Genomic DNA, 57,671 nt, shown 5'->3' with positions numbered 1-57,671 from the left:
TCCTGTGGCGGTTCCGAAGAGGAGGTTTTCGCCGACTGTCGCCTCGGTATTGTAGGCGCCCGGTTCGAATGACACTACGAGACTGCTGAGATTTTCCTCGTCCAGTTCGGTCCTCAGCGCATGGCGTATTTCTACGATCCGCTCCACGAGATCCTGATGCTCGGCGGGATTGACGATCGAACGCATGGCAAGATCAAGGATATCCTTGGCAAGCAGCACCGCATCCAGAGCTTCGGCAATGGCAACGGAAATGCTTTCCGGTCCGGTCGCACCGGCCGCGGCGTAGTCTATCCAGTCGCTGTTGACATCGTAATCGGGATTTCCGGCAAGGCGTGCCTCGGCGACTGCCCATTTTCGGTGCTTCTCACCAGCTTCGTCGTAAGCGTACTCCGTCAGCGGTGCGTGCTTCAGGCCGTAAAGCAGGTTGTCGCGCAACGACCCTTGGAACAGATACGTATCTGACGACGCGTAGGACAGATGCCTGCCGGTGACAGATTCCGGCAGGCTTCTCATGTCGCTGCCGCCGAGCACGATCTTCCCAGTGTCCGGCCAGATTATCCGCGCAAAGGCTTCAGCAAGCGCTTCGCCGCCCGAGGCTGCGGTCCCGACGATCGCCACTGTCTCACCCGGATTGACTTGCATCGACACGGCAGACAGCAAGCGGGCGCCGCTGTCATCGGTCAGCGAAAGGTTGACGGTCGCCAGCGAAGCATCGTGCAGCTTTGCCGGTTCGGTCGCCAGCGAATGGATTTCTTCTTCGAGCATTCCGTCGACGCTGAACTGCTCGACGACCTGAACGTATTTGACTTGAACGTCCTGCCGCATCTGGTCCCAGTCGATCAGCTCCTTCAATGGCCCTGGCAGGTCCTTGTAGGCAGCGATCACGGCCACAAGCTGCCCGATGTCAAGCTGTCCCTTGAGGGCAAGGTAGCCGCCGAAAGCATAGAACAGGAAGGGTGTTACAGAGGCGAGGAAGTTGTTGATGAACTTGACCAGAAATTTCCATTGGTAAAGATCATAGCGGATCTTGAAAATCTGGCCGAGCCGATTGGCTATATCGGCCCGCTCGTAGTTGGATGTGTCATAGGCCCGGATCGTGCCTATGCCATCGAAGATTTCGCTGACACGACCGGACAGCTCGCGCGCGGTCAGCTGGCGCTCGCGGCCCAATACAAGCAGTCTCCGGCGCATGCGGGGGATGATGAAGCCCTGGATCCCGACCATGGCGGCGGCAATCAACCCCAGCCACATATTCTGCGCGATGATGAATATGAGGGCTGTTAGCGCCTGTCCGCCGAGCAGGGCCGGAGAGACGAATGCATCGCCGGTAAAGCCGCCGAGCGGCTCGACCTCATCCTTGACCATGCTGGCGACTTCGGCACCTTTGGCCCGCTTGAACTGGTTTGGCGGAAAACGGAGGATCCGGTCGACGAGTTCGAAGCGTATGCGCCGCAGCAGGCGTTCGCCGAGACGGCCCTTGTAGGTATTGATGTAGAACTTGAACAGGCCGTTGATGATGACCAGCAGCAGGAACACCATGCTGAGGGCAAACAACATCGCCATGCGGCCAAGTTCAACGCCGGGAAACAGCACGACATTGCCGAGACCGGGCAGGTCGAACGCGATTCGCATGAAAATCTGGGTCGCGCCCTCCGACTCAAAGCCCTTGCCCTGGATCGGCCCGTTGACAATCTGCTTGGGCAGGTCGAACGAGAGAAAATACGGGATCATGGAAACCGCGACGACGAGCAGGATCCACAGTTGCTGCTTGCGCGTATGTCTCCAGATGTATTGCAGCAGACTGTTTTCCATCGCTGGCCCTTATGATGCTGCAACCGGATCAAGAACATAGAAACGCCTGTCCCCATAGGGCGTGCCGGCGATCTCGGGATCATGAAGGTGCAAGTCGACGGTCGTCCGGATCCTTGTCGATGGACGGCTGATAATTTGCGGGACCTGCGAGGTTGCCCGCTCGAGAGCCGGTGCGTATTCGATCACCACAACGCCGGCGTTGTCTATCAGCGAGAACAGCTGTTCGCCCAGCGGATCGCGGCGGCCGAACGGTTTCAGCGAGTAGCCAAGCAGCACGAGACCATAGCTTCCGGGCGAATAGTCATAGGTGATTTCCTGAAACTTCTGCGGAATGTGGCGGACGCGACAGGGTCGCCCGTTCAACGTATCCGCTTCATGCGCGGTCGTTTTGGGATCGACCGAAGTGACGGAAACCGGATGGTGGGTGAGGTAGTCGGTGATCGGCCTTTCGTGACCGCCGATTTCGAGAATATGGGGGCAATCAACCAGGAAGTGAGCGGCGAAAACCTGGCGGAGCGTAGCGCCTATACCGGTCAGGTGCGGCAAGTCCTGCTCCGGAGGAACAGCTGATACCGGATTGGACCGAGCGGCTTCCATTACTTGCACTCCATAAAAGACCAACATACAACACGACGATGACGAAAACCATGGACACCGATACATCGACAGCAACCGACTGGCACGAGGCCGCATTTGACGTCATGCGCGGGGTTGGCGCCTACACGTCCAGTCCTCTGATACGTGGTCTCTCCGAGGTCATTGCCCATCACCCGCAAGCAGATGTCGCGGTCGCTTTCAATCACAAGCAAGTGGCCTGCAAAATGTGGGCAAGACAAGCACTATTTGACACTGTCGGCGGAAAATTCAAACGCATCGTCATTCTGGGCGGGTGGTACGGTGTGCTGGCGGCCATGTTTTTTGACGACACGCGCTTTGAGATCGGTTCGATAGACAGTTTCGACATTGATCCTGATGTTGGAAATGTTGCCGAGACGTTGAACCAAGCCTGGAAGGACCGATTTCGCGCGCTCACCGGCGACATGTATTCGCTCGCCTATGACGAACTTGATGCCGGTCTTCTGATCAATACCAGCTGCGAGCATATCGCCGATCTGCCTGGGTGGCTGCGGCTCTTGCCGCGTGGCACGCGCGTTCTCCTGCAATCGAACGACTATTTCAGCGAACCCACTCATGTGAATTGCGTGCCGTCGCTCGAGGCGTTCGTCGCGCAAGCCGCGCTTCGCCAGATAGATTTCGCCGGATCGCTGCCGATGAAAAAGTACACGCGTTTCATGCTTATCGGCACAGTCTAGATTTCGTCTCAGTCAGACGCGCTGTGGCTTGTCGAGAGCGGTCGCCGACAGGGCGCGCAGGATATCAGCTGTTCGGTTGGCGCCGTCGAGATCGAGTGCCTGCAGGTTTGTTACGGCCGAGGAAAGCGCTTTTTCAATCGCGGCCTGCATGGTTACCGGCGAAAGCGCGGCCTCCGTCAAGACGAAGGCTCGTCCCCGCTCCTCCAGGCGCGCCGCCCTTTCTGTCTGTTCGGTCTCGCCGCCGGCAGTAAACGGGATCAGCAAGGATTGGCATCCTGCCCGCAGAATATCGCAAACGGTGTTGTATCCGGCTTGAGATATCGACAGGCGGGCGCGTGTCAGAAGGCTAGGGAAATCCGGCCGGAACCGGAAGAGGTTCGTGTTGGCAGGCGCGTCGAGCGCCAGCGCGTCGAAATCTGCCTGCGGCAGGTTTGGCCCGGTGACGATGCACCAGTTCAGCGATTTCGGCAGATGCCTGGCCGATTCCGCCGCTGCCCGGATGAGGTTTATGCCTACTGCGCCGCCGCCAGCCGAAACAACGATGTCGAATGTCTCGGTCGCGGGGGGAGGCGCAGGTGCGGCCACAAGGCCGGTGTAGAGCACCTTGTCGGCGATCATATCAAAAAGCGGAAAGCTATCCTCCAGCCGCGCAAAGCCGGGATCGCCGTGAACGAGCACATGGTCGAAATAGCGATCGACAAGTGCAACACTTTCATCGTCGCGGCCGGGCTTGTTGCGTGCCTGCACGATATCGCGCAAAGAACATGCGACCAGGGGTTTTCTCTCCATAGCGGCGATTTCATCAAGGAGCGGCAGTAGCTCGAAGCGGACCTGCCGGCGCCCGAAAGGGAACGCCTCGATGATCACGATATCCGGCTGGATCTTGCGGAATGCTGCGATCAGCTTATCGCGCCGTTCGGCCTTGAAGGCGTCATCGACGATGTTGCCGGACGCATCCACAAGCCCCGAGAAGCCCGAATCGCCGGTGGCAATCGCCGGCAGCGCGATGTTCTTCAGGTCCGGGCCGGGAAAGCCCGGGACGGGCATTCCGCCCGTCACCATCGTGACATCGAAATCCTTGCCGACCAAAGCCCTCGCTATCCGGCTGGCCCGTGCCAGATGGCCGATCCCAAGCAGATGCTGAACGTAAAAGAGTACGCGTATCTTCGGGCTTACACTCATGACTTGCCGGCTTGCCATTCGGTTTCGAACAGGGATTTCAGTTGCCGGATGCTGGCGCTGGAATCAAACTCTGTCCGCACGCGTTTTTCGGCTGCTTGCCCAAGGCGGTGGCGAAGATCCGCGTCCCTGATCGCGGTTTCCAGCACCGCTGCAAGCGCTTTGGGATCTTCGGGGGGGACAACGAGGCCGTTTTGTCCATCGATCAGAAGTTCGGGGACGCCGGAGATATTGGTCGATATGGAAACCAGCCCCTGGCTGGAGGCTTCGACTAGAACGTTGGGGAGCCCGTCTCGGTCGCCGTCGCTGGTGATCCGGCAGGCAAGCGCAAAGATGTCGGCATCGCGATAGCCGGCAAGAACATCCTTCTGGTCCAGCGCGCCTTTCCAGTCGATCCTGTCAGCAATACCGAGCTCCTCCGAAAGGCCCTTGAGGCGCTTGATACTGTCGCCGTCGCCGATATGTTCGAATTTCCAGGAAAGATTCGATGGCAGAAGGCTGAGGGCGCGCAGCAGGATGTCGTAGCCCTTCTTCTCCACGGCACGGCCTACACTGAGGATTCTGACGGGTTCGTCGCGGTCGCTGCCGTCGCGGCGCGAGCGAACGCCCTCGAAGGGGCTGAAACGCGACAGGTCCAGACCATGGTAGCTCAGATGGACACGCGACGTCGGCGCGCCAAGGCGACGCAAGTGGTCAAAGCCGGTATGCGTGCACGTTACCGTCCAGCGTGTACTGGCCAATTTTCCCTTCAATTCCCAACTCGGCGACGTCCAGATGTCCTTGGCATGCGCAGAGCAGGTCCAGGCAATCCCGGTGATCTGACTTGCATACGCGGCAACGGATGCTGGGGTGTGGATAAAATGTGCGTGAATCCATTGCCCGCCATCCGGCCATTCGGCAGCGAGGACAGCTGCCTGTCCGAAACGGCGGACCCGATTGCGGGTCGGGTCCTTAAGCAGATCTTTGGCAAATGAAGCCAGTCCGCGCCAGAGACCGAGCTTCGGCAGGCAAGAAACCAGTGCTGATAGAACGCGAACGGGCTCGTGGTGCAGATATTCAGGCAGGTAATACACTGGCGCGCGTATCTCGTCGTGTACGGGGTGCCTCTTCTTGTCAGTCGGCCGACGCAGTGCGACCAGCACCAGGTCAAGACCGGCTTTCTCAAGTCCCAGTAATTCCTGGGCGATGAAGGTCTCCGAAAGGCGGGGATAACCCTTCAGAACCACGACGATCTTGCTACGATTTGACATTTTGCAGACTCGGATATTCCCGTCGGGCCGTGGGGCCCGTACATTTTGGACGAAAGGAGCCTTATCGGCACGCCGCCCTGATTAGAAGCATCACGGTTGCATTGCTGCCTGTCCTGCTCATGCCTTGACAAGCGTCAATTGTCCGGGTTGCCGTTGATCGAACAAGTCTCCGACGAGTTCAGTGATGTGAGGCAGCCCTTCAAGACGGTATCCGGCCGGCGCACTTTTCGACGGTGGTTGGCGCGAAGGCAATGTTTTGAGCGCAGCCGCAAGCCGGATAGGGTCTTCCGCCTCCTCCGGCAGCAACATGTCGACCAACCCCAGTTCGGCGGCTCGCTGAGCCCGGATCAATTGCTCCTCGCGCGGCTGGACACGAGGGACAATCAGCGCCGGCTTGTCGAATGAGAGGATTTCACAATAAGTGTTGTAGCCGCCCATCGCCACGACGGCTGTCGCCCCGGCAACAAGTTCTTCCATCCGGTTGTCAAACTCGATGACCTCCAGATAGGGAATCGACGCTCCCTTGCGGATCAGCTTGCGACGCTTCTTAGCGGGCATATACGGCCCGAGGACCACCAAGGCCCTGTGGGTCAGCCCCGGATCCTGCTGGTAGGCATGCATGACGTTGTGGACGAGATCGGCTCCGTCGCCGCCGCCTCCGGTAGTGACGAGAATGTACTCGCCTGTGGGGACGTGACCCGGTAGTTCGGATCTGGGTACGCTGCGCTGGAGGAAACCAACGAAACTCATCTTGTCGCGGACGGGTTTCGGGACTTCCAGGCCGACCAGCGGGTCATAGAAATCGGGGGGGCCGTAGACCCATATCTCGTCGTAGAAACGGGAAATCTTGTCCATGACGTTCTTCCGTTTCCACTCCGCATCGAGCAGCCGCGGCGCGTCCATGACTTCGCGCAGGCCGAGCACCAATGTGGTTCCGCGAGCCTTCAGGAATGAAAGGGTCTCCTCGACCTCGCCTTCCAGTCCCAAAGGCTCCTTGTCGACGACAAAGATGTCGGGCTGAAAAGTTTCAGCGGTATGGCGGATGATCGATTGGCGCATCTGCATCGTATCGTGCAGGTCCATGTGCTGTTCCATCGATTCGTACTGGCCGTTGCGCAGCTTGATGACGCTTGGGATCTTCACGAAGTCGACGCGCGCTCGATAGTCGAAGGCTCCGGCGATTGTCGCGCCGGAGATAATTAGCACATGCAAACCTCGATAATCCTCGACGAGCGAGTGCGCGATTGTTCTGCAGCGGCGCAAATGGCCCAGGCCGAACGTGTCGTGGCTGTACATCAGAATACGTGCATCATCCAATCGGCGCGTCATGCTGGGAAACCTGCTTTGTTGATAGTTTTTGCGGTTCTATAGGTGAACTTTAGCCGCATGTCATACATCCATTTCATTTGTATGGGTCTGCGGCATCACGCAAGCCATCGCCGAGGAAGTTGAAAGCGAGGATGACGAGAATGACCGGGATGATCGGAAATAGCAACCAAGGATAGAAGACGATCACGCTGACGCTGCGGGCCTCGGTGAGCAGGATGCCCCAACTGGTGATCGGCGGACGCAGTCCAAGTCCGAGAAAACTGAGTGCGGTTTCCCCCAGGATCATACCCGGAATGGACAAGGTTGCCGTCGCGATCAGGTGCGACATGAAGCCTGGAACTAGGTGCCGGCCAATGATCCTGCTGCTTTTGGCGCCCATCAATTGCGCCGCCTGAACGTAATCTTCCTCGCGCAACGAAAGAAGCTTGGATCGCACCGCCCTGGCCAGTCCGGTCCAGTCAAGCAATCCGAGGATTGCGGTAATGCCCAGGTAGATCAGCATCGGACTCCAGGTGATCGGCATGATCGCCGCCAATGCCATCCAGAGTGGAATACTGGGGATAGATTGCAAAACTTCGATGACGCGTTGCACAGCGAGATCGAACCAGCCGCCATGGTAGCCAGCCCATCCTCCGATCATGATTCCGAGAGTGAAGCTGATGACAATGCCGATCAATCCGATCGTCAAGGAGATCCGTGCACCGTACAATATGCGCGACAGCACATCTCGCCCCAGCCTGTCGCTGCCCAGCAGAAAGAACTGACCGCCCTCGGCAGGGCAGACAAGGTGCGTGTTGGCCTCGACCATGCCCCAGAACTTGTAGGGATCGCCCGAGCAGAAGAATCGAAGGGGCTCAACCTTGTCGGGATTGTCGGTGTAGACGCGCCGCAGCGTGTCCATGTCCAGCTTCATTTCGCGCCCATAGACGAAGGGGCCCACAAAGCTGCCTTTGTCGAACAGGTGGACCTGTTGTGGCGGCGCGTGAATGAAGTCGACGTTGCGGGTGTGGAGGTTGTAAGGGGCGAGGAATTCGACGATGAGGATCATCAAGTAGAGAATGCCCAGGAAGACCGCGGAAATGACCGCCAAATTGTGCATTCGGAATTTCCACCACATCAACCGCAGCTGCGAGGCCTGATAGACGCGGCTTTGCTCGCCGGTCATCTCCTCGACGGAATAAGGGTCGAATGGCGTGGTCGAAACATAGTGAGACAGCGGGGCGCCTGATTCCGGCAGGTAGGACATTATTTTGTACTCCCACCCTGCAGCCTGATCCGCGGATCCAGAAAGGCGAGTGCAATGTCGGAGATCAGCACGCCGATCACGGTGAGGAAAGCCAGGAACATCAGGAAGGATCCAGCGAGATACATATCCTGGCTTTGAAGCGCCTTGATCAGCATCGGGCCGGTCGTTTCAAGTGACAGCACGATCGCGGTGATCTCGGCGCCGGAAATGATGGCCGGAAGGATGGAGCCGATGTCGGATATGAAGAAGTTGAGCGACATGCGCAGCGGGTATTTGATCAGCGTCTTGAAGGGATGCAGACCTTTGGCGCGCGCGGTGACCACATATTGCTTTTGCAGTTCGTCCAGCAGGTTGGCGCGCAGTCGGCGGATCATGCCGGCCGTGCCGGCGGTCCCGACGATCAGCACCGGTATCCAGACATGCTCCAGAATGGATTTCGCCTTCGCCCAGCTCATCGGCTCGGCCAGATATTTCTGGTCCATCAGGTGGCCGATCGATGTTCCAAACCAGATATTGGCAAAATACATCAGGATGAGCGCGAACATGAAATTCGGTATGGCGATGCCAATCAGGCCCACGAATGTCAGTCCGTAATCGGCCCAACTGTATTGATGGGTCGCCGAATAGATGCCGATCGGAAACGCGATGAGCCATGTGAATATGATCGTAAAGAACGAGACCATGACGGTCAGCCACAAGCGATCGCCGACAACCTCTTTCACAGGCAACTGGTATTCGAAGGAATAGCCGAAGTCGCCGTGCAGCATGCCTGCCACCCAGTAGAAATAGCGCAGCACCGGTGGCTTATCGAACCCGTACTGCTCGCGCAGTTCTTCGATTTCCTGCATGTCGACCGCTTCGCCCTGCGCCTGCAGGTCGGAAACATAACTTTCGAAATAGTCGCCGGGGGGCAATTCGATGATCGTGAACACCAAGGCTGAAATCAGCAGCAAGGTCGGGATCATCGCAGCGATGCGCCAGAGGATATATTTGATCATGACGGCAGGGCTTCCTCGCCAAACCAGAATGTGTCAGGCATGTAGACGCCGAGATAGCTGGTCGGGTCGAAGCCGTAGAGTGCCACGTCCGGTATGTTGCGCAGCCGGGAGGACCGCAATACCGGCTGATGCGTGGCGTTGACGATGCCGATGGAAAAAACCTGCTCCGAATGGATTTTGAGCATCTTCGTCCAGATATCGGCCCTCTCCTCCATGTCGACCGTTTTGCCCCATTGATGCAGCAGGTCAATCAGTTCCGCTGCCTCGGGCAGTTCAGGCGGCTTTCCCTTCTGGCCATTTGACAGGTAGTGGATCCCCCAGACGGGCCATTGCAACTGCTCATCGCCGGTCGGGGCGAGCTCGGCCGGACTCATGTCGGCCGTCGGAATGCCGTTATCGAGCCCGGACCACATCGACATCATGATGCTGCCGCCCATGGCCCTGCTGCGGAAAACGTCACGCTGCGAGGTCTTGATGAAAAGCGACACGCCGATCGCCCGCCAGTGATCCGTCACGAGCTGCAGAATATCGGTCTCGAGCGTGCTCTCTCCGGCCGTCTCGACGACAATTTGGGCGCTCCTGCCATCAGGCAGGAGCCGGAGGCCGTCGTCATCCCGCGCAACCAGGCCGGCGGCATCCAAAAGCGCATTGGCCTGCTCCGGATCATGCGTGCTCCAGGCAGTCTTGTATTCGGGCCGAAACAGCGGACTTTCAGGCAAGACGGCGTCGGCGCTCTCGGCTGCAAGTCCGTAGAAGACAGCCTTGTTTATCTCCGCCCTGTCGATGGCGAGCGACAGGGCCCGTCTGACGCGAACATCCTGGAAAATCGCTCGCCAGACGGGATCGGTGCAGTTCAAATTTGGCAGCAAGGTCACCCTGGAGCCCTGGGTGCGTTTCCAGAGACTGACCTTGACAGGATATCGTTTCTCCGCGTCCTTCAGAAAGGCATAGTCTGCGAAGTCGATGCCATTCGACTGCAGGTCGCTTTCTCCGGATCCGGTCTTGGCCGCGATGATTTCCGACGAACTCACATTCAGGATGACCTGGTCTATGTATGGCAGTTGCAGGCCGTTTTCATCGACACGGTGGAAGTACGGATTGCGTTCGAAGACGAATTGTTCGGCTGGGGGAGCGGTGGTGTTGCGCCAGGGATCCAGCGTTGGCAGGTCAGGATTCTCGGGCCGATAGCTGCGAGACATCTTCAGATGCAGATCGGTCCATTTTTTCGCGCGATACTGCTTGACCAGCGAGGAGAGCCGAAAGCTGTCCTGATACTGCTTGTGGAACATCTTGAGGTAGGCGGAAGGCAGGACGATCACCAGTGGCTGTGGCGCGGCCAGCTTGGGCAAGAAATCGGGATTTGGTGCATGCCAGGTATAGCGCACGGTGAACTTGTCCAGGACTTCAAAGCGCGGTGCCTTGCCATCGACCATGAGTTCTCTGGGCAGGCCGCCGCGTTTGAGGTCCTTGTTCAGATAGACATCTTCCCAGCAATAACGGAAATCCTCGGCGGTCAGGTCATTGCCATTCGACCATCTGTGGCCTTCGCGAATCCGGAAGGTGAAGATCCGATCCTCGATCGTCTCGTAGCTCTCAAGAATATCGGCATGCATTGCGAGCTTTTCGTCGTAGCCGACCAGCCTTGCATAGCCGTTGATTGTCATCAGCCGGATGTCCTTCTGGCCGCCGATCAAGGTGCGTATCACGCCGCCATAGTTTCCGGGTTGTCGCCCCATCGCCGCCAGGTTGATGACGCGCGGTGTTTTTGGCAATCGATCAGAGATATCCGGCAGGGCGGCTGCGCGCAGTTTCTCCCAGAGGAAGTCCGGCTCTCGCGACCGTGCGCTGACAAGCCCGGGAATACTACTGCAGGCAAGCATGCCAAGGATGGTTCGCCGCTTGATCAAGGTCGTAACTCCCTGGCATCGACGTTCCTGCGCGCAAGCACCAGATGTCCTCCACCAAGGTCAGCCGCCGCAAGGCTGCTGACATCGCCGTCGTCACGGAACTGCGTACCCCAGTTGCGTTTGTCGGATGCGCCGCTTGAAATCAGGCTGGCAAAGTCAAGCGGGCGGTCGAGGTCTGGAAATGGCACGGCCGCAAGCAGGGATTTCGTATAGGGGTGCACCGGCGATTGCATGAGCTGATTGCGCGGGGCGAGTTCGACTATCCGTCCGCCGCACATAACAGCGATCCGGTCGGCCATATAATCGACAACCGCCAGATTGTGCGAAATGAAAATGTAGGTAAGGCCGAGCTCCTTCTGCAAATCCTTCAGCAGATTGAGGATCTGGGCCTGCACAGACACGTCGAGCGCTGAAACCGGCTCGTCGCAGATCACGATTTCCGGCCCGAGGGCGAGGGCGCGGGCAATACCGATGCGCTGGCGCTGGCCGCCAGAAAGCCCGTGCGGATAGCGGTTGAGGTAACGCCTGTCCAATCCGACTGCCGCCATGAGCGCAGCAACTTTTTCCGAACGGGATTTTGCATTGCCGCGATCATGGATTTCCAATGGCTCGCTGAGAATGTTTTGAATGGTCATTCTGGGAGACAATGAAGAGACCGGATCCTGAAAGACCATCTGTATCTTCGTCCGCAGTTCCTCCAGTTCATGGCCGCTTGCCGCAAGGACATCAATCTGCTGTCCGTCACTGCTATTGAACATGACGCCACCGGAATTCGGGGTGATGGCGCGCATCAGAATCTTGCTGAGCGTGGTTTTGCCGCAGCCGCTTTCGCCCACCAGTCCGAGGCATTCACCGCGCCGCACGTCAAAACTTACGTCGTCGACCGCGCGTGTCAGGTTCGCATCGCTCTTTCCGAACCAGCTGGAGCTGCGTGCGGAGAAGGATTTTACGACATTGCGAACAGACAGGATTGTTCCCGACTGGCTTTCGGCATCGACGGTCCGCTTTTCCAGAAGGTTGCTGACGTTGACGGGCACTTCACGCAGCGACTTGAGCCGTTCGCCCCGCTGCATGTCGAAATGCGGCACGGCTGACATGAGCCCTTTCAGATAGGGGTGGGCAGGCCGGCGGAAAATTGTCTCGACGGGGCCGGCTTCCATGATCTCGCCGTGATAAATGACCACGACCTCGTCGGCCACATTCGCCACGACGCCCAGATCATGGGTGATCAGAAGCATGGCCATATTGAGCTTGGTCTGCAGTTCGCGCAACAACTGCAGAATCTGTGCCTGGATCGTCACGTCGAGCGCCGTCGTCGGTTCGTCGGCGATCAGCAGGGAAGGGCGGCAGATCAGCGCCATGGCGATCATGGCGCGCTGGCGCATGCCGCCCGACAACTCGAACGGATACATGTCGAACGCACGGGAAGGTTTGGCAAATCCCACCAGGCCGAGCATTTCCTCGGTACGCTCTCGTCTCTCGTCCTTCTTGTATTCCGAGTGAATTGTCAGGACTTCGGAGATCTGGTTGCCGATTGTATGGAGCGGCGACAACGAGGTCATCGGCTCCTGGAAGATCTTTCCCATGCGATTGCCGCGCAGGGCGCGAATCTGTGCCCCATCCCGCGGCAGGCTCAGGATATCGACCGGTCCGTTGCCGTTGACCGTGTCGTTGAACAGTATTTTGCCACTGACCGATGCGATCTGCGGGAGAATTCCCATGACGGCCTGGCTGATCACCGATTTGCCCGAGCCGGACTCACCGACCAGCGCCGTCACCTTGCCTGGCAGAACACGCAACTCGGCTTTCTTGACCGCTTCGATTTTCCCACCGAGCAGGGAGAAGGAGATGTTGAGATTTTCTATCCGTAAGAGATCGCTTCCACCGATCATGCCAGCAGGTTCTCCGGGTTACTCGATTACAATCGCCTGCGCGAAACCAAAAGCTATCCCACTGCCGCGCGCGCGTCTATGAGCACAACACACTTTATTCAAACATTGCTGTGGTACGCGAATCTTTTCTACGCGCCCGATGTCGGGACTTTGCCGTCGGATCATTTAATCATGGCGCATGCTGCGCCGTCGCCGAGCACGGCCTCACAGTTCGGCGAGCGGCGGAAGTCGTCATAGTACATGGACCATGCACCTGCGCCGGCTGCGCGATAAGGCCCAAACTTGAAGTACTGGTTCTTGCCGAGGCCAGGATCGCTGTGGCCAATATGGCCCTTGATGGTCTTGATCCATTTGCCGTTTGCGAAGATTTCAATGTGGCCGTCGCCGCCGGGGCCGGGTTTGGTCATGACTGCAAAATCAATCCAGCCGGAATCTGGGGTGGGAAGCGGGTTGCCCCGATCGATCACGGTAATCTTGTCGCTGCACGAGTTGAATCGGGAGCCATCCTCTGGCGTCCAGTTGCTGTCGGTCGCAACGAGGGCGCGCATCTGGTTGGTATCTGGGCGGAGCCAAACGGCGGCCTGGTTGTCGGAGCAGGTTGCAGCTGTGTCTTCCGGTCCGGTGCGGGCGCCTGCAACATAGTTGGTTTCGACCGTGAAGAAGAGCTTGCCCTTTTTCAACCGGATCGCCAGAAAGGGGCTGAAATCGCCCTTTGCGTCCGGGCCGACCTCCCGCTTCCATTGAGCGATGAGGTAGCGATGGTCATCCTGCGGTATGGGATCGGCGAACTTGACCGCAAATCCGTACCAGACAGCCTGGTCGTAGGGCACGCGCAGAGCCGTCTTTTCCCAGATTTCCGCCCGTTCGCTGCAGCCATCGCGTATCGCCGCGCAGTTTGGCTGCACAGTCAGCTTCAAGGCGCCTCGACCGGAGCGTGTTACTGCGCTCTGGAACTCGACTGTTCCGGCGCGCTGCTCCTCGTTGTCGCGATAGTACAATCCACCGGCAGCAGAAAAGCTGTCTTCGTCGAAGCCGTCGGTGAGAGTGGTATTCAGTGGATCTGCTGTTGCGGGAGTGGTGCCTAGTAATGACGATAGAAGCGAGACCGTTGCCAAAGTCTTTGTCATCGAAAGAAATTTTCCCCAAGTCTTTGTTGTTGCCGTCCCCGAGAATTTCGATAGAGGAGCATAACCTGCTCGGCTTCCGAGCCAACATCCGTCCGGGCTATTTCCGTCGACTCGATATTGGTCATCTTCATATTTTCTTCGCCGGGCGTCAGTACCGTCACCTTGGTTTCCACCCCGCGCAGCTTCTTTGCGCCCAATGTTACCCAGTCGCCGCCGCAATATGTGGCGAATGCCTGGCTGGCGATGATCGGATGGGCGTGCGTTTTCGTCAATCCCTCCAAGCGCGAGACTTCGTTGACCGCGCCGCCAAATGCCGAAAATGTGAGGCGATCCTTTAGGCCGACATTGCCGAACATCACATTGCCCATGTGCAGGCCGATTCCGTAGCGAATTTCGCCCAGGCCATTTTTCTTTCTTCGCCCGTTCATTTCGGCCATGCGAGCCGTGGCCTGTCTCACCGCCGCCATCGCCGCCCGCGCAGCAGTCTGGGACGGCTCGCGATGTCGACCGCAGGGGTAGACGGCGAGGAATCCATCGCCCACGAAGCTGAGGATTTCTCCGCCATTCTTGTTGAATGGCGCCGCGATCGCATCGAAGAACTCGTTCAACGTATCGATATAGACTTGGCGGCCGGCCTTTTCCGCCAGGATCGTTGATTGCCGCATGTCGCCCATCACCAGCGCGGCGCGAATGGTTTCCCCGTCTCCACGCCGCACCTGGCCGGAGAGAACGCGCTTTCCGGCATTGCCGCCGAGATAGGTGGTCACCATGTTGTCGGCGAGTTTACCCAGAACGGCCATTTTCGCGGCGACAGCCAGGCTATTCTGGATTTGCAGCAACGCTTCGATGATATTGTCGCCGAAGCCTCCCGGCAGGTCCGTGGACCAGGATCCCAGCATGCCCTGGTTGGTGCCTTCGCCAAAGGCATGCACGAATGCGAGGTAGTCGGTGACGCCCATGTTTTTCAGGTCTTCGAAAACCGTGAATTCCGCCGGCGCAGTCGGGTCGATCTGCCGGCGCATGTGCTGGAGATTGTTGGTCAGCAGGTAGTAGTAGGGGCTGTTGAGAAATCGATTGGTGTCCTGTTCGTTGGCAGATGCGCGAAAGCCCTCGACGCTCATGCCTTTTCCACGTATCCAGGTAAAGCCAAGCGCATCGTAAAGCGGATGCAACATGGAGAAGCTGAGATGCACGCGCACCAGCGGCACACCAGCCGCAGCGAGCCTTTCGCAAAAGCCCTTGATCAGATCTTCGAGATTTGCACCATTCAGCGCAGATTGCTGCAGCCAGTTTGAGACACGGTTAAGCAACGTCTCGGAGACATTTATACGGGGCAAACTCATGGTCTTTTCGATCTTTCCATCACATGTCGCTTCGGGCCGGCGACGCAGGGGCGTACGGATCGCATCCCGCGAATTGGTAGGAATATAGTCTGAATCATCAGCAAAACCAGATTAGCTTGCGTAATTGCCTTGCAACATCGCCGGGCTGATTGCCCGAAACGGTGCGGCGCTTGACATCGGGTCCGCAAAATTCTCAATAGGGCTCAACGTCATCAATTCCAGAGTCCATAGTTTGACTGTCACTGCGTCGCTACACGAATCCCTCCTTTCAAGAATTCAGACGCGCAGCGCCCGCGCCGGCGTGATTGGTCTCGGCTATGTCGGGTTGCCTCTGGCGATGGCGATTGCCAGCAATGGATTTTCCGTCACAGGATTTGATGTCGACCCGGAAAAGATCGTCAAGATTGCGGATGGGCATTCCTACATCGAAGCCGTTCCGGCGTCGCTCTTGTCCGAGCACGTCCGGGAAGGCAGATTTCGCGCCACAGTCGATTTTTCCGAGCTGTCGGACTGCGATATCATCATAATCTGCGTGCCGACCCCGATTACCAAGCACCGGGCGCCGGACCTTTCTTACATCGTCAAGACCTGTGAATCGATCGCGAAATCACTGCGAAAGGGTCAGCTGGTCGTTCTGGAATCGACCACCTATCCCGGAACCACCGATGACGTGGTTCGATCGATCCTGGAGAAGACCGGGCTCAAGTCCGGTCAGGACTTCTTTCTTGGATTTTCACCAGAGCGCGAAGATCCGGGCAACCGCGATTTCAAGACCTCGAACATTCCCAAAATCGTCGCGGGTTCGGGCGAGCAAGCCTCCCGGTTGCTTGTCGCCTTCTATGGTGCCGTGGTGACCACAGTGGTGCCGGTATCGTCCACGGCGACCGCGGAGGCCGTCAAGCTCACCGAGAACGTTTTCCGGGCGGTCAACATCGCCTTGGTCAATGAACTCAAGGTGGTCTACGAGGCGATGGGCATAGACATCTGGGAAGTGATCGACGCGGCAAAGACAAAACCCTTCGGTTACATGCCCTTCTATCCCGGACCCGGGTTGGGTGGCCATTGCATACCGATCGACCCGTTCTATCTGACCTGGAAATCCCACGAATACGAGCTGCCCACCCGCTTCATCGAGCTCGCCGGCGAAATCAATTCGGCAATGCCGCGCCATGTCGTGGACCGGCTTGCCGAAGCACTCGACATGCGGCTCGGTCAAGCGCTCAGCCGATCGCGCGTGCTTGTCGTCGGGCTCGCCTACAAGAAGAACGTGCCCGACATTCGCGAAAGCCCATCCTTGAAGCTGATAGAGTTGATCGAGGCCCGCGGCGGAACGACCAGTTATCACGATCCGCATGTGGCGTCGGTCCCGGCGACGCGGGAGTACTTGAATCTGAAAGGCCGGCTCTCGCTGGAGCTGACAGAGCAGACGGTCACCGGTTTCGATGCCGTCCTGATCTCTACGGACCACGACCAGATCGACTATGCGGCACTGGCCGGCTGGTCGAAACTGATAGTCGATACCAGAAACGCATTTGGCCGCCGCGGGATAGCCGGCGACCATATCGTCAAGGCGTAGCGGCGGCGGTGGCAACCAAAGAGGCGGACTTGCTTTTCAGCCGCATGGCTGCCAGGGCGTAGCCACCGGCCGCGCCATCGACGAAGTGCATGTGGTCGTGGCTGAGCGGCGTCAACACGAGACACGTCATCAGCGCGGCATCCTGTCGATGCAGTCCGTAACGGCAGATGCCGGCATTGGCGGCCGCCTCCAGCCGTGCCTCTATCTTTCGAAGGCTTTCGGCATCGACATCGATGGTCATCTTCAGCCCGTCATCGAACTTTCGGAAGTCCGTGTTCTGAGCGGTCTCACGCTTGTAGAGTTTCGCATCGAAGGTTCCGAACTTGAGGTTGAACCGGAACAGGAAATAGCCCAGGCTGGTCACAGCGTAGATGAAAAGCTTCCGCCAGAGCCGTTTTTGTGCCGGTGCCGACGCCCTTGCTTCCCACTCCATGCCGACGCTGGAAAAGCCCGCAGCTGGTCCGTCGGCGGGAATCGGGTGGCCGCCGCGTTCCTGTCGGCTTGCCAGGGCAACGACGTCGGCAATCAGACTTGGGAATGCAGTGCCGTCGCCGGGTTGATCGGGCACCGCGATGATCGAGACGATTTCTCCATGGCGCGACGGAATAGGATTCCATCGGCAGGACAGTCCAGTCAGGTCCGGCCGCGTCGCGGCCGGCGCCGGTTCGACGCTATAAAGGTTCTCCTTCATCCGGGATTCCGCCCAGCTTGCTCCTCCGCCGGCGAACATGGCATAGGACACTTCGTCACTCACCCTGAACCGAGCGACGCGTACATCCAGCCCGGCGGCGCGCACATCCGTGACCGGCACGATCGCGGCGCGCATATCGAGACCGAGCTCTTCCTTGACCCAGGTCCGTACCGCCGCCATTGCCGTGCGGGCTTTTTCAAGACCGGAGGCCGGAACGGCAACCAGCGCTCCATCGCCACCAAAAACAAAGGGCAGATCCTGTTGGCCCAATGTATTGAGCACGGCGGATATGATGCTCGCGCCGGCCATGTTGACCGCCTTATAGCTTCCAGCTTCGATGGCGCCGGTGGAATTGACGATATCGCCCGTCACCAAACCCCAGTCTTCGGGCAACGGACGATAGTTTTCGATGTCGGTTACGCCTTCGAATTCTACGAAGACCGGGACGCTACTGAAGAAAGTATCGTTGTTGCCGCTAGCCATGCAGGCAAACTAGCATGATCGAGGCAGTGGTGCGATGAGACTTTGAGGGCTGTTTGGCAAAAAAGGGCAGTAAGCTGCTGCCTGCATGGACAGGATCCCGGGAGCGTCATGGCAGGAGCAGCACGTCGAACTGCCGTTCCTTTATGGGGATGTCGCGCACTTTCATCTGCATATGCGTGTCTTCGAGGAAAACCCGGCAATCCTCATAGAATTCCGCGATGCTCTCGACGAACCGAGCGGCCTCCTCCGGTCCATAGAGTTCCGGCGTGAATTCAGTGTAAACGGGAATTCGGCGTTCCAGCAGGCTGCGCATCGAGCGCATCACGACGGGTTCGTATCCCTCGATATCCATCCAGACGAGTCCGATATCATCGATCGATACGCCGGCTTCTTCGAGGATGCGCGTCACGGGCTTTACCGGCACAGTAATGCTGACATCGGCCGGGCTGCGGCGCGACATACCGCTTCTTCCGTGGTTGCTCTGGTTCTGGAAGAACTCGATTTCGCCCTCGACTTCGCCCGCCGCACAGTTGACCGCGGTGATGCCGGTTTCGATGCCGTTCTGGAGGATGTTGGTCTGCAGAAGTTTGATATTGCGGGGATCGGGTTCAACGCTGACGATGTGGCTGAATGTCCGGCTAAGGGCGAAATAGACTGTATGGGTGCCGATATTGCCACCAAGTTCCAGCAGTACTTTGCCATCCATGGACAGCCCGCGTTCCCTGAGGATGACTAGAAGCCGCGTCACGTGATCCCTGTCGTAGTGGCCCTTGCGGAAGATTTTTCTTCCGATGTAGTCGCCCGGCGAGAATGTCATGATGTGGTCGCCGCAATCGACGGTCATGGACAGCGTACGGGCTCCGATCCCGTGGACCAATATTTTGCGGCCGAACCTTGTGTCGAAAAAACGTGTCGCCAGCTTGTCGCGAGCTTTGCGGAGATAACGTCTCAAACTGTTCATTCGCAACCACGGTGCTCTCGTTATACCAGAGCCGCTATTACAACGATTTAGCGGAGCGTGTCACGCCGGCTGTCGACTTTGATACGGTGCTCGTATAAGCATTGGCGAGCATCATTCAGGCAGAGCACAACCGATCCATGAGCCGACTCGACAGTTTCATACGGCGCCTGTCCGCCCAGCGCGATATCCTCAACGAAATCCGTGATCAGGTGGCAGCACTGCCGGGAGACATACTCGAGCTCGGGCTCGGAAACGGTCGAACCTTCGACCATTTGCGGGAGCTTTTCCCGGATCGCAGGGTCATTGCATTTGATCGCATGGCACGGTCGTTTCAGGCCTCCACACCCGATCCGAGCAATATGGTGGTGGGTGAGATCAGGGATACGATCCTGGATTTCATGGGCGGCAACGCGGCACTCGTTCACGCCGACATCGGTACCGGGCACGACGATCTGGATGCGATAACGCTGACATGGCTGCCGGACAGTGTTGCCGGTGCGCTTGCTCCGGGTGGTTTTGCCGTCAGCGGGTTGCCGCTGGAACATCCCAAGCTGGTTGCCCTGCCGGGACTCGATAGCGTGCCATCGGGCCGCTACTTCCACTATCGACGGATAGCTGTCAGCTAATTCCGCAGCGGGTATGAACGGAATTACGTCTTCGGTTTTTTCGCCAGCGCATCTTTCGATGCGATGGCGTTGTTTGCTCAAGTGTCGGGCATGGTGCCAATCCGGGCCGCGAAGCGGCCCGGAATAGCTAGCATGCTTAGTCCTTCTTGACCGTGCGGTAGAAGACGAAGTCAGGCAGGGCGCCGTTGACATAGCCATGCACCTTCGGCGACATCGCGATCTGCAGTTCGGCCTGGAACATGACGATGATCGGCGACTTGGCCTGAACCTTCTTCTGAAGGTCGACATACATCTCGTTGCGCTTGTTCTGGTCGGGCTCTGCGAGAGCCGCCTTGGTTTCGTCGTTCAGCTCCTTCGGCACGGCCCAGGCATTCCGCCAGGTCGTGGTCGACTGATACTTCTCGTCCGAATTGTCTTCGTTGAAGGCAAAGGCGTGCGCGTTGGAATCCGGGTCCATGAAGTCAGGGCCCCAATAGAGCAGCATGCCCTGATGGGTACGGGCGCGATACTTGGTGATCACCTGACCGCCGGTACCCGGCAGGATTTCGAACTCGATGCCGCCCTTGGCGAAGGATGCCTGCAGCGACTGCGCGATGTCGGTGAACGGCGCCGAGTTGATGACGTCGAGCGTTACCTTGATTGGTGTCTTGATGCCGGCGTCGGCAAGGATCTGCTTGGCCTTTTCCGGGTTGTAGCTATAGGGGTTCTCGTCGTAGGAGCCCGGAAAGCCCTTCGGCCAGAAGGCCTGGTGGACATTCATCTGACCCTTCAGGAACGAGTCGGTCATTCCCTTGTAGTCGACGAGGTAGCGGGCAGCTTCCCAGACGGCTTCCGGCTGCAGTGCTTCGGCCTTCTGGTTGAGGCTGAGGAAGTGCACGGCCGCCTGCGGATAGGTCTCGACCGTGATATCCTTGAGGCCGGCGATCTGGTCGGGCGTCAGGTTCTTGGCCATGTCGACGTCGCCGGACTGCAGCAGCAGCTGCTGGGTTGCGGACTCAGCCACGTGACGGATGATGACAGACTTTACAGCCGGCGCACCCTTGAAATAATCCGGGTTGGCGTCGAGCGTCAGCATTTCGCCGGCGCGATAGGTGCGCAGCTTGAACGGGCCGGTGCCGGCGGAGTTGGCGTTCAGCCATGCATTGCCGAAATCGCCGTCCTTTTCGTTTGACTTGACGGTTTCCGCATCGATGATCGAGCCCGGGCGGGCAGCGAGCACGTTGAGCACGAAGGCGGAAGAGAAATCGCCTGTGAACTTGATCGTTACGGTGTTGCCGTCAGCCTTGACCATGTCGGCGATGTTGTCGGCGGTCCAGCCCAACTGGGTCAGGATAAACGCCGGCGCCTTGTTGAGCTTGACGACGCGGGTCAGCGAATAGACCACGTCCTCGCCGCGCAGCGGGTTGCCGGAATGGAACTTCACACCCTCACGCAGGGTAAAGGTGATGGTCTTGGCCGCTTCGTCGGCGGTCCACTTTTCAGCAAGGCCCGGGCTCAGCTTGGAAAGATCCTCGGCCTCATACTGCACCAGCCGGTCATAGACCTGGGTGACGTATTCGCCCGACGAGAATTCATAGGCTTCGGCCGGATCGATCGCGACGATATCGTCGATGTTCTGGGCCACGACGAGGATGTTCGGGGGCGTCTCAGCCTTTGCGGCGAGAGGCGCGAACGGCATCGCGAGTGCTGCGGCAAGCAGTGCCGCTTTGAAGAGCTTCATTTTTAGTCCCCCTTTTTCAACAAGGTCGGTTTCATGTCCGTCCGCCATGTGGCGCAACGGCTATCCTATACGGATGGTTTGTCGTTGCCGGTGCGAAACATCGCCAACGTGCCAGCCCAGAAGAGCTTGGCGGGTTTTTCGGAATTGTTCTTCCAGGCGTGCGGACGGTTGCCACGAAAATGCAGGCTGTCGCCGGCACGCATGACGAATTCTGCGTCATCGACGCGCTGGCTGATCTCGCCTTCGAGAATGTAGAGGATTTCCTCACCTTCGTGGCTGACCATTTCGGAACGGTAGCCGGGAGGCACGGTAAGTATATACGACGAGAGCGTGCTGCCGGGAAATTCGGCGCCGAGTCGCTCATAGACGATCGAAGATCCGTTGATCGAGAATTTCGGTCGCTGCTCGGCACGGCTGAGCGCCTCTTGAGCACTCGGGGCGGCAATAAAGTATTCCACGCCGACGTCGAGCGCGCGCGAAACCTGGGTCAGCGTGCCAAGCGAAGGCGTTGCCTGATCGCGTTCGACCTGGCTGAGATAGCCGACGGATACGCTTGATGCCGCGCCGAGATCGGAAAGCGTCATTTTCAATTGTTGCCGCCGCGCCCTGATCAGGGCGCCGACCTTTGGCGTTCCCGTGGTCTCTTTTTCGGCTGCTGAATCTGGCAAAAAACTTTTTCTCCCACAAAAATTTTTTTGATATAAGCAAATAAACTTGCATCCTCCAAGCATATTTTTATGCTTTAGGGAATGTCGGCCGGCTAATCACGCCGATACATGGGGAAAAATTTGTGAGCACAGTTGATGCAATACCGCCGGGTAACGCCATGGGCGACCCGCGCAACAGCCGGACTTCGGCTGAATACTGGCCATTCCTCCGTGGTTTTCTCGGTTTCGTCCTGACAGTGGCCTTGACGTTTCTGGGCCTGCTGGCAATCACCTTCTTCATCGGCCGGGTCGTGCCAATCGATCCGGTTCTTGCCGTGGTCGGCGACCGCGCCCCGCCAGCGGTTTACGAGAAAGCGCGTCTGGCGCTCGGTCTCGACAAACCCTGGATCGTGCAATTCGCCAATTATGTCTGGAACATCCTGCACGGCGATTTCGGAACTTCGGTTTCCACCAAGAACCCGGTGATCGAGGATCTTGCCCGGGTCTTCCCCGCGACGCTTGAAATGGCAACCCTCGGGATCATCATCGGTGTGGTGATCGGTGTGCCGATGGGCGTGATCGCGGCCAGCCGGCAGGGGTCGTGGACCGACCAGGTCATCCGCGTGCTCGGTCTTCTCGGCTATTCCGTGCCGGCCTTCTGGCTGGGTCTGGTCGGGCTTGCGCTGTTCTATGCAAAGCTGAAACTGGTCGGTGGGCCGGGCCGCATTGATATCTTCTATGACGGACTCGTGCCGCCCGTCACGGGGTTGCTGCTCATCGACAGCCTGATTGCCGGCGACACTGACGTGTTTTTCAATGCCATCAGCCACATCATGCTGCCGGCTTTCGTGCTCGGCTTCTACAGCCTCGCCTACATTGCCCGCATGACCCGCTCCTTCATGCTGGACCAGCTTGGGCAGGAATATATCACCACCGCGCGCGTCAAGGGCGTGCCTGAATGGCTTGTGCTGTGGCGCCACGCGTTCCGGCCGATCCGGGTGCCGCTGATTACCGTGATCGCGCTTTCCTATGCGGGGTTGCTGGAAGGCTCCGTCATGATCGAAACCGTGTTTTCATGGCCAGGAATCGGCAACTATCTGACATCCGCCCTGCTCAACGCCGATATGAACGCGGTGCTGGGATCGACGCTCGTCATCGGTGCCGTTTTCATCTTCATCAACAAACTGTCGGACGTCCTTTACCGCGTCCTCGACCCGAGGGCACGCTGATGTCTGCGACACGCGAATGGTTGCTTGACGAATTTCCAAACTCCCGGCTGCAGGCCGATGTCGGTCGGCTGTACAGGACCCTGCTGGCACTGGCCCGCAATCCGCTTGCGGTGGTCGGCGCGGTGATCATCGTAGTGCTGATCGTGACCGGCCTGTTTGCACCGTGGATCGCGCCCTATGCGTCTGACGGCCAGGACCTGGCAAACCGGCTCGCGGCACCGGGTTCGACGCACTGGATGGGCACAGATGAGCTCGGCCGCGATATCTTCTCGCGCATTGTTTATGGTTCGCGCATCACGCTGACGATCGTGCTCCTCGTCGCTGTCATCGCCGCGCCACTCGGTCTGGTGATCGGCGCCGTCTCCGGATATGCCGGCGGCTGGGTAGATCGGATCCTTATGGGAATCACCGATATCTTCCTGTCCATGCCCAAGCTGATCCTGGCGCTTGCTTTCGTAGCGGCGCTTGGCCCGGGCATCGAAAACGCCATCATCGCCATCGCGATTACTACCTGGCCGGCCTATGCCCGCATCGCGCGCGCCGAGACGCTGACCTTTCGCAATTCGGAATTCATCGCCGCGATCCAGTTGCAGGGGGCTTCGGCCATCCGTGTCGTGCTTCGCCATATCCTGCCGCTCTGCACGTCTTCGATGATCATCCGTGTCACGCTCGACATGGCCGGCATCATCCTGACGGCGGCCGGTCTCGGCTTTCTCGGCCTTGGTGCACAGCCGCCGCTGCCGGAATGGGGCGCGATGATTTCGCGCGGCCGCACCTTTATCTTCGATCAATGGTGGGTGGCGACCATGCCCGGCATTGCGATCATCGTTGTCAGCCTCGGCTTCTGCTTCCTCGGCGACGGCCTGCGCGATGTGCTCGATCCCAGGCAGGGAGAAAAGAAATGAGCCGCCCCATTCTCGAAGTCGAAAACCTGCGCGTCACGTTCCCCAGCATCCGGGGCGATGTGGACGTCGTCGGCGGGATCTCGTTCACGCTCGGCCGCGAGCGGCTCGGCGTCGTCGGCGAGAGCGGTTCGGGCAAATCGATGACCGGCCGCTCCATCCTGAAGATGGTGCGTGCACCGGGCAAGGTGACGGCGAGCCGTATGTCCTTCGACGGCATCGACCTCATGGCCCAGAGCGAGCGGCAGATGCGGGCGATCCGTGGCGCGCGCATTTCCATGGTGATGCAGGACCCGAAATTCTCGCTCAACCCGGTGATGACGATCGGCGAACAGATCGCCGAGGCGCTGAGAATCCATACGAAACTGTCGGGCCGCGACATCCGCAACCGCGTCTTCGAAATGCTTGAAGCGGTGCAGATCAACAACCCCGCCCATGTCTATTCGCTCTATCCGCACGAGATTTCCGGCGGCATGGGCCAGCGGGTGATGATCGCCATGATGTTGATTCCGGAGCCCGATCTGCTGATCGCCGACGAGCCGACATCGGCACTCGACGTCTCGGTGCAGGCCGAGGTGCTCAACATCATCGACGATCTCGTCAAACGCCGGGGCATGGGCCTGATCCTGATCAGCCACGACCTGGCACTGGTGTCGCGCTATTGCGACCGCATTCTCGTCATGAATGGTGGCAAGGTCGTCGAGGAATGCGAGGCGTCGAAACTCTCCGAAGCGCAGCATCCCTATACGCGCGGCCTGCTGGCCGCCATGCCGCGCATGAACGAAACCCGCGATGAGCTTCCGGTTCTCGCCCGCACGCAAGGGGCACGGACATGAGCGCGCTCAGCCTGAAAAACCTCGACATTTCCTATGGGCCGTCGAGGATCACCCATGACATCACGTTCGATGTCGCTGCTGGCGAGAGTTTTGCGCTGGTCGGCGAAAGCGGTTCGGGCAAATCCACCGTGCTGAAGGCAGTTGCTGGGCTCGCGACGGAATGGACCGGTTCCATCAACATGCTGGGCAAGCCGGTCCATCACCGGATTTCGCGCGACATCGCCCGCCAGTGCCAGATGGTCTTTCAGGACCCCTATGGCTCGCTGCATCCCAAGAAAACAATCGACGCCACGCTGACCGAACCGTTGATCATTCATGGTATCGGCGATCGCGGCGCCCGCGTCGAGGCGGTTATGGAGGCGGTCGGTCTCGACCGGCGCTTCCGCTTCCGGTTTCCGCACCAGCTGTCGGGTGGCCAGCGGCAACGCGTGGCGATTGCCCGCGCGCTGATGCTCGAGCCGAAGGTGATGCTGCTCGACGAGCCCACCTCAGCACTCGACGTGTCGGTGCAGGCCGAAGTGCTCAACCTGCTGAAGCGGCTGAGAAAAGAGCGCGGGCTCACCTATGTGCTTGTGACGCACAATCTGCCCGTCGTTTCCTTCCTCTGCGACCGGCTGGCAGTGATGCGCAAGGGGCGGATCGAGGAGATCGCCGATGTCGCCCAGCTTAAGGCGGGCAATCTCGCGTCCGAGTATGGACGCGCACTCTATGCTGCCAGCTTTGGCGGTATCAATCTGTAATGCGAGATAACGAAATGCCTGATCTTGAGCGCGCCCGTGCCGAATTCGACGCAGCCCTTGGGCGTGCTGAACACGCCGATCAGGCTTTCGCCGCCTTGCAGGCGCTGACCGAAGAGGTGGTCGGTGCAAAGCTGTTTACCGTGATGACGGTCGACATGGCCGCGGGTGTCGCCCGTCGCGCCTATTCCAGCGATGCACGGAGCTATCCGGCGTCGGGCACCAAGCCGATCCATTACGATGCGTGGTTCAAAGGCGTTAGCGAACAGCGTGTTGCTTTCGTTGCCAACACGCTGGCCGACATTGCTAAAGTATTTCCGGATTATGAGCTCATCGGCTCGCTGGGGTGCGGTTCTGTCATCAACCTGCCGATCTTTATCGATGACGTGTTTGTCTGCACTGTGAACATGCTGCATGAAGAGCATTACTACACTGAGGATCGGGTCGCGTTGGCCAAGACCTGCCTGGTCCGGGCCGCAGAACAACTGATGAGACGGGCAACGAAGAAACCCGGCTTGTAAGCGCGGGAACCTCGGCCCGGCTGAAATACCTGCCACTCGTTTCCCAGATGCTTCGGCCGCTCTGGCGATCTGCTGCGGCAAGCAATCGCCCACGTGGGTATCAGCCTTGATTTTCTTTTCTTATCGCGACGGGAACTGGTGCAAACAGGAAGCTGGAACGGGCAGGGCGATTCTATCTTATGCTTGCGCGACAGCCATGTCGGCAAGCCTTTGCAGGAGCAGGCGTGATGCTCTGGAAATGAATTGTACGGGACGTTTTTCATGACTGACTATCGGACGTTGATCGATGACGAAACCTGGGCGTTTATCGATCGCACCAATTCTTTTTACCCGCCGGATACGATCGATTACACGATAGACCAGCAACGTGAGGTCTATAACAGAATGTGCCGGGAGTTTTTCACCGGCTATCCCGATGGCGTGACGGCTGAAACCAAGTTCATCAAGGCCGCGGAAGGCCACGAAATTCCGATCCGTCACTATCGCGCCGAGCAAAATGCCCCACAGGCCGTGGTGCTCTATTCTCATGGTGGCGGTTTCGTTGTTGGCGGGCTGGAAAGCCACGACGATGTCTGCGCCGAGATTTGTCATCGGACGGGCTATGACGTCGTTTCGGTCGACTATCGGCTTGCCCCGGAGCACAAGCATCCTGCCTCGTTCAACGATTGCATGACGGCATTCAACTGGGTGGCCGGCACCTTCGATCTGCCGATCGTGCTTGCAGGCGACAGCGCTGGCGGCAATCTTTCGGCTGCGGTCGCCCATCACACCCGCAGCCACCCACGCAAGCCGGTCGGCCAGATGCTGATCTATCCCGGTCTCGGGGGCGATATCACCCGCGGTTCGTACGTCACGCATGCGGAAGCGCCGATGCTGACCATGCGCGATCTGGTCTTCTACAAGGACATCCGCACCGGCGGGAAGGACCATTCCCGCGATATATCCTATGTGCCGCTGTCGGATCCTGATTTCAGCGACCTGCCACCCACGATTGTCATTACCGCGGAATGCGACCCCCTGTCATCAGACGGCGAAGCCTATCGCGACGTGCTGCTCGCTGCCGGTGTAAAGGCGTGGTGGCACGAAGACGCGGGCCTGGTGCACGGCCACCTCCGCGCCCGGCATTCCGTTGCACGGGCGCGCGAAAGTTTTTCGCGTATCGTCGAGTCCATCAGGACTCTGGGCAGCAAGGAGTGGGGCCACCCGCTTCCAGCTGAGGTCAATCCAGGAAGGCAGTAGCCTTCATCGTCGCCGGTATCTCCACGCCCAGCCGCTTGAGGATGGTCGGCGCCAATTGCAACTGGTCGAGGAGCACGTCCTCGGCCGGTCCCTTGCCTTCACCGAAGTAATAAAGCGCGAAATCCTGTTGCTCGTCGGCGTGGCCGCCATGGTGGCCACGCGGCGATTGGCCGTGGTCGGCGCAGACCATCACCTCGTAGCCGGCCTTGCGCCAGCGTGGCAGGAAAGCCGCCAGCTGCGCATCCATGACGAACAGCGCCTGGTCCATCTCATGCGTATCGTGGCCGAAGCGATGGCCCATGGAATCGAGCGTGCAGGTGTGCAGGATGCCGTAGTCGATGCCGAAGCGCTCGGTCAGCATTGTCAGCGTGGCAAAGAGATCGGTGTCGCTCGGCGTCATCTGGTTGATCAGGTTATAGCCGTGCATTGTGTGGAACCGGCCATGGGTGATCGGGCTGCCGGGCTCGTCATATTCGAGGTCACGCACCAGATCGAAAGGATAGCGGTTGAAGAATTCGGACCAATAGGAATGGGTCACTGCACCGGTCTTGCCGTCGGCCTTGCTGACTTCGGAAAAGATATCCGGCTGGGAAACCCGGAACCGGCCCTCATTCGAAAGCACGCCGTGCACCTGTGGCGGCACGCCGGTATGGATCGAAGCATAGCAGCAAGCCGAGGTCGAAGGCAGCACCGAGCGCATTTTCCACACCTGAGCATCGCCATGTGTGACCCACCCCTCCAGATTGCCCATCAAGGTGCGAAAGTTGCGATAGGGAACGCCATCGAGGATGATCAGCAGCAGCTTGGTCTTGAGTGTCATAAAGTACTTCCTCCGCAATCGGATTATTTATAAGAAGGAGCCGCAATGCCCCTGGAGTGAGGAGCATTGCGCGCAGCAACAATCAGCAGGCAAACGGCTAATTCCCGGCGCTTGCCATCTTCCGTCCGGCGATGGCTTTTTCCAGCCAGCCGATCTCCATTTCCGGCACGGATGACAGCAGCAGGTCGGTGTAGTCGTCGTATGGGGGCGTCAGGACCTTGCTCTTCGATCCGTATCGGACGACATTGCCCCGGTGCATCACCGCGATGGAATCGGCGATGGACTTCACCGTTGCCAGATCGTGGGTGATGAAGAGATAGGCGACCTGCTCGACTTTCTGCAGGTTGAGCAAGAGCTTGAGAATGCCGTTCGCCACCAGCGGATCAAGCGCGCTCGTCACTTCGTCGCAGATGATCAGCTTGGGTTTGGCGGCAAGGGCACGCGCAATGCACACCCGCTGCTTCTGGCCGCCCGACAACTCGGCCGGATAGCGGTCGATGAAGCCCTTTCCCATCTCGATTTCCTCGAGCAGTTCGAGGACCCGCTTCTGGCGTTCTGCGCCCCGGAGGCCGAAATAGAACGTCAGCGGACGCCCGATGATCGTGCCGACCGTGTGGCGCGGGTTCATCGCCACATCGGCCATCTGGTAGATCATCTGCAACTCGCGCAGGTCATTCTTGCTGCGGTCGGAAAGCTTGCGCGGCAGCTTGCGGCCGTCGAAGCTGACTTCGCCGTCGCTTGGCGGCAGAAGGCCGGTGATGGCGCGCGCCAGCGTCGATTTGCCTGAACCGGATTCGCCGACGACGGCCAGCGTCTGGCCGGGATGGATATCGACCGACACATTGTTGAGGACGCGCAGGATGCCCCGGCCATAGGACGCCGTGACGTTCTTAACCGACAGGATCGGCTTGGATCCCGGCTGCTTCTCCTCATGCTCGATATGGTGGACGGAAACCAGCGCCTGGGTATAGGCCTGCTTCGGCTCCTTGATGATCTGGTAGGTGCTTCCCTTCTCCACCATCTTGCCGTGGCGTAGCACCATGATGTCGTCGGCGACCTGTGCCACGACAGCCAAGTCGTGCGTGATATAGAGGGCGGCGACGCCAGTGTCGCGGATCGCATCCTTGATGGCCGCCAGCACGTCGATCTGCGTCGTCACGTCGAGCGCCGTGGTCGGCTCGTCGAAGACGATGAGGTCCGGCTCCGGACACAACGCCATCGCTGTCATCACACGCTGCAACTGGCCGCCGGAGACCTGATGCGGATAGCGCCGGCCGATATTTTCCGGATCCGGCAGGCTGAGTTTTCTGAACAGGGCAATTGCCCGCTTTTCGGCTTCGGCACGGTTGGCCACGCCATGCTTGAGCGCGGCTTCCACCACCTGGTCCATCAGCCGCTGGGCGGGGTTGAAAGCCGCTGCTGCCGATTGCGCGACGTAGCAGACTTCCTTGCCGCGCAGCTTGCGGATGCCATTGCGGCCCTGTTTGAGGATATCGCGACCGTTGAGGATTACCTCCCCGCCGGTTATGCGGACGCCACCGCGGCCGAACCCCATGGACGAGAGGCCGATGGTCGATTTGCCGGCGCCGGACTCGCCGATCAGTCCGAGCACCTTGCCCTTTTCGAGGGTCAGCGACACGTCATCGACGATCAGGACATCCTTCGGCTGCTCGCCGGGAGGATAGACGGTCGCCTCGATCCGGAGGTTGCGAATATCGAGCAAGGTATCAGCCATTTCCGCGCCCTCCCTTGAGATCGGTGGTCCGGTTGAGAATCCAGTCGGCGACCAGGTTGACCGAGATGGCAAGTGCTGCGATCGCGCCGGCCGGGATCAGGGCTGCGGGGATGCCGAAGACGATGCCGTCCTTGTTTTCCTTGACCATGCCGCCCCAATCGGCAGCGGGGGGCTGCACGCCGAGACCGAGGAAGGAAAGAGCGGAGAGAAACAGCACCGCATAAATGAAGCGCAGGCCGAATTCAGACACCAGTGGCGAAAGCGCGTTCGGCAGGATTTCGGCGAAGATCACCCACCACTTGCCTTCGCCGCGCAGTTTCGACGCTTCGACGAAATCCATGACGTTGAGATCGACGGCGACGGCGCGTGACAAACGGTAGACGCGAGTGGAATCGAGCACGCCCATGACCAGGATCAGCGTGGCCAGGGTCGAAGGCAGAACCGATAGGACGACCAGTCCGAAGATCAGCGTCGGGATCGCCATCAGGAGATCGACGAAACGCGACATGACCATATCGAACCAGCCGCCGACGACCGCGGCTGCAAAGCCGAGAATCGCTCCCATCGAGAAGGAAAGCAGCGTCGCCAGCACGGCGATGAAAATCGTCGTCTGGGCGCCGTAGATCATCCGCGACAGCAGATCGCGGCCGAGATTGTCTGTGCCGAGGGGAAATTTCGCCGACATCGGCTCCCACACGCCGCCGGCAATCTCGCCGAGGCCATAGGGGGCAATGAGTTGCGCGAAAATCGCCACCAGCAGGAAGAGAAGGGTGACGACAAGCCCGATGGCCGCGCCGGGCGGAATGCGTTTGATATCAAGCATGATGCGCCCTCACTTCGGATGCCTGAGGCGAGGATTGGCAAGGATCGCTGCCACGTCTGCCACCATGTTTAGGAGAATGTAGACCGCCGCGAAGATCAGCCCGACAGCCTGGACCACCGGTACATCGCGCTTGGCGACGTGGTCGACGAGATACTGGCCCATGCCGGGATAGACGAAGATCACCTCGACCACCACGACGCCGACCACGAGGAAGGCAAGGTTGAGCATGACGACATTGATGATCGGCGCGATGGCATTCGGCAGGGCATGTTTGCGGATGACCTCGAACGCTGTCAGGCCCTTGAGTTCGGCGGTTTCGATATAGGCCGATTGCATGACGTTGAGGATCGCGGCACGCGTCATGCGCATCATGTGAGCCAGCACCACCAGCGTCAACGCTGTGGCCGGCAGCGCAATCGCCTTCATCTTCTCGAGGAAGGGCATGCCGTCATAGACTGTCGAAATGCCCGGGAAAATCTGGAATTTTACCGCGAGGAAATAAACCAGCAGATAGCCGATGAAGAATTCCGGCACCGAGGTCGAGGCAAGCGCGAGGCCCGAGATCAGTTTGTCGACCGGGCCGTTGCGGTAGCGCACGGCGGTCAGTCCGAGAATCACGGCAAGCGGAATGGAAACGGCCGCGGCCCAGAAGGCCAGGAACAACGTATTCCACAATCGCTCCTTGATCGAGCTGGCGATGTCCAACTGGCTGGTCAGCGATGTGCCGAGGTCACCGTGCAGGATGCCCCAGAGCCACCTGAAATACCTGACATAGGCCGGGTCGTTGAGGCCGAGCGATTCACGCAGGTTGGCAAGCGCCACCGGCGTTGCCGATTGCCCCAGGATCGATTGTGCTACGTCACCTGGCAGGATCTGTGTGCCGGCAAAGATCAGCACGGACACTGCGAACAGCAGGAGGATGCCCAGCGCGATGCGCTGGGCGAGAAGTTTCAGGATGGGTATGGGCATGAGCTCAGAACCGGGCTCAAGCCGTCAGCCAGCATTTTGATAGCGCGTAGCCGCTCATCTGTTCCCCGTTGTAGTCCGACACCCAACCACCGACCTGCGGGCCGGTAGCGTCGATGAAGTCGTTGAACATCGGAGCGATGACGCCGCCCTCATCGCGGACGATCGTGCCCATGTCGGCATAGAGCTTCTTGCGCTTGTCCGTATCGAGTTCGGCGCGGGCCGTAATCAGCATCTTGTCGAACTTTTCGTTGAAGAAGCGCGTGTCGTTCCAGTCGGCCTTGGAGTAGTAGGCCGTCGAGTACATCTGGTCTTGGGTCGGGCGGCCGCCCCAATAGGATGCGGAGAACGGCTGCTTGTTCCAGACTTCCGACCAGTAACCATCGCCAGGTTCGCGCTTGATCTCGACGGTGATGCCGGCCTTGGCAGCGCTCTGCTGGAAGAGTTGGGCAGCGTCGATAGCGCCCGGGAAGGCGACGTCGGAGGTGCGGAACAGAACCGACCCCGAATGGCCCGACTTCTTGTAGTGGAAGGCAGCCTTTTCCGGATCGAATGTACGCTGCTCCATTTCGCTGAACAGCGGGTAGGACTTGTTGATCGGCGTGTCGTTGCCGACCGAGCCATAGCCCATCAGGATTTTCTGGACCATCTCTTCACGGTCGATGGCATATTTCAGAGCGAGCCTGAGGTCGTTGTTGTCGAAGGGGGCAGTGTTGCAATGGGAGATGAAAACGTAGTGTCCCTTGCCGGCGATGTTCTGGATCGTGATGCCCGGTACGCGCTTGATCAGATCGACGATCTTCGGTTCGACGCGGTTGACCATGTGCACCTGGCCACCCTGCAGTGCCGACATGCGGGCTGTGGCGTCGTTGATGACGATCATTTCGATCTGGTCGGCATGGCCGCGATCATCGCGCCAGTAGTTGGCGAATTTCTCGCCGACGAGACGGACACCGACATTGTTTTCGGCGACCTTATAGGGGCCAGTGCCGATACCTGCCGTCGGGTTATCCTTGCCGCCATTCGGCTGGATCATCAGGTGGTAATCGTCAAGCAGGAAGGGCAGATCGGCATTGGCTTCCTTCAGGCTGATGACGATGTTCTGACCATCGATCGAGAGCTTGTCGATGCCCTGCATCAGGCCGAGGGCGCCGGATTTTGACTTCTCGTCCGAATGGCGCTCCATGGTGGCGAGCACGTCGGCCGGGGTCAGATCCTTGCCGTTGTGGAATTGCACGCCCTTGCGGATCTTGAACGTCCAGACCTTGGCGTCCTTCGATGCACCCCATTCCTCGGCAAGTGCCGGCTGGGCTACGCCGTTGCCGTCGACCTGCACGAGCTGTTCGGCCCATTGGCGGCCGAAGCCATAGGGAACCTGGCTCTGCCAAGTCGCGGGATCAAGGCTGTCGGTTGCCGAGCCGCCCTGCATGCCGGCCTTCAGGATGCCGCCCTTGACGGGGCCTTCCGCCCGCACGGCAGTGGCAAGAAGGCCGTTGGCGAAGACTGTGCTCGCGCCCAGCGCCGCTGCGCGGCCCAGAAAATCGCGGCGGCTGAGCTTACCCGATGCGACGCGGCGGCTGAGATAGGAAAGTTCGTCGGTCATTTGGTTCCCCTTGTTTTTAGGCTAGACCATGTAATGGAGTTTCAGCTCCATTGCCCTGATCGCGGATAGTGTTATCCCCAGCCTCAAGGGGCGATCCTATCTACGCCATTCGCTGTTGCAATACCGAAAAGGTGTTGTGTCAGATCATAAGATGATCTGGGCTTCGGCTGAGATTTGAAGGCCGTGGCTCAAGAAAGCCGTTGACTATCGAAGCCAATTCGGTCGGCGCAGAGCATATGGCGGTATTGAACCGCTATCATAGCTTATTCGTCAATGGCTTCACGCCCGGACATGCTCTCGATGTTAACCGCATAGAAGATGTGGCTTCTATCGCTGGTGACGACCTGAGGGCCCGGCTTGAGCGAACCGGGTTCCCACCAATCGTTGTCTGTCTGCAATGCTGTCCAGGCGCTCTCACGCTGGTCATCTCCAGTCAGCTCTTCGAACAGGCCGTTGACCAGCAGGCATTTCCACCTGCGTTTGTCGATGAAGTGCTCGATTTCAAGGCAGACATGCGAGTTTGCACGCATCCATTCAATTTTCTGGCCGGGCATGGAGAAGCTGACGATGCGATTGCTCACATAGTGGAAATAGATGGGCACCACATAGGGAATATTGTCTCGGCAGCAGGCAAGCCGCGCCAATCGGCTCTCTGAGAGCAGCGCTGTGCAATCGGAATGTCGCATCTCGCGGATGATCATATGCGGTTCCTCCATCTTGGCGGCGCGAAACGCATCTTCGCTGTCAGGTCGTTGCCGCGTCGGGTGTTACTTGGCGCAGCTTAATGTACCCGTCTTTCTTGCCATTGATCAGGGTCAAACCAGACCAGTGTGGGTACTAGAGTAAGGAACTATTGAAACGTGATTTGGTTTCGTGGCTCAGTGCCAGCCGGGTTTGTTCGGAGATGCCGGCGACGAAATGCAGTCCAGACGGGCGCCTTTGGCACCCGCCTGTTCCAGCAATTCGATGGAGCGAGCGACATTGTCGTTCGTCTGCCCGATGATCTCGGCTGCATCTGGATGCTTTCAGCCTTGATCCCGGCTTCCTTCACCCGCTTTTCCATCTGTCACCCCAACTTCCGTTGCCTGCTGGCCCGATCAATCCTTGCCGATAGCCCAAAGAATCTGCTGTTCGAACAGAGCCTTGTAGCCGTTCCAGGCGATGAACTCGTTGGGCAGCCAATGTGGACCGACATCCGATGTCCAGACGACGGTGCGACCCTTGCCATAGGTGCCGGCAACCAGCAACGGCAACGAACCGTAATCCGTCGACACGGTGGCGAGCACATCGGCGCCGTCCTTGACCACGACTTCGTTGAAGCCGAGCAGTGCGGGCCATTCCGTGCCGATGCCGGCGAGAATCGGATGGTCGGCGCGGCCGGAAACAACAGGCCTGAAGCTCTCCGGCACTTCGACGCGGTCGTCGACCGGCAGGCAGGAAACCGGAAGAATTTCCTCGATCGGCGTCTTGTGATAGCGCGCGCCGCCATTGATGCCCTGGAAGCTGTAGTAGCCGCCATACATCAGCAGAGCGCCGCCTTCGCGCACATAGTCGCGCAGCAGGCGCAAGCGGTTTGGCGTCGGCTTCGACTTGAGCCAGGTGTCGGGATGCAGCAGCAGCGTGTTGGCGCCGATATCCGACAGAACGATCGCGTCATATTCCTGCATGGCTTCGAGCGACTGCGGGAACTGGGCCTGTGCCTCATGCGACGGCATGAACCGGACATCCAGGGGACCGCCCTTCAGCGCGGCGAGCAGTTCGTCGGCGCCAGTGTGGTAGGTCGCGGTGGCAAACTGGTCGAAGCCCTTGATGTGGGTGGACGTAGACACCCAGGATTCGCCCGCCAAGAGCACCTTGTATTTGGACATGAAGACTCCCCGATTTGAATTCCGCCACTGCTGTGGCGTTGAACGATGGTTGATGACCGACAAGGTGTCGATCTGGAATTGGATGGCTCTCGACCGGTCAACGGACGAATGCGGCAATCTTCCGAACCATGCAAGCGGTATGAATTATAGTAAAGTGACTTAAGCCGGTGATTGCATCCTAAAAAGACGGCGGCGGCGCTATCGCAATTCATCGACATCAAGGCCGTCGGCGCGGCAAGCGCGCAGTCTATGCCGTGGGCGGCAATGCGGAGGCCGCGCGTCTTTCCGGCCTTGCCGCCTTCGTGCTTGCCGCCCGGCTCAATTCGGCGGAGGCGGTGGCGGGGCTCGGCTACGAGTTGACGGTCATCTCGGCCGTGGTGATCGGTGGCACTTCGCTGTTCGGCGGCACCGTCGTCGGAGCGGCACTGATTGGGGTCCTGCAGGACGGATTGCAGTTCAACAATGTGTCCTCCTACACCCAGTCCGTGGTTATCGGCCTGATCCTGATCCTTGCCGTGGCTTTCGACCGCTGGCTCAAGTCGAGGCGAGAATCTAGAGCGTCCGATGCACTATGTTCCGCTTCTCGCCGGCTTGAGCGATTCAAGGATGCGGTCTGCCAGCGACAGGAGCAGGGGGTCTTCGGCGCGCTCGGCCGCGCAGACGATATAGTAGGCTGCGGCGGCATTGATGGAGGTGGAGAATGGCTGGATGAGCCTGCCTTCGCTGAGATAATTGCGGGTCAGCACGTCTGAGACGAGCGCTATTCCCCGGCCCTGCACGGCAGAGGCGACAGCCTGCGCGACCGAATCCACCCGCACATGGGGGCTGCCCTGAAGGCTGACCCGGCAGGCGCGTGCCCATTTCTTCCATTCGTCACCCTCATCCTCATGAAGCACGGCAATGCCATTCAGCTTCCTGTCGCGGTGCTGCAGGTCGAGCCGGGGAAACAGGATAGGCGAGCAGACCGCCTGCAGCCGCACCTCGCTCAGCAACTGCCAGTGCTTTCCGGGGAAAGGCGGATTGTCATAGACGACCGCCATGTCGTTGGCCTCCCAATCGACTGCGGAATGGGCGATCGCCTCGTTGATCGTCAGGTTGGTGATATTGCGGCTTTCGGCAAACTCCACCACGACGCTGCTCAGCCAGGCGATGCCGAGCGCCGTCGGCACTGAAATCGTCAGCGATTTCGCTTGCCGGTCGGGATCCTGTTCGCGTGCCCCGCGCGCGGCAAGATCCAGTTGGCTGAGCGTCAAGGCAACGGCTTGCGAGAAATCCCGGCCCGCCTGTGTGAGCGCCAGGTTCCTTCCTGACCTCTCGAACAGCGCGATGCCGGTCGTGTCGCTCAGTTTCTTCAATTGCAGTGAGATGGCACTTGGGCTGAGATTCAGTTCCTCCGCCGCTGCCCTGACGCTGCCGAGGCGTGAGGCCGCCTCGAAGGCTGGCAGGTATTGGAGATACATCGCAAACCGTGGCATGAGATCTTTTCCATGGCAATCGTTGAGTTTTATAGAACGATTCTGTTCGAAATAAATCGATTTTTACTAACGGTTGACGATGGTATGCAGGATTCCGACAGGAGGCAAAAATGATCAAGGCAATACCGTTCAATTATCCATATGATGGCAACCTCGATCCCAAGGCGACAGCCCTGATTGTGATCGACCTGCAGCAGGATTTCCTTTCCGAGACGGGTTACTTCGCACGGCAAGGCTACGACCCATCGCCGTTGCGCGCCATCCTTCCCGCAGTCAATAAGCTTATCGACGCGTCGCGCGCTGCCGGTATCCGCATCATTCATACTCGTCAGGGCTACAGGGCGGATCTGGCTGATATGACGCCCTACGAGAAATGGCGCCGCAAGCGGAACGGGCTTGAAGGAACCGACGCTCTTCTTCGTTCCAGCCCCGGCTTTGAAATCGTGCCGGAAATCGAGGTTCTGCCCGACGATATTATCGTCGACAAGACCTGCAACAGTGCGTTTACCTATACGGATTTCGAGCACGTGCTGCGCGCGCAGGGCATTACCCACCTGCTGTTTACCGGCTGCACGACGGACGTCTGCGTGCACACGACATTGCGTGAGGCCTGCGACCGGAATTTCCAGTGCCTGACGATCACCGACGCATGCGCAAGCGGCGATCAATATGCCCATGAAGCGGCCCTGCATATGGTGACGGTCGAGGGCGGCGTTTTCGGCACTCTTGCGGATACTGCTGCTGTCCTTGAAGGCCTGGCCAAGCTTTCCGGAAGAGCTGCCTGATGGAGAGTGAAAAAGGCCCCCAGCGCTATATTTCCCTGATGCGTCTGACCGCAAAGGGGCTCGCAGAGCTTTCGGACAGCGCCAGCCGGCGCAAGACAAGCGAAGATCGGGTCGCCGCACTCGGTGGCCGCTCGATATCCTTCTATGCCGTCATGGGCATCTACGACTTTGTTCAGGTGTTCGAGATGCCGAGCAACGAAGCGATGATGCAATACGTGCTGACGGCGCGGCGGGACGGCCATGTCGAGCCTCTGATCCTGCCGGCTTTCGACACCCAGACCTATGGCGATATCGTCGGACGCATAAAGTAAGACAATCAAAACAAAGGGGAACATCGTGTCTTTCAAGCTTACAATGTCAGCGGCTGTCCTCGCTCTTGCGGCGACAACCGCCTCAGCTGCCGAACCGGGGTTCATTTCGGAAGGTACGCTCAACATCTGCACGACAGCGGCGTTTCCACCGCTGACATTCAAGAAGAGCCCTGGCGATACGGTGCCGATCGGTATCGATATCGAGATTGCCGAAGCGCTGGCCAAGAGCTGGGGGGCAAAGACCACCTACACGGTAACTGACTTTGCCGGATTGCTGCCAACCCTCGGATCGGGTCGCTGCAGCCTGATCGTCAGCGGCATTTACATCAATGAAGAGCGCCGCAAGAGCTATGACGGTGCGCGCTACATGAAGTCTGCGACCGTGATGGTCACGAAAGCTGACAACACCGAGTTGACGGGGCCGGAAATGCTCAGCGGCAAGACGCTCGCACTCGAAGCCGGTGCCTACTACAAGGAAGATCGCGTCAATCCGCTCAACAAGGATTTCGAAGCCGCTGGAAAGGCCCCGATCATCGTCCAGGATTATCCGGCACAGCAGGCCGCTTATCAGCAGGTCATGGTCGGCCGCGCTGATGCAACGCTGACGGAAGAAGCCGAAGGCGCCTATCGCGTGGCCGACGCCAAGGATCAGCTGAGGGTCGCCTACACCTGGAAGTCGGACTTTACCTACGGCATCTACATCCGCCGCAATCCGGAAGATCTGGCTGCCATTCGCGGCGCGTTGAAGCAGCTCAAGGCGGAGGGCTTCTTCGGCACTCTGGCCGACAAGTATGGTTTGTCGGCCGATGTCTTCGACGTCGACCACGACTCCTGAGGCAGGTCGGATAGATGTCCTTCGATCTGGGGCTATTTCTGACAGCGCTTCTCGCACCTGCCATGCTGAAGGGTGCGGGGGTCGCACTGATCCTGTCCCTGATCGTCTTTGTCCTGTCCTTCTTCGGGTGCCTGCCGCTTGCGCTTTGCCTGAATTCGCGCAAGCGGGGCCGGAACATCGCTGCTCAGGTCTATGTCTGGGTTTTCAGGGCGGCACCACTCATTCTGGTGCTGCTGCTGGTGTGGAACGGTTCGCCGCAGGTGTTGCCGATCCTCCTGAAGGTGAGCTGGTTTACACCCTTCGTGGCGGCCTGCATTTCATTTACGCTGGTCACCGTTGCCTATATGGCGGAGATCATGAAGGGTGCCCTGCGGGCAATCGGCCAGGGGCAGGGCGAAGCCGCCTATGCGCTCGGTCTGACACGTTTTCAGGCGTTCCGTCTGGTCATTCTGCCCCAGGCGTTGCGCATTGCGCTTCCGCCGCTGGTCAATGAGTTCATAAACCTGCTGAAGGTGACTTCGCTGGCCTATGTAATCTCGCTGCGGGAAATCATGGCCGTCGTCAACGACGCTATTGCCGCCTCGTTCCGGTTTGTCGAATGGTATTGCGCGGCGCTGGTCTATTACCTTGCCATCGTCTCGATTTTCATGCTGGTCCAGTCCTTCGTGCAGAAGCGGCTGAGATGAGTGTTTCGCCCGCCTCTGCGGCGGGCGAGACGTTCAGATGGCCTGCATCCAGCCAAGTCCGGCGACGGTATCGCCTGTTGGCCGGTATTCGCAGCCCACATAGCCACCATAGCCCAGCTCATCGAGCACTTGGAAAATCCTGGCATCGTTGAGTTCGCCGGTGCCCGGCTCGTTGCGTTTGGGCACCGATGCCGTCTGGATATGGCCGATGATCGGCATCATCTTCTCCAGCCCCTTCAGCACGTCGCCATGCATGATCTGCCGGTGATAGATATCGAACTGCAGTTTCAGGTTCGGATGATCGAGTTCGGCGATGATGTCGGCTGCGCGGTCAAAATCGTCGAGGAAATAACCGGGCATGTCGCGCTTGTTTAACGGCTCGATCACCAGCCCGACGCCGATCTCAGCGGTGGCGTCGGCGGCGAATTTCAGCGAGTCGCGGTAGGTCCTCTTGGCGGCCGCATCGGTGCCATCGGCAATACCTGCCATCATGTGCAGAAACGGCGTTCCGATGATACGGGCGTAGTCGATCGCTTTGTTGACGGTATGCCGGAAGTCTTCCTGCCTGCCGGGCAGCGCCGCGTATCCACGATCGCCGGCCGCCCAATCGCCGGGCGGCATGTTGAACAACGCCGGCCGCACCCCGGCTACCTGCAGCCATTCGGCGACGGATTCGGCGGGATGGTCATAGGGAAACAGAAATTCCACGGCTCCAAACCCAGCATCGGCGGCAGCCTTGAAACGCTGCGAAAACGGCACCTCGTTGAACATCATGGTGAGGTTTGCAGCAAATCTGGGCAAGTCCTGGGTCCTTTCGATGCAAATCAAGACAGCGCTCGCATGATTTCCTAGAGCGACATCCGGCCGGCTGCAATGCCCGGGATATTTTCGGGCGAGATTGCTCCCTCGTCGAGGCGACACCAAAACACGGAACTTGAAATCTAGCGGTATTTGCTATATATTCTGCCATATAAATACGATGCTGAATATGGCAAGGTGATTATATGGTCCAGGCGCGCAAAGTATCTGCACATGATGAACCGCTGGTCCTGTCGTTCATGGACCGAGGCGGCCAGATTGCCGTTGAGCAGGTGGCAAACGACTTCGGCATGTCCAAGGGGCAGCTTGCCGATACCGCCGGGCTGGCGCGCGAGACACTGTATCGAACGGCGCGGAGCGGAACCATAAAAACCCAGAGCCGGTTGCGCGAAATGCTCGAGATCATCGGCAGGGTCGCCGAATGGGCTGGTGGCAAGGAACAGGCGATGGCCTGGTATCGCGCCCAGCCGATGCCGGCATTTGCCGGGCGGACCGCCGAAGCGCTCGTCAAGGAAGGCAAGGCAGGGGCCGTGCGTGATTATCTCGATCATATGGCGCTTGGGGGCTTTGCTTGAGGTTCGTCGGTACCTGTTACCGGGCGCATGATCCGCGATGGTCGTTCAAGCCGATTTCCGGCGATGGTGCTGCCATTCGCGGTGCACGCTTCAATCCGAAGGGCGTGCCTGCTCTTTATCTCGGCCTCAGCATCATGACGGCGGTCAAGGAGGCCAATCAGGGCTTTGCCCACCGCATCGATCCCTGTGTGCTGTGCTCCTATGAGGTCGATTGCGATGATATCGCCGATCTGACGACGGAGCAGGGGCGAGACGAATATGCCGTCACGCTCGATGAACTTGCCTGCGGATGGGCATTGGCGCTGGCCGAGGGCAAGCGACCCCAGTCCTGGGGGATTCATGACCGGCTGCGTGCGCGGGATGTCGCCGGTATTGTCGTGCCCAGTTTCGCGCCCGGCGCGGAGCCGGATGACCGCAACCTGGTTCTATGGAAATGGGGCGAATCGTTGCCGCATCGGGTGAACGTGATCGATCCCAGCGGCCGGCTGCCAAAGGACCAGTTGTCCTGGCGTGAACCAGAATGATGCAGATTTGTCAGCCTGGTGATCTGATCCATCTCGACATCAAGCGCCGTGGTCGCTTCGGGGGTAGACGTTTGTTACCCGACCGAGGCCATCGATGGCGCTACGCACCCAGTCGAGCCGTTTGGCCGGTATCAGGCCGTAATTGTAGAAGTTGACGCCATCTGCACCAGCCGTGGCGGCTGCGACTACGCGCTCGCCAAGGACCTCCGGTCCGGAAACCTCGGTAGAAGACCCTGAGACCCACACCGAGGATTTTGTCCGGGCCGAGCGCGCCGCCGACCGGTATTGCGCAAAGCGCACCGATCCGCGATGGTGTTGGAAGCGAGTGCGTCCGCCTCACGCTTGAAAACTATCTCCGCGAGGAAGGAACGGCCGTTTGAGCGAAATCCATGATCCATTCAAGACCCGTCAACACGTCGCCGATTTCGACGCCATTGTCGAACGCTACGGGATAATGAGCGATGCGACCCGTGCGTCGAAGCGCCATGTCCTCGATATTGCCTATGGTGCCGACGGGGACGAACGCCTGGATATCTTCTTCCCTGCGAGCGACGGTAAACCCATGCCGGTGCACATCTTCATCCATGGGGGCTATTGGCGCGCCAACCGCAAGGAGGATTATGCCTTCGTGGCCGAAAGCATTTGTGCCGGTGGCGCGATTGCGGTGGTGATCGAGTATTCGCTGATGCCGAAAGTGCGCATGGCGCATATCGTCAAGCAGGTGCGGCGCGCAGCAGACTGGGTCTCGGGCAATATCGCCGGCCATGGTGGCGACCCATCACGGCTATCGGCGTCGGGCCATTCGGCTGGCGCCCATCTCGCCTCCTATCTCGGCGCGCGTGGCCCGCACGAAACCGCGCCGCTGAAAACGCCTGTCCGGTCGCTGCTGCTCGTCAGCGGCCTCTACCAGTTGGAGCCGCTGACCAAGAGCTTTCTGCAAGCCGAGATCGGTTTGACGCAGCAGGAGGTCGATCGCTGGTCGCCTTATGATGCGCAACCGGTGGAGGATATCAAGGCGACGCTTGTGGTTGGCGAAGACGAGACGGAACCGTTTCACAAGCAGGCGGAGGACTATGCCACCCTGCGTGCCGCACGCGGCACGCGAGCGCGCCGTTTTGTCCTGCCCGGTCTTAACCACATGAGCATCATCAGCGAGATGGGCAACCCGCAAACCGTCCTCGCCAGTCTCGTGGCGGAGACCATCGCCAGAAGCTGACCGCTCGCGCCGTTTGCTGCCCATCGATAACTATTGAATCGGAAAGGGGCGCCCGAAACCCCAGCCCTTTGCCGAAATGTGGGATCGGAACCACTTTGGAGCGCTGAACCCACTCGCGGGAGGACGTTGCAAGCGGCACTATTTGCCGAAGATATTTTCGTGGAGCTTTTCTCAGCTAAAGATGGCAGGCAGACGAGGGGTCAAGTTGGTTTGAAGCCGCCCGCTTGGCTACGGCCCCTCAACTCAATCTCTCTCGATTATTGCGCAACCTCTCCACAATTGTGCTATTCTTCTTTGCGTTTGAGGCCACGCCCATGCCGGAAACGCGAAAGATTGCGGCCATCCTGGTCGCGGATATCGTCGGCTATAGCCGGCTCGCGGGCGCGGACGAGGATCGCATTCTGGCGCGACTTAGGGCGCTGCGCAGCGATCTGATCGATCCGACTATTGCCGTGCATCATGGGCGCATCGTCAAGCGTACCGGGGACGGAAGTCTCATCGAGTTCCACAGCGTGGTCGATGCCGTGCGCTGCGCAATAGAAGTGCAGAACGCGATGGTCGAGCGCAATGCGGGCGTGCCGGAGGACCGGCGCATCGTCTTCCGCATCGGCATCCATCTCGGCGACGTCGTCGAAGAGAGCGACGGTGATCTGATGGGCGACGGCGTCAACATCGCCGCACGATTGGAAGGAATCGCGCAGCCGGGCGCGATCTGTCTGTCCGAAGATGCATTTCGCCAGGTCAGAGCGAGGCTCGACCTGGCGGTCAACGATCTCGGCGAGGTTCAGCTCAAGAACATAGAGCAACCGATCCGGGTCTATTCGCTTGAGGTTGGCGTCCCTGCCGAAGTGAAGTCCGCGACGCCAACTAAGCCCGCTGCGCCGGAAAAGGCTCCAGCGGGACTCTCGCCGCCCGACAGGCCTTCGATCGCCGTGTTGGCATTCCAGAACATAGGCGGCGATCCTGAGCAGGAGTACTTTGCTGACGGGATAACCGAGGACGTGATCACCGACCTCTCCAAGATCGGCGGCCTGCTGGTGATCGCGCGCAATTCGAGCTTCGCCTATAAGGGCAGGGCGGTCGACATCCGTGTGGTGGCCCGTGAGCTCGGCGTTCGCTCGGTGCTCGAAGGGAGCATCCGCCGCGCGGGTGGCCGAGTACGGATCACTGCCCAGTTAATTGACGCGGAAACCGGCGGACACCTTTGGGCCGAACGCTTTGATCGCGAACTGAGCGACATCTTCGCGGTCCAGGACGAGGTCACCCAGCGGATCGTTGACGCCCTGAAGATCAAACTGAGCCCCAGCGAAGCCGCGAGGCTCGATGCCGTCGAAACGACCAACAGCAGGGCGCACGACTTCTTCCTGCTTGGGCGCGAGCTGCTGTGGGGGACGATCAGGAACCGCGAGGCGTTCGGGCGCTCGATTGACCTCTTTGAGAAAGCGATTGCCGAAGATCCGAGCTATGGCGAGCCTTTTGCCGGCCTCGCGATGGCCCAGATTCTGAACTGGCAGTTCCACTGGACCGATGACTGGAGCCAGTCGCTCGAAAAGGCCGAGCGCCATGTCAACTTGGCCTTGCAGAAGAGTCCTCAGGTTGCCTTCGTTCATTACGTCGCCTCGGTGTTCTATTTGTGGAAAAAGGACCTCGACCGATCTGCGGTTGAATCGGACACGGCGCTGGACCTCAATCCAAACTTCGCTCAGGCGCACAACGCGCGCGGAATCGTCAACATCTATGCCGGCCAGCCTCTCGCCGCCGTCCCCCATATCGAGCAAGCCATCCGGCTCGATCCCCTGTACAAGCACCAATTTATCCACTTTCTTGGCACGGCCTATCTAGTCGCCGGCAAATTCGAAGCCGCCGCGGCACTGTTCAAGGAGCGTATCCAGCTCAACCCGGAGACCGATCTCTCTCGCGCCTTTCTTGCCGTCGCGCTCGGCCAATTGGGCGAGGCCGAGGAAGCGGCCCGCGTCTGGCGCGAGCTGATGGGGATCAATCCAAAATATTCATTTGCCGAGCACGTCGGGCGGCTCCCGTTTCGCAACAAGGCCGATGTTGACCGACTGACCGATGGGCTTAGCAAGGCGGGCATCTCGGGGTAAATGTATCATGGCGTGAAGCCTTCGTGCCGTGTCGAGCGTGTCCTGGGTGGTGGCTGGCTGCGGCAAACGCCCTCCTGTCCCTGTGCGCTCCGGATAAAAGCCGCTTTTGGTGGCGAAAGGCAGATTGACGACGCCTGCTGCATCGGTCAAAGCGTCCTGATCAAACTACGGAGGACTATTCGCATGCCCGCCTTCAATCCGCTCATCGCCCGGCTGTCTCCTCCGCCCATTCCGTCCGTGCTTGCCTGGGCAAAAGCCTATGACGGTTCGAGAGGGCAATTGATCGACCTGAGCCAGGCTGTGCCGGGCTATCCGCCGCACCCGCATATGCTCAACTGGCTTTCTGAAATGGCCGGCTCAAGGGATTACACCAGCTATGGCGCCATCGAAGGCGAGGATGTGTTGCGCGTTGCCTATGCCCAGCATATGACGGAGGTTTATGCCGCACCGGTGGCGGCTGACAACATCCACATCACCTCCGGCGCAAACCAGGCCTTCATGTGCGTGGCGATGGCGGTTACCGGTTATGGTGATACGGTGGCGATGACCAATCCCTATTACTTCAATCAGGAAACCACGCTCGCGATGCTCGGCATCAAGTCGACGCTGATTGCCTGTGACCCGCAGAACTCGTTCCTTCCGAACTTGGAAACGGTCCGGGCGGCGCTGGTGTCCGGCGTCAAGGCGCTAGTGCTGGTCACCCCGAACAATCCGACCGGCGCGGTCTATCCATCGGGATTGCTCCGGGAGATCTTCATGCTCTGTCGGCAGAACGGCACGTGGCTGATCCTCGACGAGACCTATCGCGATTTTCTGGCCGCCGATGCCGGGGCGCCGCATGATCTTCTTTCTATCCCCGGCTGGGAAGACAATCTCGCCCTGACCTACAGTTTTTCGAAATCCTATTGCATTCCCGGTCACCGACTCGGGGCGATTACCGCAGGCGCTGAAATGGTCGATCAGGTCGCCAAGATCATGGATAACCTGCAGATCTGCGCACCGCGCGCGCCTCAGGCAGCGGTCGCCAAGGCAATCCCGGCACTCCGCGACTGGCGCATCGCCAACCGTGCCGAAATTGCCGGCCGCGCCGATGCGCTCCGGGATGTGATGAGCCGGCTGCCGCATTGGGGCCTGCAGGCGCTCGGCGCTTACTTTGCCTATATCAAACACCCGTTCGAAGGCGTTCGTTCGGAAGTGGTGGCAGAGAAGCTGGCGCGCGAGGCCGGCATCGTCTGCCTGCCGGGTGTGTATTTCGGCGAGGGTCAGGAGAGCTACCTGCGCTTTGCATTCGCCAATGCGGATGCGCCAACGATCCGCTTGCTCGAGGCCCGGCTGGCCAATTTCACGCTTTAGTGTCGTGGCGTAAATGCGTGCCGCCCTCCGATGGTGAAGGACTATTGTTGCGCAATCCCCTATAATGATGCCCGCAGATGGCCGGTATCGCGGTGACGCGAATTCACGCAATCTGGAGTCTGACGTAGGATATCACTGCATCGGAGGAATGCATGGATTTCGACCTCACCGAAGAGCAACGCGCAATTGTCGGGATGGCCGCAGGCTTTGCAGCCCAGGAGATGGCGCCATTTGCCATCGAGTGGGACCAGAACAAGCACTTTCCGGTGGAAACCCTGCGGAAAGCTGGCGCGCTTGGTATGGGCGGCATCTATGCCGGAGAAGAGTTCGGCGGCTCCGCACTTGGCAGACTGGAAGCGGCGCTGATCATTGAGGCGCTGGCGACGGCATGTCCGTGCATCGCCTCCTATGTGTCGATCCACAACATGGTCGTGGGCATGATCGACCGTTACGGCAACGACGACCAGCGGGCACACTGGCTTCCGCGCCTCATCGGCATGCAGACACTTGCCAGCTATTGCCTCACCGAGCCGGGAAGCGGCTCGGATGCGGCGGCGCTGAGAACCCGCGCCGTTCGCGAAGGCGACCACTACGTGCTCGACGGCCAGAAGCAGTTCATTTCGGGTGCGGGTGCCACGGATGTCTATCTGGTGATGGCGCGCACTGGTGGGGAGGGGCCGAAAGGCATTTCCGCTTTCATCGTAGAGAGGGATGCTCCCGGTCTCTCATTCGGGGCCAATGAGAAGAAGATGGGCTGGAACGCCCAGCCGACGCGATCGGTCGTCATGGGGGCAGTCCGTGTTCCGGCCGCAAATCGTCTCGGCGCGGAGGGAGAGGGGTTCAGGTTTGCCATGGCCGGGCTCGATGGCGGGCGCCTGAACATTGCCGCCGCCGCTCTGGGCGGGGCGCAATCGGCGTTCGACAAGGCGGTCGTCTACATGCGGGACCGCAAGGCCTTCGGCCATGCGATCATCGATTTTCAGGCGCTGCAGTTCCGGCTGGCCGATATGGCCACCGACCTCGAAGTGGCGCGCACCTTCCTGATGCGCGCAGCCAAGGCACTGGACGACCAGTCGCCGGAAGCGACGCGGCTCTGCGCCATGGCCAAGAAACACGTCACGGATGTGAGTTTCGCCGTCGCCAACGACGCGCTCCAATTGTTCGGCGGCTACGGTTATCTCGGTGAATACGGCATCGAAAAGATCGTGCGCGACCTCCGTGTCCACCAGATTCTCGAAGGCACCAACGAGATCATGCGCCTGATCATTGCGCGATCGATCGTCGGCGGACAGTGAAAGGCATTCCATGGCCCATGGCGAACCCGAAATTCTCATCTCCCGCTCGGGATCCTCTGGCCATATCCGCCTCAACCGGCCGAAAGCACTCAACAGCCTGACATTGGCCATGGTGCGTGACATCGATGCGGCGCTCGATGCTTTCGCTGCAGATCCTGAGATCGCCGTCGTTGTGTTGACGGGGGAGGGTGAGCGCGGACTGTGCGCCGGCGGCGATATCCGCGCCATTCACCAGAGCGGCAAAGAGGGCTCGATGCTCGCCGAGCAGTTCTGGCGCGAAGAATACCGGCTGAATGCCCGCATCGCGTGGTTTCCGAAACCCTATGTCGCCATCATGGACGGGATCGTCATGGGCGGCGGTGTCGGCCTTTCCTCCCATGCCAGCCATCGTGTCGTCACCGACAGGACGCGGCTGGCGATGCCGGAGACAGGCATCGGCTTTTTCCCCGATGTCGGCGCAAGCTGGTTGCTGTCGCGCCCCGGCAGCGAATGGGGAACCTATCTCGGCTTGACCGGCACGCAGATCGGGGCGGCGGACGCGATCGCTGCCGGGTTGGCGGATTGGAATGTGAACCACGACAGGCTGGAAGAATTGTTGCAACAGCTCTCGCAACTACCTGCGGGCAGTGCCGTCGAAGCGGTGGACGCGGCTATCGATCGTTTTAGCGAACAGCAGCCCCTGGGCGCTACGGGCGAAATGACGGATACGATCGAGCGGGCCTTTTCCCACGCAACGATTGAGGAGATTCTCGCGGCGCTGGAGGCCTATGGATCGACTTTCGCCGCTGCAACGCGCGCGTTGTTGCTGACGAAGTCGCCGGTTTCCCTGAAGGTGACGCTTAAAATGCTGCTGCTCGGCAGGGCGAGCGCGACGCTCGAAGAGTGTCTCGCACGTGAATTTGCCGCGACACCGGCCGTGTTGACGAGCCACGATTTCTACGAGGGCGTACGGGCTGCCGTCATCGACAAGGACCGCAATCCACATTGGCGGCCAGCCACGCTTGCCGAAGCCGATGCCTATATCGATGCCTATTTCACCAGCCATCCGCGGCCGCTCTATTGACCGGCTCTCATCGGGAGGAAATGTCATGGCCACCATTGCATTCATCGGGCTCGGCAATATGGGTGGGCCGATGGCGGCCAATCTTGTCAAGGCGGGTCACACGGTCAAAGGCTTCGATCTGTCGGAGGCGTCGCGCAAGGCGGCTGCCGCCACCGGGGTCGTCGAGGCGGCGCGGCTGGATGAGGCGATAGGCGGCGCCGATGTCGTCATCACCATGCTGCCCGCCGGCACCCATGTGGTTTCGGTCTGGACGGAGCTTGGAAAGCTCGTTCCCTCAGGCACTTTGATGATCGACAGCTCGACCATCGATGTGGCGAGCGCCAACAGAGCGCATGCGATCGCGGCCGAACATGGCTGGATCTCTGTCGATGCGCCGGTCTCCGGTGGCACCGGCGGAGCGGCGGCCGGTACGCTGACCTTCATGGTCGGCGGCACCTCGCAAGCTTTCGCAAAGGCCGAGCCGATTCTGGCGCAGATGGGCAAGCGCATCATCCATTGCGGCGACGCCGGCACAGGCCAGATGGCTAAGGTCTGCAACAACATGATCCTCGGCATCAGCATGGCCGGGGTCTGCGAAGCCTTCGTGCTGGCGGAAAAACTCGGGCTTTCACATCAGGCGCTGTTCGATGTCGCCTCGACATCCTCGGGCCAGTGCTGGTCGCTCAACACCTATTGCCCGGTGCCCGGTCCCGTGCCGACGTCGCCCGCCAACAACGGCTACAAGCCCGGTTTTGCCGCAGCGTTGATGCTCAAGGACCTGCGGCTGTCGCAGGAAGCGTCGATGGCAGCCGGTGCGGCAACGCCGCTAGGGGCGCTTGCCACCCAGCTTTATGGCCTTTTTGCAAACGAAGGACACGGCGGTGAGGATTTCTCCGCCATCATCAATTTTATCCGCGGTCAGGCTGCGAAACCCTAGCGCACGGCGCATCACATCGTCGCGCCGATGCTCCAGGGCACGAACTCGTTATCCCCATAGCCCAGTGCTTCCGACCGTGTCTGCTCGCCGGAGGCGACGCGCAGGATCGATTCGAGGATCTCGCGCCCCTTGGCCTCCAGCGACACGCCATCGAGAACATCGCCGCAGTTGATGTCCATGTCTTCGCGCATCTGCTCGAAAATGTGGGTGTTGGATGCGAGCTTGATCGAAGGGGCGGGCTTGCAGCCGAAGGCCGAGCCCCGGCCCGTGGTGAAACAGAGAATATTGGCGCCGCCGGCAACCTGGCCAGTGGCCGAAACCGGATCGTAGCCCGGCGTGTCCATGAAGACGAGGCCGCGCTCGGTCACCGGATCGGCATATTCATAGACCGCCCGAAGATTGGTCGAGCCGCCCTTGGCCGATGCGCCGAGCGATTTTTCCAGAATCGTCGTCAGGCCGCCCAGTTTGTTGCCGGGGGAGGGGTTGTTGTTCATCTCCATATTGTGGCGGGCGGTGTAATCCTCCCACCAGCGGATGCGCTCCACCAGCTTTTCGCCGACGGCGCGGGTTTCGGCGCGGCGGGTGAGTAGGTGTTCGGCACCGTAGATCTCCGGCGTTTCCGACAGGATGGCGGTGCCGCCCTGCGCAACCAGCAGATCGACAGCCGCCCCGAGCGCCGGATTGGCGGTGATGCCGGAATAGCCGTCCGAGCCGCCGCATTGCAAAGCGAGCATCAGTTCGGATGCCGGTGCCTGCGTCCGGGTGGCGGCATTGACGTCGGGCAACATCGCCTTGATCGCCTCGACGCCGGCCTCGACAGTCTTGCGGGTGCCGCCGGCTTCCTGGATGGTCAGGGTGCGGAAGATGGTGCTTTCCTCGACGCCATAGGATTTCATCCAGCGGGGGATCTGGAAGACTTCGCAGCCCAGGCCGACCATTAGCACGCCGCCGACATTCGGATTGGTGGCAAATCCCCATTGGGTCTTCTTGAGAAGATCGTAGGCCGCGCCATCGACATCGAGCCCGCAACCTGTGCCGTGCACGAGCGAGATCACGCCGTCGATATTGGGGAATTGCTTGAGAATGCCCGACTGGTTGACCTGCTCGGCAATGAAGCGGGCGGCACTGGCCGAACAGTTTACCGAGGTCAGCACAGCGATATAGTTGCGGGTGCCGTACCTGCCGTCGGCGCGCCGGAAGCCTTGAAATGTCAGCCGGTCGCTGTCGGTGATGGCGGGCGTTTGCTTCAGCTGGTCGCCGAACACGTAATCGCGTTCGAATTCGTGCACATAGACGTTGTGCTCGTGCACCCAGTCGCCGGGCTCGATCGGCTGGCGGGCAAAGCCGATCACCTGGCCGTATTTCACGATAGGCTCGTTCTCGCCGATGCTGCGGATTGCCATCTTGTGGCCGCGCGGAATGCGAACCTTTGCAGTCACGGATTCGGCCTGATCGCCGGGATTGAAGGGATCGACGGCAAGCACGATGTTGTCGGATGCCGTAAGCTTGATGAAGCGAGCCATGATGCCTATTCGTAAACTGGATGGATATGAACCGCCGACATAAGGCAGCGGCAACCGTATTTCCGGCATTGCGCCGCCTTGGCGGGCCGCTGGTCATGCGACCGGCGACCCTGCCCGCTTTAGTAGGTTGTGCGCCCGCCGGAGAGGTCGAAGGTGGCAGCGGTGGTGAAGCTGTTTTCCTTGGACACCAGCCAGGCGACCATGGATGCGGCTTCCTCGACTTCGAGGAACCGGCCACGCGGGATCTTGTTGCGCATGTAATCGATAAACTCGGGGGTCAGCTGCTCGAGAATCCGGGTCTGGGCGGTTGCCGGGGTGATACAGTTGACGGCGATGTCGTAGCCCGCCAGTTCCTTGCCGAGCGATTTCGTCAAGCCCATCACGGCTGCCTTGGAGGCCGAATAGGCGGCGGCGTTGGGATTGCCTTCCTTGCCGGCGACCGAGGCGATGTTGACGATCCGGCCGTAATTGCGTTCCTTCATGCCCGGCACCAGTGCGCGATTGACGTAGAAGGTGCCGTTGACGTTGATGTCGATGATTTTCTTCCACATGTCGATATCATAGGTGTCGAGCGGCGCGGCAGCACCGGCGATACCGGCCGAATTGACGAGAATCGAGGCAGGGCTCGCGAGTTCCTCTGTCTTCTTTTGAGCGGCGTCGACCTGACCCCAATCGGAAATGTCGACGACCACCGTTGTCGCGGCCGTCCCCAGCACTTCCTTGGCGGTTGCGAGCAATGCTTCGTCCATGTCCCAGAGTGTCACTGTCGCGCCCGAGGCGACGAACCGCTTGGCCATGGCAAAGCCGAGGCCCTGCGCCCCGCCTGTGACCACGGCATGCTGGCCGTCGAGATCAATCCTGTTCATGCTGAAACTCTCCTCATTCGTTCCTGTAATAGCCTCTAGCCACGAAATTCATTTGCGGCGGCGCAATCCAGGCTCGGGCCGGTTGCCGAAGCTGGGTGTTGCGCCACTGTTATATTAGTGTAACTGACCGATCAAGATACCACCGCTGATTTTGCAGCCCCTCAAAAATGAAGCATGAATTGCGATTTCCAATGCCATATGCGGCGATTGGCCAGCAGCGGCTAGTCCATGGTGACTGCTGCAACTTCCAGCGCATTACGCAGCGACGTATTTAGGTGATCGCGCATGGCGCTGGCGGCAGCTGCCCCATCGTGGCGTTGCAATGCCTTCAGGATTTGCCGGTGCTGCTGGATGGTGACGTCGCCATAGCCGGGCTTCGGGATGGACAGGTAGCGACCACGGTCCATCTGCGCCTTGGAGATGTCGACGGCGCGCCACAGCATCTGGAAGTCATTGATTTCAGCGATTGTTTTATGAAAAACATCATCCAGGCGAATGGCTTCCGCAAACTTCTGGCGGGAAATGGCCAACTCGTGCGCGGCGATATTGTCTTCCAGGGCCTCGATATGAGCGGTCGTTATCTTGGTTGCGGCGCGCTTGGCGCTTTCCATCTCCAGCGCGCTGCGGATGACATAAGCTTCTTCGAGTTCCTTCAGGCTGATCGGGGCGACGAAGGTGCCGTTCTGTGCGAAGACATTGACGAGGCCTTCGTCGCTGATCCGCTTGACCGCTTCCCGCACGGGCGTCCTGGAGACGCCGAGCTGTTCGGCGATCGCTACCTCGTTGATCGCCTCGCCCGGTCGCATCTGGCCGCTGACGATAAGTCCCCGGATATATTGATAAATCTGGTCCCGGAGTGGAAATGTGCGGTTGAGGTTGGGTGTTTCCAGAGTCATCTCTTCCCAGGCTGCTGTGGCTGATGATATGCACTCAGCAGCATCATAATTATACTAGGATGTCAACGGTCAGGCGCCACATTCGCTGACATTTGCGGAAGTTTGGTGTTCATCCGTGTGGGTGAAAAAGGTATCTTGCGGGTGCTATTATACTAGTGTAATCAATTTTCGTCGCCGATCCGGGAGGGATCAGCTTGTTCGGCGGACGCCCCGATCTCAGGGGTGTATTGCATGGTTTTTCAATCCAAGGGCAAAAATGAAACGATATGAAGCGGTAGTCGGCATTTGCAGTCCCTGCGCCGACGATTTCGATGAAGTGCTCGTTGTCCCCCAGGTGACGGGGTGCCGCATGGCTGTCTCGTTCCTTGTTCGTTGTCCCTTGCCGGCGGGCGTCGCGTTACGGTTTGGGGCGCAAAGATGACGTCTAGCCGTCCCGCTCTCCGAATGCGCGATATCAGCAAGCAGTTTCCAGGCGTGCGGGCGCTGTCGGGCGTCAGCCTGACGGTTCGTTTCGGCACGGTCCATGCGATCGTGGGCGAAAACGGCGCCGGAAAATCGACGCTGATGAAAATCCTCAGTGGCACCTATCAGCCCACGGCCGGGTCGATCGAGATCGACGGCGCTGAAGTTCGCATGCACAATCCCGCCGATGGCCAGAAGCTGGGCATTCGCATGGTGCACCAGGAACTCAACCTGGTGCCGGATCTGACGGTTGCCGAAAATGTCTTCCTTGGCCGCATGCCGACCAGACGCGGTATGCTTGATCGGGGCGAAATGGTGCGAAACGCCGCCCGCGTCCTCAAAGAACTCGGCACCGTCATCGACCCGAACTGTCGGCTGGGTGACCTGACGATCAGCCAGCAGCAGTTGGTTGAAATCGCCAAGGCCTATGCGGCGGCGCCGCGCATTATCGTGCTCGATGAACCGACCTCCAGTCTCAGCGAGCATGAAGCCGGCATCCTGTTCGGAGTGCTGCGCAAGATGCGCGATGCCGGAATCGCCATTATCTATATCAGCCACCGGCTGCGCGAAGTGCTCGATATTGCCGATGAGGTGACAGTACTGCGCGATGGGGCGATGATCGAAACCCGGCCTGTCGCGGGCATCACTGCCGCTGACATGATCCGGCTGATGGTCGGGCGCGACGTGAGCGACCTGTTCCCCAAGGCTGAGGCCGTCATCGGCTCTCCGGTACTTGAGGTGGAAAATCTCAGCGACGGCGAGCACTTTGCCGGGGTCAGCTTCGATGTCCGGGCCGGTGAAATTGTCGGGCTGACGGGCCTTGTCGGGGCCGGCCGCACGGAGGTCGCGCGCGCCATCTTCGGCCTTTCCAAGCGCACGGCGGGCACGATCAGGATGCGCGGCCAGACAGTTGCGCCAAAATCGCCCGCTGATGCCATGCGGGCGGGCATCGCCTATGTCCCGGAGGATCGCAAGGGCGACGGAATTGTGCCGGGCATGTCGGTGCGGGAAAATATCGGCCTGCCGATCATCCGCTCCCTGACGCGTATGGGCTGGATCAAGGATTCCGACGAGAAGCAACTCGCAAAGCATTATGCCAAGCGCTTCTCGATTGTCCCGCCGGACCCGGAGCGGCGTATTTCAACGCTTTCGGGGGGCAACCAGCAAAAGGCCGTGCTGGCAAAATGGCTTGCGGCCAAGCCCGCGCTGCTGATCCTCGACGAACCCACGCGCGGCGTCGATGTCGGGGCGAAATCGGACATCCACGCCATCGTCGGTGAACTGGTCGCAGAAGGAATTGCCGTTCTGATGATTTCTTCGGAGCTGCCCGAGGTGCTGGCCGTCTGCGACCGCGTGGTGGTTATGCATGAGGGCAATGCCGCCAAGCCGCTGATGCGCGACGAGCTTTCGGAAGAAAAGATAATGGCACTCGCAACCGGGGAGGGCGTCCAATGACAATCGTTTCGGAGGTTGCCCGGCAGCCCGAGCCTGCGGACCGCTTTTCGCGTGCAAACCGCACCCTCGAAATATTTGCGCGCGGCGGCCTGCCGTTCATCATTGTCGCGGTCATGGTCTTCGGCGCGCTCAGTAGCCCGGTCTTTCTGACGACTGGCAATTTTCTGAACGTGCTGACTTCGATGTCGATCGTCGGGATCGTCGTGGTGGCGATGACCTATGTACTTGTTGTCGGCGGCCTGGCAGATCTGTCTGTTCCGGCGACGATTGCCTGCGGCGCCATTCTGTCGCTTGCCCTGCAACCGACATTCGGAACGGGCGGAGCCTTTGCGGTGGCCGTGCTGGTTGCCGGTGCGACCGGTCTCATCAACGGTCTGCTGATCGGTTATGCCCGCGTCAACGCCATCATCGTCACGCTCGGCATGGGCACGATCATCCTCGGCATCGTGCAGGCTCTGGTTGGCGGCGTGATCGTCTATGGCGCCGACGCAAGCTCCGGTGATTTCGTCAAGTCACGGCTGTTCGGCATCCCCATGGTGGTGATCATCTTCATAGTCGTTGCCATCATCGGTCACCTCATCCTGTCGCGCACCTTCTGGGGCCGCTGGACGACTGCGACCGGCGGAAACTATTCGGCTGCTGAAGCCAGCGCGGTTCCCGTGCGGGCGGTAAAAGCTGGTGCTTTCGTGTTTACCGGCATTGCGTCCGGCATCAGTGGCGGGCTTCTCGGGCTGACGCTGCAGGCGGCGCGGCCGATGGTCGGCACCGGATATGAATTCAGTGCCATCACTGCCGTCGTGGTCGGCGGCGTCTCGATTATCGGTGGCTTCGGCAGCGTGCCGCGGGCAATCGCCGGACTGATCTTCGTGCAGTTGCTGACGAATGTGATGGTGCTGCAGGGGGTGCGTACGCCCGTGCAGGGTCTGGCTTTGGGAATTCTGATCGCAGGCGCGGTCGCAAGCGACCTGGCATTGCGCCGGCGGGGAGTAGTCTCGTGAACGCTCTTTCATTTGCCCTGCGCTATCGCGTCGGCTTCATCCTGCTTGCCACGCTGTTGCTTGCTTCGATCCTTGTTCCGGGTTTCTTCAGCCTCGTCACGCTTGGGCTGGGACTGGATCGCGCCGCGACCATGGGGCTCATTGCCATCGGTCTGACGGTGTTGCTGATCTCTGGTCAGATCGACCTTTCCGGCGGTGCGGTGTTTGCGGTTTCAGGCATCGTCTCGATCATCCTGCAGCCGACGCTGGGCATCGGTCTGGCCGCCTTGGTCGGAGTTCTGACAGGTGCGGCGGCCGGGATGATCAATGGCTGGCTGGTGGTGCGGCTCGGCATCAACTCGCTGGTGGCGACGCTTGCCTCGATGCTCGCCTTTCGCTCGATCGCCCACTGGATCACCGAAAGCCAGCCGGTCAGTGGTATCGACATGATGTTCTCGCTGGCGATCAGCGAGATCTATCTGGAAATCTTCACACTGCGCAGCGCGCTGTTTCTGGTCGCGATAATTCTGCTGCATTTCTGGTTGGTTTACACGGTGCCGGGCCGCAACCTGTTTGCGGTCGGCTCGAGCGCCATGGCCGCAGAGGCAAGCGGCATCAATTCGAACCGAATCTTCTTCTCGGGCTTCGTCTTCGCAAGCACCCTTGCGGGTGTCGCGGGCGTGCTGCAGGCGTTGACCATGAACACCGGTTCGCCTGTCTTCGGCAGCGACCTCACCGTCATGGTCATCGCCGCTGTCGTGGTCGGTGGAACCCGCATCGAAGGCGGGCGCGGCTCGGCGCTTGGCACGCTGGGCGGAATCCTGACCATCGCCTCGCTGACGACCGCGATGGAGTTCCAGTCTGTACCCGCCTACATCCAGCAGATTGTTGCAGGCTGCATTCTAATGCTTTTGGTCGTGCTTGATCGAACGATCAGAACCCGGCCGCTCACAGGTCCGGAAGTGCCGGCATCCCGATAACCGATATCAATCATAAACGGAGGACGACAATGATTGCACATACCAAGAAGCTTCTGGCGGCCGTAGCGCTGACCTGTGTGGTGACCGCGGGAATGGCGTCGGCAAAGACTGTTTGCTACGTCACGGCTGCGGACTCACATGCTTATGCGACACCGGCCAACAAGGCGCTTGAAGCGCGCGCTGCTGAACTCGGCATCACCATTCTGAGCCTCAGCCAGAATTTCGACGCCCAGACTGGCACCGACCAGCTTAACACCTGCATTGCTCGCCGCGTCGATGGCATCATCTTATGGCCGCTCGATCCGCAGGCCTATATTCCGGGCCTTGCCCGCGCCAAGCAGGCCAATATCCCGTCGATCCTGATCAATTCGCCGATGGCCGAGCAGGCAAATGCGTTTATCAAGTCGTTCACCGGCCCGGATGTCTACGAAGAGGGCAAGATGGCCGCTGACTCGCTCAGCAAGGCGCTGAACAACGAGGGCGCTGTCGTCATCATCGCTGGCCAGGCCGGAAATGGCACCACGATCGGTCGCGTCGGCGGTTTCACCGATCGGCTCAAGGAAGCCGGCAGCAAGATCGAGGTCCTCGATACGGTCAACGCCGATTTCGACCAGCAGAAGGCACTTGTCGCCAGCCGCGATCTGATCACCCGCTTCGGCGACAAGATCACCGGCGTCTACTCCAATGACGACACGATGGCACGAGGCTTCATCGACGCATGGAAGGAAGCCAATCCGGGCAAGCCGACGCCGCCGATCGTCGGGATCAACGGCCAGAAGGATGCTTTCGAATCCATCCGTTCGGGTGAAATGTACTCGACGATCGTGCAGTCGCCGGTCGAGGACGGCAAGCTCGCGATCAACACCATGAATGACATTCTCAGCGGTAAAGACGTGGGCGCCCGCCTGCCGATCCCGCTGACCGTCGTGACCAAAGAAAATGTCGAGTCGGTCGAACCGGCGTTCTGATAGTCCTGACCTGAATATGCGGTGGCCGCAAATGCGGCCATCGGATAAAATGAAGAAGGCCCCGGTTCATTCAGAACCGGGGCCTTTTTTATGAAGTAAGTAAACCTCCACCTACGGTGGAGGACTGGACGTGTTCTACATCGTAGTTGAGAGACCTCCGTGCTTGGACCGCTATTTTATGCGCGACACAGAACGGAGGTTCTATGG

At 59.6% G+C, this 57,671-nt stretch carries 52 protein-coding genes and 2 pseudogenes (1 of these 54 running past the window's edge); 26 read left to right on the top strand and 28 right to left on the bottom strand.

The window, feature by feature from the left end:
- A protein-coding gene (locus JJB09_RS16610) for an ABC transporter transmembrane domain-containing protein (protein ID WP_201660496.1) crosses the window boundary here: on the bottom strand, positions 1–1,812 show its 5' portion. The gene continues 903 nt to the left of window position 1, outside the view; the window shows 1,812 of its 2,715 coding nt (coding positions 1–1,812); it begins with the start codon at positions 1,810–1,812; its stop codon lies off the left edge, out of view.
- Between the two features lie 9 nt (positions 1,813–1,821).
- A complete protein-coding gene (locus JJB09_RS16605) occupies positions 1,822–2,409 on the bottom strand; it encodes a hypothetical protein (protein WP_201660493.1) in 588 nt (195 codons plus the stop codon).
- 50 nt (positions 2,410–2,459) lie between these two features.
- Between JJB09_RS16605 and JJB09_RS16600 the strand changes: the two genes are divergently transcribed.
- A complete protein-coding gene (locus JJB09_RS16600) occupies positions 2,460–3,125 on the top strand; it encodes a class I SAM-dependent methyltransferase (protein ID WP_246748760.1) in 666 nt (221 codons plus the stop codon).
- A gap of 12 nt (positions 3,126–3,137) precedes the next feature.
- On the opposite strand, the gene JJB09_RS16595 is transcribed toward JJB09_RS16600, so the two are convergent.
- The 9 genes from JJB09_RS16595 to JJB09_RS16555 all read right to left on the bottom strand — a co-directional run bounded on the left by JJB09_RS16595 (position 3,138) and on the right by JJB09_RS16555 (position 15,396).
- On the bottom strand, positions 3,138–4,307 hold the full coding sequence (locus tag JJB09_RS16595; protein ID WP_201660487.1) for a glycosyltransferase family protein: 1,170 nt from the start codon (positions 4,305–4,307) through the stop codon (positions 3,138–3,140).
- Positions 4,304–5,554, bottom strand: coding sequence for a glycosyltransferase family 4 protein (locus JJB09_RS16590; protein WP_201660485.1), 1,251 nt, complete (start codon positions 5,552–5,554; stop codon positions 4,304–4,306). Before JJB09_RS16590 ends, JJB09_RS16595 begins: the two co-directional genes overlap by 4 nt.
- A 117-nt stretch (positions 5,555–5,671) precedes the next feature.
- Positions 5,672–6,883, bottom strand: coding sequence for a glycosyltransferase family protein (locus tag JJB09_RS16585; protein ID WP_201660483.1), 1,212 nt, complete (start codon positions 6,881–6,883; stop codon positions 5,672–5,674).
- Positions 6,884–6,956: 73 nt separating this feature from the next.
- Positions 6,957–8,129, bottom strand: coding sequence for an ABC transporter permease (locus JJB09_RS16580; protein ID WP_201660480.1), 1,173 nt, complete (start codon positions 8,127–8,129; stop codon positions 6,957–6,959).
- A complete protein-coding gene (locus JJB09_RS16575; RefSeq protein ID WP_201660477.1) occupies positions 8,129–9,127 on the bottom strand; it encodes an ABC transporter permease in 999 nt (332 codons plus the stop codon). The genes JJB09_RS16580 and JJB09_RS16575 overlap by 1 nt, the downstream gene beginning before the upstream one ends.
- Positions 9,124–11,034, bottom strand: coding sequence for an ABC transporter substrate-binding protein (locus tag JJB09_RS16570; RefSeq protein ID WP_201660474.1), 1,911 nt, complete (start codon positions 11,032–11,034; stop codon positions 9,124–9,126). Before JJB09_RS16570 ends, JJB09_RS16575 begins: the two co-directional genes overlap by 4 nt.
- A complete protein-coding gene (locus JJB09_RS16565; RefSeq protein WP_201660471.1) occupies positions 11,031–12,926 on the bottom strand; it encodes an ABC transporter ATP-binding protein in 1,896 nt (631 codons plus the stop codon). Before JJB09_RS16565 ends, JJB09_RS16570 begins: the two co-directional genes overlap by 4 nt.
- 161 nt (positions 12,927–13,087) lie before the next feature.
- Positions 13,088–14,053 carry a polysaccharide lyase family 20 protein gene (locus JJB09_RS16560; RefSeq protein WP_201660468.1) on the bottom strand — a complete coding sequence of 322 codons (966 nt, stop codon included), beginning with the start codon at positions 14,051–14,053 and terminating at the stop codon, positions 13,088–13,090.
- Complete coding sequence (locus JJB09_RS16555; RefSeq protein WP_201660466.1) at positions 14,050–15,396, bottom strand: adenylate/guanylate cyclase domain-containing protein; 1,347 nt, start codon at positions 15,394–15,396, stop codon at positions 14,050–14,052. Before JJB09_RS16555 ends, JJB09_RS16560 begins: the two co-directional genes overlap by 4 nt.
- 232 nt (positions 15,397–15,628) lie before the next feature.
- Between JJB09_RS16555 and JJB09_RS16550 the strand changes: the two genes are divergently transcribed.
- The gene (locus JJB09_RS16550) at positions 15,629–16,972 is read left to right on the top strand and encodes a nucleotide sugar dehydrogenase (RefSeq protein ID WP_201660463.1); all 1,344 of its coding nucleotides are present in this window, start codon (positions 15,629–15,631) and stop codon (positions 16,970–16,972) included.
- On the opposite strand, the gene JJB09_RS16545 is transcribed toward JJB09_RS16550, so the two are convergent.
- Positions 16,962–18,146 (bottom strand): DUF3095 domain-containing protein, encoded by a 1,185-nt coding sequence (locus tag JJB09_RS16545; protein ID WP_201660461.1) that lies wholly within the window; start codon positions 18,144–18,146, stop codon positions 16,962–16,964. The two genes, JJB09_RS16550 and JJB09_RS16545, sit on opposite strands and share 11 nt — an antisense overlap.
- 106 nt (positions 18,147–18,252) lie before the next feature.
- Positions 18,253–19,131 carry an FkbM family methyltransferase gene (locus tag JJB09_RS16540; protein WP_425523740.1) on the bottom strand — a complete coding sequence of 293 codons (879 nt, stop codon included), beginning with the start codon at positions 19,129–19,131 and terminating at the stop codon, positions 18,253–18,255.
- A 113-nt stretch (positions 19,132–19,244) separates the two neighbouring features.
- On the opposite strand from JJB09_RS16540, the gene JJB09_RS16535 reads away from it, so the two are divergent.
- Entirely contained in the window at positions 19,245–19,733 is a 489-nt protein-coding gene (locus tag JJB09_RS16535) for a class I SAM-dependent methyltransferase (RefSeq protein ID WP_201660456.1), read from the top strand.
- A gap of 136 nt (positions 19,734–19,869) precedes the next feature.
- Here JJB09_RS16535 and JJB09_RS16530 read toward each other — a convergent pair whose 3' ends face one another.
- Positions 19,870–21,453: an ABC transporter substrate-binding protein gene (locus tag JJB09_RS16530; RefSeq protein WP_201660453.1), complete on the bottom strand. Its 1,584-nt coding sequence runs from the start codon at positions 21,451–21,453 to the stop codon at positions 19,870–19,872.
- Positions 21,454–21,518: 65 nt separating this feature from the next.
- Positions 21,519–22,121 carry a helix-turn-helix domain-containing protein gene (locus JJB09_RS16525; protein WP_246748759.1) on the bottom strand — a complete coding sequence of 201 codons (603 nt, stop codon included), beginning with the start codon at positions 22,119–22,121 and terminating at the stop codon, positions 21,519–21,521.
- 158 nt (positions 22,122–22,279) lie between these two features.
- Between JJB09_RS16525 and JJB09_RS16520 the strand changes: the two genes are divergently transcribed.
- From JJB09_RS16520 to JJB09_RS16495, 6 genes are all read left to right on the top strand, one after another.
- A complete protein-coding gene (locus tag JJB09_RS16520) occupies positions 22,280–23,329 on the top strand; it encodes an ABC transporter permease (RefSeq protein WP_201660943.1) in 1,050 nt (349 codons plus the stop codon).
- Positions 23,329–24,234, top strand: a complete 906-nt coding sequence (locus JJB09_RS16515) for an ABC transporter permease (protein WP_201660447.1) — start codon at positions 23,329–23,331, stop codon at positions 24,232–24,234. The genes JJB09_RS16520 and JJB09_RS16515 overlap by 1 nt, the downstream gene beginning before the upstream one ends.
- Complete coding sequence (locus tag JJB09_RS16510) at positions 24,231–25,067, top strand: ABC transporter ATP-binding protein (protein ID WP_201660445.1); 837 nt, start codon at positions 24,231–24,233, stop codon at positions 25,065–25,067. Before JJB09_RS16515 ends, JJB09_RS16510 begins: the two co-directional genes overlap by 4 nt.
- Entirely contained in the window at positions 25,064–25,807 is a 744-nt protein-coding gene (locus JJB09_RS16505; protein WP_201660443.1) for an ABC transporter ATP-binding protein, read from the top strand. The genes JJB09_RS16510 and JJB09_RS16505 overlap by 4 nt, the downstream gene beginning before the upstream one ends.
- Before the next feature lie 14 nt (positions 25,808–25,821).
- Positions 25,822–26,325 (top strand): GAF domain-containing protein, encoded by a 504-nt coding sequence (locus JJB09_RS16500; RefSeq protein WP_246748758.1) that lies wholly within the window; start codon positions 25,822–25,824, stop codon positions 26,323–26,325.
- Between the two features lie 261 nt (positions 26,326–26,586).
- Positions 26,587–27,564: an alpha/beta hydrolase gene (locus JJB09_RS16495; protein ID WP_201660440.1), complete on the top strand. Its 978-nt coding sequence runs from the start codon at positions 26,587–26,589 to the stop codon at positions 27,562–27,564.
- Here the strand turns inward: JJB09_RS16495 and JJB09_RS16490 are convergent.
- The 7 genes from JJB09_RS16490 to JJB09_RS16460 all read right to left on the bottom strand — a co-directional run bounded on the left by JJB09_RS16490 (position 27,545) and on the right by JJB09_RS16460 (position 35,379).
- Positions 27,545–28,384, bottom strand: a complete 840-nt coding sequence (locus JJB09_RS16490) for an alkaline phosphatase family protein (protein ID WP_201660437.1) — start codon at positions 28,382–28,384, stop codon at positions 27,545–27,547. The two genes, JJB09_RS16495 and JJB09_RS16490, sit on opposite strands and share 20 nt — an antisense overlap.
- Positions 28,385–28,481: 97 nt before the next feature.
- Positions 28,482–30,119, bottom strand: coding sequence for an ABC transporter ATP-binding protein (locus JJB09_RS16485; protein WP_201660435.1), 1,638 nt, complete (start codon positions 30,117–30,119; stop codon positions 28,482–28,484).
- Entirely contained in the window at positions 30,112–30,942 is an 831-nt protein-coding gene (locus JJB09_RS16480; RefSeq protein ID WP_201660432.1) for an ABC transporter permease, read from the bottom strand. The genes JJB09_RS16485 and JJB09_RS16480 overlap by 8 nt, the downstream gene beginning before the upstream one ends.
- A 9-nt stretch (positions 30,943–30,951) precedes the next feature.
- Positions 30,952–31,911 (bottom strand): ABC transporter permease, encoded by a 960-nt coding sequence (locus JJB09_RS16475; RefSeq protein WP_201660429.1) that lies wholly within the window; start codon positions 31,909–31,911, stop codon positions 30,952–30,954.
- Positions 31,912–31,927: 16 nt separating this feature from the next.
- A complete protein-coding gene (locus tag JJB09_RS16470) occupies positions 31,928–33,511 on the bottom strand; it encodes an ABC transporter substrate-binding protein (protein ID WP_201660426.1) in 1,584 nt (527 codons plus the stop codon).
- Positions 33,512–33,774: 263 nt separating this feature from the next.
- Complete coding sequence (locus tag JJB09_RS16465; protein ID WP_201660423.1) at positions 33,775–34,212, bottom strand: pyridoxamine 5'-phosphate oxidase family protein; 438 nt, start codon at positions 34,210–34,212, stop codon at positions 33,775–33,777.
- 396 nt (positions 34,213–34,608) lie between these two features.
- Entirely contained in the window at positions 34,609–35,379 is a 771-nt protein-coding gene (locus tag JJB09_RS16460) for a glutamine amidotransferase (protein WP_201660421.1), read from the bottom strand.
- Positions 35,380–35,576: 197 nt separating this feature from the next.
- Between JJB09_RS16460 and JJB09_RS26940 the strand changes: the two are divergent.
- Positions 35,577–35,924, top strand: a pseudogene (locus tag JJB09_RS26940) (ABC transporter permease); the annotation flags it as partial.
- A 24-nt stretch (positions 35,925–35,948) separates the two neighbouring features.
- On the opposite strand, the gene JJB09_RS16450 reads toward JJB09_RS26940, so the two are convergent.
- Positions 35,949–36,854: a LysR family transcriptional regulator gene (locus JJB09_RS16450; RefSeq protein WP_201660418.1), complete on the bottom strand. Its 906-nt coding sequence runs from the start codon at positions 36,852–36,854 to the stop codon at positions 35,949–35,951.
- Between the two features lie 110 nt (positions 36,855–36,964).
- On the opposite strand from JJB09_RS16450, the gene JJB09_RS16445 reads away from it, so the two are divergent.
- Genes JJB09_RS16445 through JJB09_RS16430 form a run of 4 tightly spaced genes read left to right on the top strand, consistent with a single transcriptional unit; the run spans position 36,965 to position 39,471 of the window.
- Positions 36,965–37,639 (top strand): cysteine hydrolase family protein, encoded by a 675-nt coding sequence (locus JJB09_RS16445; protein WP_201660415.1) that lies wholly within the window; start codon positions 36,965–36,967, stop codon positions 37,637–37,639.
- Positions 37,639–37,950 (top strand): GYD domain-containing protein, encoded by a 312-nt coding sequence (locus JJB09_RS16440; protein ID WP_201660413.1) that lies wholly within the window; start codon positions 37,639–37,641, stop codon positions 37,948–37,950. Before JJB09_RS16445 ends, JJB09_RS16440 begins: the two co-directional genes overlap by 1 nt.
- A 25-nt stretch (positions 37,951–37,975) precedes the next feature.
- Positions 37,976–38,785: a transporter substrate-binding domain-containing protein gene (locus tag JJB09_RS16435; protein ID WP_201660410.1), complete on the top strand. Its 810-nt coding sequence runs from the start codon at positions 37,976–37,978 to the stop codon at positions 38,783–38,785.
- Positions 38,786–38,799: 14 nt separating this feature from the next.
- Positions 38,800–39,471, top strand: coding sequence for an amino acid ABC transporter permease (locus JJB09_RS16430; protein WP_201660407.1), 672 nt, complete (start codon positions 38,800–38,802; stop codon positions 39,469–39,471).
- 33 nt (positions 39,472–39,504) lie between these two features.
- Here JJB09_RS16430 and otnI read toward each other — a convergent pair whose 3' ends face one another.
- The gene (gene otnI, locus JJB09_RS16425) at positions 39,505–40,272 is read right to left on the bottom strand and encodes a 2-oxo-tetronate isomerase (protein ID WP_201660405.1); all 768 of its coding nucleotides are present in this window, start codon (positions 40,270–40,272) and stop codon (positions 39,505–39,507) included.
- Positions 40,273–40,475: 203 nt separating this feature from the next.
- Here otnI and JJB09_RS16420 point away from each other — a divergent pair, with 203 nt between their 5' ends.
- A complete protein-coding gene (locus tag JJB09_RS16420) occupies positions 40,476–40,865 on the top strand; it encodes an antitoxin Xre/MbcA/ParS toxin-binding domain-containing protein (protein WP_201660402.1) in 390 nt (129 codons plus the stop codon).
- A complete protein-coding gene (locus tag JJB09_RS16415) occupies positions 40,862–41,389 on the top strand; it encodes an RES family NAD+ phosphorylase (RefSeq protein WP_201660399.1) in 528 nt (175 codons plus the stop codon). Before JJB09_RS16420 ends, JJB09_RS16415 begins: the two co-directional genes overlap by 4 nt.
- Positions 41,390–41,428: 39 nt before the next feature.
- On the opposite strand, the pseudogene JJB09_RS16410 reads toward JJB09_RS16415, so the two are convergent.
- Positions 41,429–41,660: pseudogene (locus JJB09_RS16410) on the bottom strand (hypothetical protein); the annotation flags it as partial.
- A 105-nt stretch (positions 41,661–41,765) separates the two neighbouring features.
- Between JJB09_RS16410 and JJB09_RS16405 the strand changes: the two are divergent.
- The 6 genes from JJB09_RS16405 (at position 41,766) to mmsB (ending at position 49,337) form a co-directional block, all read left to right on the top strand.
- Positions 41,766–42,605 carry an alpha/beta hydrolase gene (locus JJB09_RS16405; protein WP_246748757.1) on the top strand — a complete coding sequence of 280 codons (840 nt, stop codon included), beginning with the start codon at positions 41,766–41,768 and terminating at the stop codon, positions 42,603–42,605.
- 314 nt (positions 42,606–42,919) lie between these two features.
- Entirely contained in the window at positions 42,920–44,710 is a 1,791-nt protein-coding gene (locus tag JJB09_RS16400; RefSeq protein WP_201660936.1) for an adenylate/guanylate cyclase domain-containing protein, read from the top strand.
- A gap of 183 nt (positions 44,711–44,893) precedes the next feature.
- On the top strand, positions 44,894–46,063 hold the full coding sequence (locus JJB09_RS16395; protein WP_201660396.1) for an aminotransferase: 1,170 nt from the start codon (positions 44,894–44,896) through the stop codon (positions 46,061–46,063).
- 152 nt (positions 46,064–46,215) lie between these two features.
- A complete protein-coding gene (locus JJB09_RS16390) occupies positions 46,216–47,358 on the top strand; it encodes an acyl-CoA dehydrogenase family protein (protein ID WP_201660393.1) in 1,143 nt (380 codons plus the stop codon).
- Between the two features lie 10 nt (positions 47,359–47,368).
- Positions 47,369–48,421 (top strand): enoyl-CoA hydratase/isomerase family protein, encoded by a 1,053-nt coding sequence (locus JJB09_RS16385; protein ID WP_201660391.1) that lies wholly within the window; start codon positions 47,369–47,371, stop codon positions 48,419–48,421.
- A 25-nt stretch (positions 48,422–48,446) separates the two neighbouring features.
- Complete coding sequence (gene mmsB, locus JJB09_RS16380) at positions 48,447–49,337, top strand: 3-hydroxyisobutyrate dehydrogenase (protein WP_201660388.1); 891 nt, start codon at positions 48,447–48,449, stop codon at positions 49,335–49,337.
- Positions 49,338–49,348: 11 nt separating this feature from the next.
- On the opposite strand, the gene JJB09_RS16375 is transcribed toward mmsB, so the two are convergent.
- The 3 genes from JJB09_RS16375 to JJB09_RS16365 all read right to left on the bottom strand — a co-directional run bounded on the left by JJB09_RS16375 (position 49,349) and on the right by JJB09_RS16365 (position 52,622).
- On the bottom strand, positions 49,349–50,860 hold the full coding sequence (locus tag JJB09_RS16375) for a UxaA family hydrolase (protein WP_201660385.1): 1,512 nt from the start codon (positions 50,858–50,860) through the stop codon (positions 49,349–49,351).
- 119 nt (positions 50,861–50,979) lie between these two features.
- Entirely contained in the window at positions 50,980–51,726 is a 747-nt protein-coding gene (locus tag JJB09_RS16370; RefSeq protein ID WP_201660382.1) for an SDR family NAD(P)-dependent oxidoreductase, read from the bottom strand.
- Between the two features lie 221 nt (positions 51,727–51,947).
- Entirely contained in the window at positions 51,948–52,622 is a 675-nt protein-coding gene (locus JJB09_RS16365; protein WP_201660379.1) for a GntR family transcriptional regulator, read from the bottom strand.
- 417 nt (positions 52,623–53,039) lie between these two features.
- On the opposite strand from JJB09_RS16365, the gene JJB09_RS16360 reads away from it, so the two are divergent.
- From JJB09_RS16360 to JJB09_RS16345, 4 genes are read left to right on the top strand one after another with little or no spacing between them, the layout of a single operon-like run.
- The gene (locus JJB09_RS16360; RefSeq protein ID WP_201660376.1) at positions 53,040–54,539 is read left to right on the top strand and encodes a sugar ABC transporter ATP-binding protein; all 1,500 of its coding nucleotides are present in this window, start codon (positions 53,040–53,042) and stop codon (positions 54,537–54,539) included.
- Complete coding sequence (locus JJB09_RS16355) at positions 54,536–55,537, top strand: ABC transporter permease (protein ID WP_201660373.1); 1,002 nt, start codon at positions 54,536–54,538, stop codon at positions 55,535–55,537. Before JJB09_RS16360 ends, JJB09_RS16355 begins: the two co-directional genes overlap by 4 nt.
- Positions 55,534–56,496: an ABC transporter permease subunit gene (locus tag JJB09_RS16350; protein WP_201660371.1), complete on the top strand. Its 963-nt coding sequence runs from the start codon at positions 55,534–55,536 to the stop codon at positions 56,494–56,496. Before JJB09_RS16355 ends, JJB09_RS16350 begins: the two co-directional genes overlap by 4 nt.
- Positions 56,497–56,525: 29 nt before the next feature.
- On the top strand, positions 56,526–57,464 hold the full coding sequence (locus JJB09_RS16345; RefSeq protein ID WP_201660368.1) for a sugar ABC transporter substrate-binding protein: 939 nt from the start codon (positions 56,526–56,528) through the stop codon (positions 57,462–57,464).
- The last annotated feature ends 207 nt before the right edge of the window (positions 57,465–57,671 follow it).

Origin of the sequence: Phytoamicus setariae (assembly GCF_016722925.1) — a bacterium.
GTDB classification, from domain to species: Bacteria; Pseudomonadota; Alphaproteobacteria; order Rhizobiales; family Rhizobiaceae; genus Rhizobium_E; species Rhizobium_E setariae.
Note: the sequence above shows the minus strand (reverse complement) of the source record. Positions and strands in the feature narration are given on the sequence as shown.

Coding starts and splice junctions, on each gene's coding strand:
- JJB09_RS16605 (WP_201660493.1), bottom strand. CDS start 2,409: ATGGAAGCCGCTCGGTCCAATCCGGTATCAGCTGTTCCTCCGGAGCAG.
- JJB09_RS16600 (WP_246748760.1), top strand. CDS start 2,460: ATGGACACCGATACATCGACAGCAACCGACTGGCACGAGGCCGCATTT.
- JJB09_RS16595 (WP_201660487.1), bottom strand. CDS start 4,307: ATGAGTGTAAGCCCGAAGATACGCGTACTCTTTTACGTTCAGCATCTG.
- JJB09_RS16590 (WP_201660485.1), bottom strand. CDS start 5,554: ATGTCAAATCGTAGCAAGATCGTCGTGGTTCTGAAGGGTTATCCCCGC.
- JJB09_RS16585 (WP_201660483.1), bottom strand. CDS start 6,883: ATGACGCGCCGATTGGATGATGCACGTATTCTGATGTACAGCCACGAC.
- JJB09_RS16580 (WP_201660480.1), bottom strand. CDS start 8,129: ATGTCCTACCTGCCGGAATCAGGCGCCCCGCTGTCTCACTATGTTTCG.
- JJB09_RS16575 (WP_201660477.1), bottom strand. CDS start 9,127: ATGATCAAATATATCCTCTGGCGCATCGCTGCGATGATCCCGACCTTG.
- JJB09_RS16565 (WP_201660471.1), bottom strand. CDS start 12,926: ATGATCGGTGGAAGCGATCTCTTACGGATAGAAAATCTCAACATCTCC.
- JJB09_RS16560 (WP_201660468.1), bottom strand. CDS start 14,053: ATGACAAAGACTTTGGCAACGGTCTCGCTTCTATCGTCATTACTAGGC.
- JJB09_RS16555 (WP_201660466.1), bottom strand. CDS start 15,396: ATGAGTTTGCCCCGTATAAATGTCTCCGAGACGTTGCTTAACCGTGTC.
- JJB09_RS16545 (WP_201660461.1), bottom strand. CDS start 18,146: ATGGCTAGCGGCAACAACGATACTTTCTTCAGTAGCGTCCCGGTCTTC.
- JJB09_RS16535 (WP_201660456.1), top strand. CDS start 19,245: ATGAGCCGACTCGACAGTTTCATACGGCGCCTGTCCGCCCAGCGCGAT.
- JJB09_RS16530 (WP_201660453.1), bottom strand. CDS start 21,453: ATGAAGCTCTTCAAAGCGGCACTGCTTGCCGCAGCACTCGCGATGCCG.
- JJB09_RS16520 (WP_201660943.1), top strand. CDS start 22,280: ATGGGCGACCCGCGCAACAGCCGGACTTCGGCTGAATACTGGCCATTC.
- JJB09_RS16515 (WP_201660447.1), top strand. CDS start 23,329: ATGTCTGCGACACGCGAATGGTTGCTTGACGAATTTCCAAACTCCCGG.
- JJB09_RS16510 (WP_201660445.1), top strand. CDS start 24,231: ATGAGCCGCCCCATTCTCGAAGTCGAAAACCTGCGCGTCACGTTCCCC.
- JJB09_RS16505 (WP_201660443.1), top strand. CDS start 25,064: ATGAGCGCGCTCAGCCTGAAAAACCTCGACATTTCCTATGGGCCGTCG.
- JJB09_RS16500 (WP_246748758.1), top strand. CDS start 25,822: ATGCCTGATCTTGAGCGCGCCCGTGCCGAATTCGACGCAGCCCTTGGG.
- JJB09_RS16495 (WP_201660440.1), top strand. CDS start 26,587: ATGACTGACTATCGGACGTTGATCGATGACGAAACCTGGGCGTTTATC.
- JJB09_RS16490 (WP_201660437.1), bottom strand. CDS start 28,384: ATGACACTCAAGACCAAGCTGCTGCTGATCATCCTCGATGGCGTTCCC.
- JJB09_RS16485 (WP_201660435.1), bottom strand. CDS start 30,119: ATGGCTGATACCTTGCTCGATATTCGCAACCTCCGGATCGAGGCGACC.
- JJB09_RS16480 (WP_201660432.1), bottom strand. CDS start 30,942: ATGCTTGATATCAAACGCATTCCGCCCGGCGCGGCCATCGGGCTTGTC.
- JJB09_RS16475 (WP_201660429.1), bottom strand. CDS start 31,911: ATGCCCATACCCATCCTGAAACTTCTCGCCCAGCGCATCGCGCTGGGC.
- JJB09_RS16470 (WP_201660426.1), bottom strand. CDS start 33,511: ATGACCGACGAACTTTCCTATCTCAGCCGCCGCGTCGCATCGGGTAAG.
- JJB09_RS16465 (WP_201660423.1), bottom strand. CDS start 34,212: ATGATCATCCGCGAGATGCGACATTCCGATTGCACAGCGCTGCTCTCA.
- JJB09_RS16460 (WP_201660421.1), bottom strand. CDS start 35,379: ATGTCCAAATACAAGGTGCTCTTGGCGGGCGAATCCTGGGTGTCTACG.
- JJB09_RS16450 (WP_201660418.1), bottom strand. CDS start 36,854: ATGCCACGGTTTGCGATGTATCTCCAATACCTGCCAGCCTTCGAGGCG.
- JJB09_RS16445 (WP_201660415.1), top strand. CDS start 36,965: ATGATCAAGGCAATACCGTTCAATTATCCATATGATGGCAACCTCGAT.
- JJB09_RS16440 (WP_201660413.1), top strand. CDS start 37,639: ATGGAGAGTGAAAAAGGCCCCCAGCGCTATATTTCCCTGATGCGTCTG.
- JJB09_RS16430 (WP_201660407.1), top strand. CDS start 38,800: ATGTCCTTCGATCTGGGGCTATTTCTGACAGCGCTTCTCGCACCTGCC.
- JJB09_RS16420 (WP_201660402.1), top strand. CDS start 40,476: ATGGTCCAGGCGCGCAAAGTATCTGCACATGATGAACCGCTGGTCCTG.
- JJB09_RS16400 (WP_201660936.1), top strand. CDS start 42,920: ATGCCGGAAACGCGAAAGATTGCGGCCATCCTGGTCGCGGATATCGTC.
- JJB09_RS16395 (WP_201660396.1), top strand. CDS start 44,894: ATGCCCGCCTTCAATCCGCTCATCGCCCGGCTGTCTCCTCCGCCCATT.
- JJB09_RS16390 (WP_201660393.1), top strand. CDS start 46,216: ATGGATTTCGACCTCACCGAAGAGCAACGCGCAATTGTCGGGATGGCC.
- JJB09_RS16385 (WP_201660391.1), top strand. CDS start 47,369: ATGGCCCATGGCGAACCCGAAATTCTCATCTCCCGCTCGGGATCCTCT.
- mmsB (WP_201660388.1), top strand. CDS start 48,447: ATGGCCACCATTGCATTCATCGGGCTCGGCAATATGGGTGGGCCGATG.
- JJB09_RS16375 (WP_201660385.1), bottom strand. CDS start 50,860: ATGGCTCGCTTCATCAAGCTTACGGCATCCGACAACATCGTGCTTGCC.
- JJB09_RS16370 (WP_201660382.1), bottom strand. CDS start 51,726: ATGAACAGGATTGATCTCGACGGCCAGCATGCCGTGGTCACAGGCGGG.
- JJB09_RS16365 (WP_201660379.1), bottom strand. CDS start 52,622: ATGACTCTGGAAACACCCAACCTCAACCGCACATTTCCACTCCGGGAC.
- JJB09_RS16360 (WP_201660376.1), top strand. CDS start 53,040: ATGACGTCTAGCCGTCCCGCTCTCCGAATGCGCGATATCAGCAAGCAG.
- JJB09_RS16355 (WP_201660373.1), top strand. CDS start 54,536: ATGACAATCGTTTCGGAGGTTGCCCGGCAGCCCGAGCCTGCGGACCGC.
- JJB09_RS16345 (WP_201660368.1), top strand. CDS start 56,526: ATGATTGCACATACCAAGAAGCTTCTGGCGGCCGTAGCGCTGACCTGT.